At 51.8% G+C, this 57,671-nt stretch carries 56 protein-coding genes (2 of these 56 cut by a window edge); 37 read left to right on the top strand and 19 right to left on the bottom strand.

Annotated elements, in window-relative coordinates; genetic code table 11:
* From IPM50_00535 to IPM50_00485, 11 genes are all read left to right on the top strand, one after another.
* Positions 1-540 carry the 3' portion of a polysaccharide biosynthesis protein gene (locus IPM50_00535; protein QQS34429.1) on the top strand. 504 nt of this gene lie to the left of the window's left edge, so the window shows 540 of its 1,044 coding nt (coding positions 505-1,044); the start codon falls outside the window, past its left edge; its stop codon occupies positions 538-540.
* A 24-nt stretch (positions 541-564) separates the two neighbouring features.
* Entirely contained in the window at positions 565-1,662 is a 1,098-nt protein-coding gene (wecB, locus tag IPM50_00530) for a UDP-N-acetylglucosamine 2-epimerase (non-hydrolyzing) (GenBank protein ID QQS33104.1), read from the top strand.
* An 8-nt stretch (positions 1,663-1,670) separates the two neighbouring features.
* Positions 1,671-2,924: a glycosyltransferase family 4 protein gene (locus IPM50_00525; protein ID QQS33103.1), complete on the top strand. Its 1,254-nt coding sequence runs from the start codon at positions 1,671-1,673 to the stop codon at positions 2,922-2,924.
* Between the two features lie 146 nt (positions 2,925-3,070).
* Positions 3,071-4,114, top strand: coding sequence for a glycosyltransferase family 4 protein (locus tag IPM50_00520; protein ID QQS33102.1), 1,044 nt, complete (start codon positions 3,071-3,073; stop codon positions 4,112-4,114).
* Positions 4,115-4,221: 107 nt separating this feature from the next.
* Positions 4,222-4,962 (top strand): hypothetical protein, encoded by a 741-nt coding sequence (locus IPM50_00515; GenBank protein QQS33101.1) that lies wholly within the window; start codon positions 4,222-4,224, stop codon positions 4,960-4,962.
* 99 nt (positions 4,963-5,061) lie between these two features.
* A complete protein-coding gene (locus tag IPM50_00510; protein QQS33100.1) occupies positions 5,062-5,544 on the top strand; it encodes a PqqD family protein in 483 nt (160 codons plus the stop codon).
* 255 nt (positions 5,545-5,799) lie between these two features.
* Positions 5,800-6,300, top strand: coding sequence for a PqqD family protein (locus IPM50_00505; protein QQS33099.1), 501 nt, complete (start codon positions 5,800-5,802; stop codon positions 6,298-6,300).
* Between the two features lie 56 nt (positions 6,301-6,356).
* Entirely contained in the window at positions 6,357-7,238 is an 882-nt protein-coding gene (locus IPM50_00500) for a nucleotidyltransferase family protein (protein QQS33098.1), read from the top strand.
* Complete coding sequence (gene tsaB / locus IPM50_00495; GenBank protein ID QQS33097.1) at positions 7,235-7,882, top strand: tRNA (adenosine(37)-N6)-threonylcarbamoyltransferase complex dimerization subunit type 1 TsaB; 648 nt, start codon at positions 7,235-7,237, stop codon at positions 7,880-7,882. The genes IPM50_00500 and tsaB overlap by 4 nt, the downstream gene beginning before the upstream one ends.
* Positions 7,882-8,370 carry a ribosomal protein S18-alanine N-acetyltransferase gene (rimI, locus tag IPM50_00490; GenBank protein ID QQS33096.1) on the top strand — a complete coding sequence of 163 codons (489 nt, stop codon included), beginning with the start codon at positions 7,882-7,884 and terminating at the stop codon, positions 8,368-8,370. The genes tsaB and rimI overlap by 1 nt, the downstream gene beginning before the upstream one ends.
* A gap of 94 nt (positions 8,371-8,464) precedes the next feature.
* A complete protein-coding gene (locus IPM50_00485) occupies positions 8,465-8,695 on the top strand; it encodes a YdcH family protein (protein QQS33095.1) in 231 nt (76 codons plus the stop codon).
* A 60-nt stretch (positions 8,696-8,755) separates the two neighbouring features.
* Here the strand turns inward: IPM50_00485 and IPM50_00480 are convergent, their stop codons facing one another.
* A complete protein-coding gene (locus IPM50_00480) occupies positions 8,756-9,754 on the bottom strand; it encodes a PQQ-binding-like beta-propeller repeat protein (GenBank protein QQS33094.1) in 999 nt (332 codons plus the stop codon).
* 198 nt (positions 9,755-9,952) lie between these two features.
* Here IPM50_00480 and IPM50_00475 point away from each other — a divergent pair, with 198 nt between their 5' ends.
* Complete coding sequence (locus IPM50_00475) at positions 9,953-10,423, top strand: single-stranded DNA-binding protein (GenBank protein QQS33093.1); 471 nt, start codon at positions 9,953-9,955, stop codon at positions 10,421-10,423.
* Positions 10,424-10,493: 70 nt separating this feature from the next.
* Here IPM50_00475 and IPM50_00470 read toward each other — a convergent pair whose 3' ends face one another.
* On the bottom strand, positions 10,494-11,324 hold the full coding sequence (locus IPM50_00470) for an acetyl-CoA carboxylase carboxyltransferase subunit alpha (protein QQS33092.1): 831 nt from the start codon (positions 11,322-11,324) through the stop codon (positions 10,494-10,496).
* A 71-nt stretch (positions 11,325-11,395) separates the two neighbouring features.
* Positions 11,396-14,932, bottom strand: coding sequence for a DNA polymerase III subunit alpha (gene dnaE, locus IPM50_00465; GenBank protein ID QQS33091.1), 3,537 nt, complete (start codon positions 14,930-14,932; stop codon positions 11,396-11,398).
* Here dnaE and miaB point away from each other — a divergent pair, their 5' ends adjacent.
* From miaB to IPM50_00445, 4 genes are all read left to right on the top strand, one after another.
* On the top strand, positions 14,933-16,258 hold the full coding sequence (gene miaB, locus IPM50_00460) for a tRNA (N6-isopentenyl adenosine(37)-C2)-methylthiotransferase MiaB (GenBank protein QQS33090.1): 1,326 nt from the start codon (positions 14,933-14,935) through the stop codon (positions 16,256-16,258). It begins immediately after the preceding gene.
* Positions 16,258-16,740 carry a bifunctional nuclease family protein gene (locus IPM50_00455; GenBank protein ID QQS33089.1) on the top strand — a complete coding sequence of 161 codons (483 nt, stop codon included), beginning with the start codon at positions 16,258-16,260 and terminating at the stop codon, positions 16,738-16,740. The genes miaB and IPM50_00455 overlap by 1 nt, the downstream gene beginning before the upstream one ends.
* A 174-nt stretch (positions 16,741-16,914) precedes the next feature.
* Positions 16,915-18,084, top strand: coding sequence for a methionine adenosyltransferase (locus tag IPM50_00450; protein ID QQS33088.1), 1,170 nt, complete (start codon positions 16,915-16,917; stop codon positions 18,082-18,084).
* A complete protein-coding gene (locus IPM50_00445; protein ID QQS33087.1) occupies positions 18,077-19,354 on the top strand; it encodes an adenosylhomocysteinase in 1,278 nt (425 codons plus the stop codon). The genes IPM50_00450 and IPM50_00445 overlap by 8 nt, the downstream gene beginning before the upstream one ends.
* 46 nt (positions 19,355-19,400) lie before the next feature.
* Here the strand turns inward: IPM50_00445 and IPM50_00440 are convergent, their stop codons facing one another.
* From IPM50_00440 to IPM50_00420, 5 genes are read right to left on the bottom strand one after another with little or no spacing between them, the layout of a single operon-like run.
* A complete protein-coding gene (locus tag IPM50_00440) occupies positions 19,401-21,629 on the bottom strand; it encodes an LptF/LptG family permease (GenBank protein QQS33086.1) in 2,229 nt (742 codons plus the stop codon).
* A 53-nt stretch (positions 21,630-21,682) separates the two neighbouring features.
* Positions 21,683-22,447 carry a DNA repair protein RecO gene (recO, locus tag IPM50_00435; protein QQS33085.1) on the bottom strand — a complete coding sequence of 255 codons (765 nt, stop codon included), beginning with the start codon at positions 22,445-22,447 and terminating at the stop codon, positions 21,683-21,685.
* A 6-nt stretch (positions 22,448-22,453) separates the two neighbouring features.
* A complete protein-coding gene (locus tag IPM50_00430; protein ID QQS33084.1) occupies positions 22,454-22,624 on the bottom strand; it encodes a hypothetical protein in 171 nt (56 codons plus the stop codon).
* Positions 22,621-23,001, bottom strand: coding sequence for a hypothetical protein (locus tag IPM50_00425; GenBank protein QQS33083.1), 381 nt, complete (start codon positions 22,999-23,001; stop codon positions 22,621-22,623). Before IPM50_00425 ends, IPM50_00430 begins: the two co-directional genes overlap by 4 nt.
* A 53-nt stretch (positions 23,002-23,054) precedes the next feature.
* Positions 23,055-23,792 (bottom strand): gamma-glutamyl-gamma-aminobutyrate hydrolase family protein, encoded by a 738-nt coding sequence (locus IPM50_00420; GenBank protein ID QQS33082.1) that lies wholly within the window; start codon positions 23,790-23,792, stop codon positions 23,055-23,057.
* A gap of 78 nt (positions 23,793-23,870) precedes the next feature.
* Between IPM50_00420 and hslV the strand changes: the two genes are divergently transcribed.
* The 5 genes from hslV (at position 23,871) to fsa (ending at position 28,263) form a co-directional block, all read left to right on the top strand.
* Positions 23,871-24,422, top strand: coding sequence for an ATP-dependent protease subunit HslV (hslV, locus tag IPM50_00415; GenBank protein QQS33081.1), 552 nt, complete (start codon positions 23,871-23,873; stop codon positions 24,420-24,422).
* Positions 24,423-24,486: 64 nt separating this feature from the next.
* Positions 24,487-25,836, top strand: coding sequence for an ATP-dependent protease ATPase subunit HslU (hslU, locus tag IPM50_00410; protein QQS34428.1), 1,350 nt, complete (start codon positions 24,487-24,489; stop codon positions 25,834-25,836).
* Between the two features lie 2 nt (positions 25,837-25,838).
* Complete coding sequence (locus IPM50_00405; protein ID QQS33080.1) at positions 25,839-26,954, top strand: hypothetical protein; 1,116 nt, start codon at positions 25,839-25,841, stop codon at positions 26,952-26,954.
* Positions 26,955-26,958: 4 nt separating this feature from the next.
* Positions 26,959-27,603, top strand: a complete 645-nt coding sequence (locus IPM50_00400) for a fumarylacetoacetate hydrolase family protein (protein ID QQS33079.1) — start codon at positions 26,959-26,961, stop codon at positions 27,601-27,603.
* Between the two features lie 9 nt (positions 27,604-27,612).
* Positions 27,613-28,263, top strand: coding sequence for a fructose-6-phosphate aldolase (gene fsa, locus IPM50_00395; protein ID QQS33078.1), 651 nt, complete (start codon positions 27,613-27,615; stop codon positions 28,261-28,263).
* A gap of 11 nt (positions 28,264-28,274) precedes the next feature.
* On the opposite strand, the gene IPM50_00390 is transcribed toward fsa, so the two are convergent.
* Positions 28,275-28,652 (bottom strand): hypothetical protein, encoded by a 378-nt coding sequence (locus tag IPM50_00390; protein ID QQS33077.1) that lies wholly within the window; start codon positions 28,650-28,652, stop codon positions 28,275-28,277.
* Positions 28,653-28,805: 153 nt separating this feature from the next.
* Between IPM50_00390 and IPM50_00385 the strand changes: the two genes are divergently transcribed.
* From IPM50_00385 to IPM50_00375, 3 genes are read left to right on the top strand one after another with little or no spacing between them, the layout of a single operon-like run.
* A complete protein-coding gene (locus IPM50_00385) occupies positions 28,806-29,261 on the top strand; it encodes a MarR family transcriptional regulator (GenBank protein QQS33076.1) in 456 nt (151 codons plus the stop codon).
* 10 nt (positions 29,262-29,271) lie between these two features.
* The gene (locus IPM50_00380; protein ID QQS33075.1) at positions 29,272-29,730 is read left to right on the top strand and encodes a universal stress protein; all 459 of its coding nucleotides are present in this window, start codon (positions 29,272-29,274) and stop codon (positions 29,728-29,730) included.
* Between the two features lie 4 nt (positions 29,731-29,734).
* Positions 29,735-30,226: a DUF402 domain-containing protein gene (locus IPM50_00375; protein ID QQS33074.1), complete on the top strand. Its 492-nt coding sequence runs from the start codon at positions 29,735-29,737 to the stop codon at positions 30,224-30,226.
* Between the two features lie 14 nt (positions 30,227-30,240).
* Here IPM50_00375 and IPM50_00370 read toward each other — a convergent pair whose 3' ends face one another.
* From IPM50_00370 to IPM50_00345, 6 genes are all read right to left on the bottom strand, one after another.
* Positions 30,241-31,164 (bottom strand): hypothetical protein, encoded by a 924-nt coding sequence (locus tag IPM50_00370; GenBank protein QQS33073.1) that lies wholly within the window; start codon positions 31,162-31,164, stop codon positions 30,241-30,243.
* A 23-nt stretch (positions 31,165-31,187) separates the two neighbouring features.
* Entirely contained in the window at positions 31,188-32,633 is a 1,446-nt protein-coding gene (locus tag IPM50_00365; GenBank protein ID QQS33072.1) for a protein kinase, read from the bottom strand.
* Between the two features lie 132 nt (positions 32,634-32,765).
* Entirely contained in the window at positions 32,766-35,792 is a 3,027-nt protein-coding gene (locus IPM50_00360) for a hypothetical protein (protein QQS33071.1), read from the bottom strand.
* A 40-nt stretch (positions 35,793-35,832) separates the two neighbouring features.
* Positions 35,833-36,912 (bottom strand): prepilin-type N-terminal cleavage/methylation domain-containing protein, encoded by a 1,080-nt coding sequence (locus tag IPM50_00355; protein ID QQS33070.1) that lies wholly within the window; start codon positions 36,910-36,912, stop codon positions 35,833-35,835.
* 4 nt (positions 36,913-36,916) lie between these two features.
* Complete coding sequence (locus IPM50_00350) at positions 36,917-37,465, bottom strand: hypothetical protein (GenBank protein QQS33069.1); 549 nt, start codon at positions 37,463-37,465, stop codon at positions 36,917-36,919.
* A gap of 16 nt (positions 37,466-37,481) precedes the next feature.
* Positions 37,482-38,084 carry a type II secretion system protein gene (locus IPM50_00345; protein QQS33068.1) on the bottom strand — a complete coding sequence of 201 codons (603 nt, stop codon included), beginning with the start codon at positions 38,082-38,084 and terminating at the stop codon, positions 37,482-37,484.
* A 210-nt stretch (positions 38,085-38,294) separates the two neighbouring features.
* Between IPM50_00345 and IPM50_00340 the strand changes: the two genes are divergently transcribed.
* The 4 genes from IPM50_00340 to IPM50_00325 all read left to right on the top strand — a co-directional run bounded on the left by IPM50_00340 (position 38,295) and on the right by IPM50_00325 (position 44,292).
* Complete coding sequence (locus IPM50_00340; GenBank protein QQS33067.1) at positions 38,295-39,224, top strand: FHA domain-containing protein; 930 nt, start codon at positions 38,295-38,297, stop codon at positions 39,222-39,224.
* Positions 39,225-39,228: 4 nt separating this feature from the next.
* On the top strand, positions 39,229-41,154 hold the full coding sequence (locus tag IPM50_00335; protein ID QQS33066.1) for a hypothetical protein: 1,926 nt from the start codon (positions 39,229-39,231) through the stop codon (positions 41,152-41,154).
* Positions 41,154-42,827 carry an FtsW/RodA/SpoVE family cell cycle protein gene (locus tag IPM50_00330; GenBank protein ID QQS33065.1) on the top strand — a complete coding sequence of 558 codons (1,674 nt, stop codon included), beginning with the start codon at positions 41,154-41,156 and terminating at the stop codon, positions 42,825-42,827. Before IPM50_00335 ends, IPM50_00330 begins: the two co-directional genes overlap by 1 nt.
* Positions 42,828-42,894: 67 nt before the next feature.
* A complete protein-coding gene (locus tag IPM50_00325) occupies positions 42,895-44,292 on the top strand; it encodes a serine/threonine-protein phosphatase (GenBank protein QQS33064.1) in 1,398 nt (465 codons plus the stop codon).
* Here the strand turns inward: IPM50_00325 and IPM50_00320 are convergent.
* Both IPM50_00320 and IPM50_00315 read right to left on the bottom strand, forming a co-directional pair.
* The gene (locus IPM50_00320; GenBank protein QQS33063.1) at positions 44,282-45,094 is read right to left on the bottom strand and encodes an RNA methyltransferase; all 813 of its coding nucleotides are present in this window, start codon (positions 45,092-45,094) and stop codon (positions 44,282-44,284) included. The two genes, IPM50_00325 and IPM50_00320, sit on opposite strands and share 11 nt — an antisense overlap.
* 6 nt (positions 45,095-45,100) lie before the next feature.
* Positions 45,101-46,831, bottom strand: a complete 1,731-nt coding sequence (locus tag IPM50_00315; protein ID QQS33062.1) for an electron transfer flavoprotein-ubiquinone oxidoreductase — start codon at positions 46,829-46,831, stop codon at positions 45,101-45,103.
* 186 nt (positions 46,832-47,017) lie between these two features.
* On the opposite strand from IPM50_00315, the gene IPM50_00310 reads away from it, so the two are divergent.
* On the top strand, positions 47,018-47,782 hold the full coding sequence (locus IPM50_00310) for a DUF3142 domain-containing protein (GenBank protein ID QQS33061.1): 765 nt from the start codon (positions 47,018-47,020) through the stop codon (positions 47,780-47,782).
* Here the strand turns inward: IPM50_00310 and mtnA are convergent, their stop codons facing one another.
* Positions 47,783-48,838 (bottom strand): S-methyl-5-thioribose-1-phosphate isomerase, encoded by a 1,056-nt coding sequence (mtnA, locus tag IPM50_00305; protein QQS33060.1) that lies wholly within the window; start codon positions 48,836-48,838, stop codon positions 47,783-47,785. It lies immediately after the preceding gene.
* A gap of 84 nt (positions 48,839-48,922) precedes the next feature.
* Here mtnA and glgP point away from each other — a divergent pair, with 84 nt between their 5' ends.
* From glgP to IPM50_00285, 4 genes are read left to right on the top strand one after another with little or no spacing between them, the layout of a single operon-like run.
* Complete coding sequence (glgP, locus tag IPM50_00300) at positions 48,923-51,019, top strand: alpha-glucan family phosphorylase (GenBank protein QQS33059.1); 2,097 nt, start codon at positions 48,923-48,925, stop codon at positions 51,017-51,019.
* On the top strand, positions 51,016-51,732 hold the full coding sequence (locus IPM50_00295) for a hypothetical protein (GenBank protein ID QQS33058.1): 717 nt from the start codon (positions 51,016-51,018) through the stop codon (positions 51,730-51,732). The genes glgP and IPM50_00295 overlap by 4 nt, the downstream gene beginning before the upstream one ends.
* On the top strand, positions 51,729-52,016 hold the full coding sequence (locus tag IPM50_00290) for a DUF971 domain-containing protein (GenBank protein ID QQS33057.1): 288 nt from the start codon (positions 51,729-51,731) through the stop codon (positions 52,014-52,016). Before IPM50_00295 ends, IPM50_00290 begins: the two co-directional genes overlap by 4 nt.
* 2 nt (positions 52,017-52,018) lie before the next feature.
* Positions 52,019-52,291, top strand: coding sequence for a hypothetical protein (locus tag IPM50_00285; protein QQS34427.1), 273 nt, complete (start codon positions 52,019-52,021; stop codon positions 52,289-52,291).
* A 51-nt stretch (positions 52,292-52,342) separates the two neighbouring features.
* Here IPM50_00285 and IPM50_00280 read toward each other — a convergent pair whose 3' ends face one another.
* Entirely contained in the window at positions 52,343-53,764 is a 1,422-nt protein-coding gene (locus IPM50_00280; protein ID QQS33056.1) for a TonB family protein, read from the bottom strand.
* A 271-nt stretch (positions 53,765-54,035) separates the two neighbouring features.
* Here IPM50_00280 and IPM50_00275 point away from each other — a divergent pair, with 271 nt between their 5' ends.
* The 4 genes in view from IPM50_00275 to IPM50_00260 are tightly spaced (at most 47 nt apart) and all read left to right on the top strand, a layout consistent with a single transcriptional unit that may run on beyond the window.
* On the top strand, positions 54,036-55,325 hold the full coding sequence (locus IPM50_00275; GenBank protein QQS33055.1) for an insulinase family protein: 1,290 nt from the start codon (positions 54,036-54,038) through the stop codon (positions 55,323-55,325).
* Positions 55,326-56,054 carry a bifunctional demethylmenaquinone methyltransferase/2-methoxy-6-polyprenyl-1,4-benzoquinol methylase UbiE gene (gene ubiE, locus IPM50_00270; protein ID QQS33054.1) on the top strand — a complete coding sequence of 243 codons (729 nt, stop codon included), beginning with the start codon at positions 55,326-55,328 and terminating at the stop codon, positions 56,052-56,054.
* A 47-nt stretch (positions 56,055-56,101) separates the two neighbouring features.
* The gene (locus IPM50_00265) at positions 56,102-57,082 is read left to right on the top strand and encodes an ABC transporter permease (GenBank protein ID QQS33053.1); all 981 of its coding nucleotides are present in this window, start codon (positions 56,102-56,104) and stop codon (positions 57,080-57,082) included.
* Positions 57,083-57,671, top strand: the 5' portion of a protein-coding gene (locus tag IPM50_00260) for an ABC transporter permease (protein QQS33052.1). It continues 221 nt past the right edge of the window; 589 of the gene's 810 nt are visible here — the first part of the coding sequence; the start codon lies at positions 57,083-57,085; its stop codon lies beyond the right edge, outside the window.

Here is a 57,671-nt window from a genome sequence, read left to right as displayed (position 1 = left end):
CGAGATATTGAAGATATCGACTTAAATTGCGTCCGATACGGAAACGTCATCGCGTCGCGCGGTTCCATCATTCCGCTTTTTCTTGAACAGATAGAAAAGGGCGTTCCTGTCACGGTTACCATGCCCGAGATGACCAGGTTCCTTTTGAGCCTCGAAAGGGCGGTCGATACGGTTTTTGAAGCTGTGAAGAGCCCCGGCAGAGGCGAGACATTCGTTCCAAAGGTAGCGTCCGCAAAGATCACCGATGTCGCCGAAGTGCTTTTGAATGGCAAAGACCTGCCGATTCACTTTACGGGTATCCGCCCGGGCGAAAAGGTGCATGAGATCATGGTTTCCGAAGAGGAGTGTTTCCGCACCGTTAGTCAGGGCGACTACTATGTCATTCAGCCTGTTCTGCCGGAACTCAGAAGGATAGCCGATGCTGAGCAGGCGCTTGAGGTCGAGTATTCATCCCGGGACAACAATTTGGACCACGATGCACTTCGCGAACTGCTTTCCGCATCAACCGAGGAGATCCGCCAGTTTTTGAAACGGGCTTAAGCCGCTCCTTTTTCGGTATCGCCTATGAAGATAATGACCATTTTCGGGACCAGGCCCGAGATAATACGGCTCTCGCTCATAATGCGTGTTCTCGATCAGCATTGTGATCATATTACCGTTCACACAGGTCAAAATTTTGATCACAATCTGAGCGCTGTTTTCTTCGATGAACTTGAGATCCGACGTCCTGACATTAGTCTCGCAATTCGCTCTAACAGGTTCGCCGAACAGGCTGCCGCCATATTGGAGCGCGTTGATACGGTGCTTGATGATGAACGTCCTGACAGGGTTCTGATCCTTGGTGATACGAATAGCGCCCTCTCTGCGATAGCGGCGGCAAGGCGCGGAATACCCGTATTTCACATGGAAGCGGGGAATAGGTGCTATGACGACCGCGTTCCCGAAGAGGTCAATCGGCGGATAATCGACCACTCTTCGACCATACTCCTGCCTTATACCGAACGGAGCAAAGAGAACCTTGTGCGTGAGGGAATACCGCGCGATCGGATATTCATCACGGGCAACCCCATTTTCGAAGTTCTCGAAGGTTACAAAGACAAGATCGAAGCGAACGAGGTGCTTAATGAACTCGGCGTACGCCCGTATGAGTATTTTTTAGCTACGATTCACCGTTCCGAAAATGTCGATGACGGGCAGCGGCTTGCAAATATTTTCAGAGGCTTGCACGACGTGACACAAGAGCTTGGAAAGCCGGTCCTCGTTTCTGTGCACCCCAGAACCGCTGAAAAACTGAACAGTTTCAATATTGACATCGACCCCGATCAAGTGCGTTTGCTGGAGGCAATGGGGTTCATTGATTTCGTTTGGCTTGAACGAAACTCGCTCGCGGTGCTTACGGACAGCGGCACAGTACAGGAAGAGTGTGCGATCTTCGGCATTCCGAACGTCACGGTTCGCGATGTCACAGAAAGACCCGAAACTGTTGAATGCGGGAGCAACATTCTTTCCGGGGCAGAACCGTCAGCGATCCTTGCTGCAGTCAAACTTGCTGTTGCTCAACCGGCCCTTTGGTCGCCGCCAAGTGAATACAAGACCCAAACGGTCTCAAGTACGGTTTGTAAGATATTGCTCGGACGCCTGAGTCTTCGGGAGCATCATTAGGATTTCAGATGTCCGCAAGCAACGATCCGGCAGTATCTTCTCCGTCACCGAGAATGTGGCTCGTTTCTGAGGTTTACTATCCGGAAGAGATCTCCACGGGATACTATCTGACTGCTATCGCAGAGGGTATTGCCGCTGATCATCCGGTTTCGGTTCTGACCGGTCAACCGAAACATATGGCCCGAGGGGTCAAGGCCCCAAAAAGGGAGACTAGAAATAAAGTTGAAATTCATCGTGTCTGGTGTACGACATTCGATAAGAATTTCCTAATTCTCCGCCTGATCAACATGGTCACGGTCGGTGTGTCGATGTTCGTTCGATCATTATTCCTTTTCCGGAAGGGCGATCGTATTTTAGTATGTACCGCCCCGCCGAGCCTGCCTTTTACTACTACCGCCGCAGCGTTGCTGAAGGGAAGTGCGGTCACTGTGCTTGTCCAGGACAGCTATCCTGAGATACTTGAGGCCGTAGGGACTATCAAAAGGGGGTCACTGATCTCGCGATCCATCGATATGGTCAATCGATGGGTGTTCAAATACGCGGCCGGTATTGTCGTGATGGGACGTGATATGAAGAGGTCTTTCGAAAACAAAGCGAGAGGACTGGATCCGCGGATCTTTTATATCCCAAATTGGGCGGACCTGGATGAGATTGAACCGCGTCCGCGTGTCGAAAATGAACTATTGGCAGAATTGGGGCTAGAGAATAAGTTCGTTTTTTTGTATGCCGGGAACATTGGACATCCTACTGATGTTGAAACGATCATCGGTGCCGCGTCCAAATTGCTAAAGCTGCGTCCGGAAATACACTTCCTTTTTATCGGAGCCGGAGCTAAGGCCGACTGGCTGAAGAGGTCCGTCGAAAAGGACGGCTTGTCTAATGTGACCATTCTTGACTACAAGCCGCGGTCGGAACAGATCATTTTTCTTAATGCGTCCGACATCGGATTGGTGGCCCTCATCAGAGGTATGGTGGGAACAGCTATGCCCAGCAGAACCTATAATTTGATGGCGGCAGGCAAACCTATCCTGGCTCTGACCGAAGCCGGGTCGGAATTATCCATGGTGATCGACGAAGACAAAATTGGTTGGCATACTGAGCCCGGCGATGCGGACACTCTTACCAAACTCATCCTAAGAACAGTTGAAGATCCAAAACTGCTTGACGAAATGGGATCGAATGCTCGAAAGGCCGCGGTGGAAAAATATTCGAAGGATTCGGCCGTTCTCGCATACAGGGAAGCTGTTTTCGGCGGCGACTAGATAATTGATTTACTGATGCTAACGCGATATTTCTCACTTTGCTGTTTTGTTTGACTCTCGGTCGGCCTGCTGTTTCAATGTTACTTTGCTCACGACGCGAGTGTTCTCTCCTGCGATAACACAAGTGATGCTCGTTGCGGTGTCTGATGCTTTTATCAAATGAAATTTTAGCTATCGGCGCTTTGATCTTTTTTCTGATCATCGTACTCGCATATTACGGCGTTGCTGTTTATCGCATACTGAGTTTGAAAAATGAGCTTCTCGACATTCCCAATGAGAGAAGTTCACATTCCGAACCAATTCCTCACGGAGCGGGACTGGTCATAGTCCTAATTTGTTTAACTTCGTATGTACCTATCTCCGTTCTATTTTTAGGATCCTTCTCATGGGGTTATCTGCTTGGGGCCTCATTGATCGCCCTTATAAGTTTTCTTGATGACATCTTTTCGATCCCTATATACGTTCGTCTCTTCATTCATGCCCTCGCCGCTGCCTGCTTGATCGCCGATGTCGACACTTGGCACGGCATTTCGATGCTGGGCGGTATAAGCCTTGGGAACTGGGGTTATCTGATCACGTTCCTCTGGATTGTTTGGATGGTTAACTCGTACAACTTCATGGACGGCATTGACGGGCTTGCTGGCCTTCAAGCTGTCATCGCGGGCCTCGGATGGATGTTTTTATGCGGTATTCTCGGCATACCATCGCTGTTCCTGTTCAGCGGTGTCATAGCTGCGGCGAGTCTCGGCTTTCTGTTTCATAATTGGCGTCCCGCAAACATCTTCATGGGCGATGTGGGAAGCGCTTTTTTGGGCTTCACATTTGCCGCGCTGCCATTGCTTGCGAGAGTGACAAATCAATCAAAATCTTGGGATCTGCTGCCGATAGCTGCCGTGCTTTTCGTATGGTTCTTTTTGTTCGACTCGGTCATCACGCTTTTGCGCAGAGCAGTTCGAGGAGAAAGGATTTGGATCGCTCATCGGGAACATTTGTTCCAACGGTTAGTGCTGTCGGGGTATACACACCGGCGGGTAACTTTGATATATGGCGTCCTTGCGTCGTTGCTCAGTTTATCGGTCTTGCTTTCAGTTGAGTATCGAGAGGATATCGGACTCGCCATGTTTCCGGTCGTGATGATCCTGACCGCAATATTATTATTTGCCGTTTATCGCCGTAAGGTCCTCAGTTGATGCCTAAAAAAAAGCAGACCGAAATTCAAAGATCGCCCGAAAAGTTTTCCATTTGCTTTCGGACATTCGACGTGGATGTCGAGCTGATCTCAAATGAAAAGCGATTATTGGACGAGGCGTTCGCTGTTGCTGAGAGGTCATTACTGGGCAACATAGTGTTAGCGGATAAGCCGGTTATGGGTCAATATCAACGATTTGAACTGCTTCGGACAGGGAATCGTTATTATCGTGTCCTTCTGAACGGCCAACAAATATCGTCGGGCCCGGCACGCTGGAAGTTTTTGAAATTCTTTGACGGATTGCTCCGAGTCACCGTTGGCGAACATTCACCAAATTTGGTTTTCTTACATTCCGGCGTTGTTGCCTGGAAAGGGAAGGCGATACTGCTTCCGGCAAATAGCTTTGATGGAAAGTCAACGTTGGTAACCGAATTGGTGAAACTCGGGGCCGTTTATTATTCCGATGAGTTTGCGCTTGTCGATAAGGAGGGCAATGTTCATCCATTTGCCCGACCGATCAACAGACGCACCGATGACGGCCGTTTCGTTCCTTATGAGATCTCGCTGACTGACCTTGGGGCGAGTATCGGAGCTGTTCCCGTTAAATGCGGGGTTCTCTTTTTCACGAAATTTTTAGAGGGAAGCCGCTGGCAGCCTCGTATGATCAGCAAAGGGGAAGCATTGCTTGAATTGATCGCTTTTACCTTACCGATAAGGGCGAACCCTGAATTTGCACTTTCGGTCTTGAATAAATTGGTCGATGATGCGATATTACTCTCGGGTCGTCGTTCTGAAGCCAAACTATCTGCAATTAGACTTTTGGATTTGATTGACAAATCCAATAAGTAGAATAGACGGAAGTTATTTTTGAATAACTTTGTCACGCAGAAGAACAAAAATACGCATATACAGAATAGATATATTATTGTAGATATACATGGAGGAAGAATGCGAATGATTAGCAATCCGGTTGCGCGAAGATCCGGTCTTGTTGTGCAGGAAATGGAAAACGAGGTGCTCGTCTATGACGTCACTCGGAACAAGGCTCATTGCCTAAATGGGACCGCAGCCAGCGTCTGGCGCGAATGTAACGGTGAACGTACTCCGGAACAGATCGCCGAGGGCCTGGCAATTCAGATGGGCGTGACTGTACCTGTTGAGCTTGTTTGGTTGGCGATCGAGCAGTTCGCCGATTCTGAACTCTTGGAAAACAGGGAAATTCGTCGCAGCACGCAGAGATCGCGTCGAGAAGCCATTAAGACTATCGGGTTGGCAACGATGATCTCGTTGCCGGTGGTGGCATCGTTGGTTGCTCCGCCTAACGCTCTGTCGTCGTCGTCCTGCGTTTGCACGAGCCCGGCGGCATGCGCAACGCAGACGTCATGCCCATCGACAACGAATTGCAACGGTTTGGGAGTTTGCACGCCGTAGGCTGCAGAGTGAATTGATCTTTGTCACCTGACCGAAACGGATCGGGGGTAACATTGTTTGAATATTTTCGATGGTTGGTGCTCGTAAGACTTGATTTATCAAAAGTTACGTGCAATAATCCTTTCGAGTTTGAATCTTTTACAACTTTACCTTTGGCAGACACAATTTCGGAATGCGACGTAATGTCGAGAGGAGTTGGACATTAGTTTCGCCTTAGGCTAGATTTACTAGTAGAACATTTGCGTGGAGGAGAACATGAATAATCCAAACAACCCAATTGCCCGTCAGAACGGTATAGTCGTGCAGGAGATGCCCGACGAGGTTCTGGTATACGATATGGAGAGCAACAAGGCCCACTGCCTCAACCAGTCTGCGGCGTTGGTGTGGAAGTCCTGCGACGGCTCGCACTCAGTGGCCGACATCGTGAAAGAATTTGACAAAGCCGGAAGCGGTCAAGTGTCAGAAGACTTTGTATGGCTCGCCATCGATCAGCTCCGTGAGAACGGTCTGATGGCTGACGAACTTTTACCAAAATTTTCGGGCCAGTCCCGCAGGCAAGTGTTGAAGACGATCGGGCTCGGAGCAATGGTCGCTCTCCCGGTCGTTGCATCTCTCGTTGCACCGAAAAATGCACTTGGCTCCGTTTCATGTGCTTGCCAAGTCCCGGCGAACTGTTTGACGCTGGTGTGTCCGTCGACTGCCAACTGTAACCAGAACGGAATTTGTGCTCCGGACGTCCCGCAGCCCCGATCTTAGGTTTAACTCCACGGTTTTGGGTAGCAGAGAACACTTTCCTCTGCTACCCTTTTTCTGTGTCTTCTCAAGGACGATCGAGATATTCTACGAAAGATGAGCTGCGCTGGGCGGTCCTTCAGTCATCATTACAAGAGCAAATGGCGGGTCGGGCCTTTTCGCTATTTCGTGAAGCCGGTATTGAGCCAATCTTGATAAAAGGCCCCGCCGCAGGTATCTACTATCCAAAGGATGATCCCAGGAATTCCATCGATCTCGATCTAGCTGTTTCCAAGACTGATTTCGATCGAGCCTTGACCCTTTCCCGAAGCTCTGCCGCGGCGGGACTTGCCATCGACGTCCACAAAGGATTAAGGCATCTGGACACGAGGCCTTGGGACGATGTCTTTGGAGACTCGCAGATGGTACGAATGGGCGGTGTTGACGTAAGAATCCCGAAACCTGAAGATCATCTCAGGATACTCGCCGTTCACTGGCTTAATGACGGAGCGAGCGATAGAGACAGGCTGTGGGATATGTTTTACATCGCCCACAATAGATTTGCACCTCTTGATTGGGACGCTGTTTTCGCTCCCGTAAACCCAAAGCGGCAACGATGGATCGCATGCACCATCGGCCTCGCCCATCGTTATCTTCAACTTGATATTTCTTTGATACCGTCTAAATATCGAGTTACCGATCTTCCCGATTGGCTGACGAAGTTTATTGAAAAGGAGTGGGAAAGAAAGGTTGTCACTCGGCCTCTCCACACCAACCTTACGGATCCAGCCGAGTTTCTTGGGCAGTTGAAAGCACGTTTAAGGATGAATCCGGTTTGGGCAACAGTTCATATGGAAGGAAGCTTGGACGCCCCGATCAGGGCACATTATCGTATTGGCAGTGCAGTTTCACGGATCCCTGCGTCAGCTCTGCGGATATTCGCAGGACTTTTCAAAAAATGACGAACTTTGCCGCTACGCGATCATTGACTCTTTCCATCGAGGCTGCGATCGCAGGCGGAAGTATCGTGCTGACGGAGAACGGGACATATCTGGGGGAATGGATAGGTAAAAGCGATCGCCCACGTTCGGAAGAAATACTCGAAAGAGTATCAGACCTTCTGCGGGCTTCGGGCAGACGCGTCGGTGATATCGGCATATTTGCTGTTTCGGCCGGACCCGGAAGCTTCACGGGTATTCGCATCGGTATGTCGACCGCCATGGGGCTCGCCAGCGGATCCGGAAAGCAGTTGGCCGCCGTCAATCTTTTTGAAGCTATTTCATTCTCATCGGGCGTAGATCATCCTCATTTGATCTATTTGCCAATGGGCCGCAGCAAGGCCGTGGCCTATCTTTTCGAAGGATCTAATAGATTCCATGAAAACGGATGGCCAGTCGTTGTCGAGCGTGAGGATCTTAAAGGGCTTTCATCATCGAAAGATCCCCAAACCACTCATTTATTTCATTCGTCACTGGCAGAACATTTTCAGGGCTGCATCCGGGCCCATGATATCGGGCACAATATGGCCCATGCAATATCAAAGTACGTCTATACGCTGGGCTTTCTTACGACGGGTCCCCTATTTGTCGGCGGCACTATCAGCTGATGAGCATCGAAGACCTACATAATAAAGACGTTTATCAGGTTAAGGCAGCCGACCCATCGCATATCAGCGAATTGATAAAGATCGGAGACGAAACAGGCCTCAGCCCTTGGTCAGCGCAGAATTATCTTGACGAAATGAAACGTGATGACTCTGTGATCCTCAAGATCTCAGACGATCACAACCAGATCTCCGGTTTTATTTGTGGAAGAATACCTATTTCGGAGCTAGGGGAAGCGGAGATTTTCAACATTGCGGTGAGGCCGGCTTTTCGCGGCAAAGGACAGATATTGCTGGACGAGTTCCTGGAGATGTGTCGCCAACGCGGGACCCGAAAAGTTTGGCTTGAGGTTAGAGCCTCGAACGAGAAAGCTCACAATTTCTATGCGAGGAACGGATTCGTCCGCAGCGGAATTCGCAGAAACTTCTATTCTTATCCTGTTGAGGACGCAGTTTTGATGTGTCTCACTGTGGAAAATGAATCGGCTTGATAATTTATTCAGTTGGGTCTAATATGAAACTTACCCTAGCAACCTTTTTAACAGTGCCGGGGCACAAAAAATTGACAAGTGAGGAATACGCGATATGGACATGTCAACGACTGATGCGGTAAGGGATGAACTAATGAAGAGCAACCCTGCATTCAGAGAATTGATTCATCAGCATCAGGATTTTGAACGACGTTTGGACGAACTCGCACATCTATCCTACCCGAGTGAAGACGAGCAGCTTGAGGAGACCACGCTAAAGAAAAAGAAACTACAGGTCAAAGACGAGATCTATGCCATGATGCAGGAATTCACCGTATCACACTAGGTCGAAATCTGATATTTTCATTCAGCGGCGTTCCCGGAAATAGGGTACGCCGCTTTCTTATTACGGACACTTTGAAAGTGAATAGCGGACGATACCTTGACCAATACTGATCACGAAGCCTTCTTCAAGACGCACCAAAGAAGGCGTTGATTTATCAGACTGTTCGATCATTACTCGCCCGGCCACTCGACCGGTTTTTACTTCGATCAATTCCCAAAAGGCCGCATCCAGGACCTTAGCAGCAGCATATTCTGAGTTCACGATCGTGAGATCGGTTATGCGCCCGCCTAATCGACGCTTCCACCTCAGCGAGCCATTTCTATGGTCAAATGAATAGACGAAATTATCGTCGGACGCGGCGATCACGTTCACTCGGTCATTCAACAGGTTAGAAATGCGGCCTCCCGCCCGAAATTTCCAATTCAGCGTTCCAGCTCCGTTGCGGAAGGACCGAAGATCACCGTTCGCAGCCCCAACCAACAGCGATGTACCAAAGTGCATGGCTGTTACCGGTGCCCGTAATGTTCCGAATCGCTGTAGCTCACCGCCATCAACTGAAGACAAAGATACTGCCGTTCCGTCTTTTTTCAAGATCCAAATGTCGTCCTCACCGCCTTGGACCAGAGCTGCGATCTCACCGTTGAAGGGTCTATTCCACGACTCCTCACGGCTTTCAATATCGATAGCAAGGACCGTGGCCGCGTTGAAAAGGTATAACAGAGGGCCGGCTCCGCGGATAAGCCTCCATCCGCTGCCGCCCGCCAGCTCTCGACTGAATAACGGCAATCCCGTCTGAAGGCTTACCTCGCGAAACCAAGCTTTGTTATCGCTCGTTGAACGCGCAACAAAAAAGATGCCCGAGTCACTAACGACCAAATTCGAATCAAGTTGGCCAACCTGCTCGCTCTGCCACAGCTTCTCCCCATCGCTAGAAATGCGTATGATCGAGGCTGACCGATCTGCGATCGCGACACCGCCCTTTAATCCAACAGCGTCATATACTTCAAATTCGTCCTGCTCGAAGGACCAACATCTTGAGGCGTTTATCTGGTCACCCACATTTTGTCCGAGAAGCGGCTGGAAAGCCGCTATAGATATGCAAATAAAGAATACGGACAAGCGAAGCATAAGTGTGGAAAGGCAGCAGAGGGATCGCTATCAAAACGTCAGATTTTAGCATAGCCTATCAACGTGTTATATTGATGCAATTCCGTTACGGAAGGTTTTTCGCAAATAATTCACAGAAGAGGAAATCCAATGTCATTCAACAAAATAATCATCGTCGGAAATCTTGGCCGGGATCCCGAATTGAGGTATACGCCACAGGGTGTCGCCGTTTGCAGTTTTACGATGGCCACCAATGAAAAGCGGCGGGACAAGTCCGGCGACCTCCAGGACCTCACTACTTGGTTCAAGGTGACACTTTGGCGTCAACAAGCTGAAAATGCGGCAAAGTATCTCTCCAAGGGAAGTCCGGTTTATATTGAGGGCCGGCTTAGAATAGAAGAGTGGACCGATCGCGATAATAACAACAGATACACGCTTGATGTACAGGCGACCGACATGCAGTTCATAGGGTCACGATCTGACGCGGCGTCAGACTATTCCGGGGCGTCGCACGACAACGAGCCTTCATTTAGCGGACCGCCGCAGGAAAGGGAAGGGAGCACGAATGAGGGACGATCACCGGCGACGGGCGGCGTCGACGATGACGACATTCCCTTTTAGGCTAGCATCGACAATTTTCTAATAGTTCCGTCAGGCCCTCGTCCACTCCAAGCTACGAGGGCCTCTTTCATCATTCCGAAACCCATTGCCCCATTTTCCTGAATTTCGCATATCGCTCCGCCAACAATTTGTCTGGCGGCAACGAAGAAAGGGCATCGATCTCATCAGACAATGCTTTCCTCAAGGTGGACGCGATCGAATCAAAGGCTTCTTTTGAGCTGTCGTCATCGCCTGCAGGCATGGTCCAAGGCTCCGGTTCCGCGATGATCTTGTCAATAATATCGAACTTTTTCAGTTCTGCTGCGGTAAGTCTGAGTCCCGCGGCGGCGTCAGGCGCCATCGCGGCGTCCTTCCACAAAATAGCCGCGCAACCTTCAGGTGAGATCACGGAATATACAGCATTTTCCATCATCAGCACCCTGTCACCTATCCCGATAGCCAAAGCACCGCCGGAACCGCCTTCGCCGAGGACCACAACAACGATCGGCACTTTGATCCGGGCCATTTCTCGGAGATTAAAGGCTATCGCCTCTGCCTGACCGCGCTCCTCAGCATCGATTCCCGGATAAGCACCCGGAGTATCGATAATGGTGACGATCGGACGCCCAAATTTTTCAGCGAGCCGCATCACCCGCAGGGCCTTGCGATAGCCCTCCGGTTTCGGCATTGCGAAATTACGAAATCGTCTTTCGTTGAGGTCGCGGCCCTTCTGCTGTCCAACCACACAGACCTCTGTGTCACCAAGTCTCGCAAAACCCGACAACATCGCGGGATCGTCGGCGAATCGGCGGTCTCCGTGAACTTCAACAAAATCCTCAAATACAGTGGACAGCAGGTCCAAAGCATAAGGTCTTTCGGGATGTCTGGCGGTCTGAACTCTTTCGAATGCGGTCGCTTTCATATTTGAATTCTATGCTTTGTTTACGATCTCGGCAATCATCGATCTAGCCCGCATCAAAACTGTCAAGATGGCTACGTTAGGATGTCCAATGCAAAACCCATTCCCTCGACGTCGCGTTTCATTTGAATGCTGGGCGAGATACGCAATGAGCGTGAATCAAGCGTCACCGTCACGCCCTCATTGTTCATAACAAGCTCAACGCTGCAGCGGCCCCGCTGTCGCTCTAGAGCTGAAAACAGTCTTTCTACAGAAGCTTCATCCAGTTGATCCGGTTCGATCGTTATCACCACCTTTTTTGCCATCGAAAGAAGCATTTCTTCGATGGCCCGCAAGTCCGTCACTTTGAACGACGGATCTTGCCCTTCGTTGGTCTCAATACGCCCCTCGACCGCGAACATACCCGAGTTCGGGAGTTTTGCCGCCAACTTCTCAAAATTTGCACCAAGCACAGCGCATTTGATGGTGCCGGAACGGTCCTCCAAGCGAAAATTAGCGAAACGCCGTCCCTGTTTGCTGGTTCGGATCTGGAGGCCGCTGATGTTTCCGGCGATCGTCACGGGATTACTCGACGCCCTGTCTATCCCTTCTCGTATTAGGATGACGCCCGCCGAAGCGAGTACATCTTTGAAAGAATCGAGTGGATGTGCGGAGAGGTAGAAGCCCAATGCGCTCTTTTCCCGCTCAGCCATTTCGGCTATGCTCCACGGTTCGGCGTTCGAAACAGCGAACGGCACGTCCGCCACTGATCCGGCTGCTGCGAACAAGCCGCCTTGTCCTCTAACACGGTCTTCGTATGCGCGGCTTCCGGCCTGCAAAGCCGCGTCGATCGATGAGAACATCATTGCCCGCCAGGCGGCCACCGACTGCCCGGAAGAATTCAGTGAATCGAATGCCCCTGCCGACACCAAGCTTTCCAACGCACGTCTGTTCAGGTTGCCCGCCTGAAGTCGCGTACAAAGATCGATCAAAGACTTGAACTTGCCGGTGGAACGGGCCTCGATTATTGGACGGATACTCGAAGTACCCAAACCTTTGATCGCTGTTAGCCCATAGCGTACAGTATCGCCAACGGGCGTGAACATCTCATCGCTTTCGTTAATGTCGGGAGGCAGAAGCTCGAGCCCCATGGTCCGCAGCTCTGCGCTGTATTTGTAGACCTTTTCGCTGTCCTGAGCCTCATGCGTCAGGACCGAAGAATAAAAGTAAGCAGGGAAATGTGCCTTCAAATAAGCGGTTCTGAACGCCAATATGGCATACGCCATCGAATGGCTGCGGTTAAATCCGTAATCTGCAAATTTCGCCATCAGGTCGAAGATCTCCGCCGCGATCTTCTTATCGAATCCATTCGACGTTGCCCCCTTGATGAACCTGTCGCGATGGGCGTTCATTTCGGCAACTTTTTTCTTTCCCATTGCCCGACGCATCAGGTCGGCTTCGCCCAGCGAGTAGCCTGCAAGTTTCTGCGCAAGCTGCATGATCTGTTCCTGATACACGAGTACACCAAAAGTGTTTCCTAGGATATCTTCCATTTCAGGAAGAACGTATTCGACCGGCTTTAAGCCCTTAAAGCGGGAGATAAAATCCTCAACCATGCCGCCGTCCAGCGGGCCGGGACGATACAGAGCATTTAAAGCTGATAGATCCTCGAGTTCTTTGGGGCCCATCTTTCTGCAGATCTCCTGCATGCCCTGCGATTCAAATTGAAAGATCGCTTCCGTCCGGCCGTCCGCGAACAGCCGCAACGTTTTCTCATCGTTCGTCGGTATCTTGCTCCAGTCTATCTCTACGCCAAGCTTGTCTTTGATGAGCGTGAGGCAGTCATTTATCACCGTCAGCGTTGTCAGCCCGAGGAAATCCATTTTGAGCATGCCGACCTTTTCCAGGTCGCCCATCGGATATTGGCTGGTCAGTTCATCCTTATCAGAAACCGCAACAGGAACGAGTTCATGCAGGGGCTTAGGGCTGATGACAACGCCCGCCGCGTGTACGGATGTGTGCCGTGATCCGTTCTCAAGTTTCAGCGAAAGCTCTATCACCTCTTTCGCACGCATATCGGAAGTCATCAATTTCCCCAGTTCGGGCACTTCTGATATTGCTTCTGAGATACTGACATTTCTGCCGCGGCGAGGCGGCGGTATTAGCTTTGCAATATTGTCCGCTTCCTGAGGCGTCAATCCCAGAACCCTGCCGACATCCTTAATGACAGCCTTGGAGGCAAGCGTTGCAAACGTGATGATCTGACAAACCGACTCTCGCCCATATAGTTCAACGACATGATCGATCACTTCGCTGCGGCCGCGGATGCAGAAATCAATGTCGATGTCCGGCATCGATATCCTCTCAGGGTTTAGAAATCGTTCGAAAAGAAGATCATATTGAAGCGGGTCCACGTCCGTAATTCGCATGCAAAAGGCGGTCAATGATCCCGCAGCGGATCCGCGGCCCGGTCCGACCGGGATATTCCGCTCGCGTGCGAACTTGATAAAATCCCACACGATCAGGAAATAGCCTGGAAACCCCATCCTTTCGATTATCTCGATCTCTTCGCGAAGTCGATCCTCATATTCGGACAGTTCGTGTCTGAGGGTTCCGAGTTCCTTCATCGGCTCCCAATCCGTCTTCTTTCGCTCCTCAAAACACTCCCAAAGGACCTTCTCGAAATATCCATTCGTATCGAGTGCTCCGAGTTCAAGGGGAATAGGGAATTCAGGCAGCTGCCGGACATCATCGCCCTGCGGGATATCAACATTGCAGCGGTCGGCGATCTTAACAGTATTCTCGAGAGCTATTGGAAATTGAGATCCAAGCTCCGCCCACATTTCGTCAGTGGTCTTTAAGTAATTCGAAGTTTTTATCAATGTTCGCCAATCGCCGTAAAGTGTGCGGCCCTCGCGAATGCATTTTGCGACCTCATAGGCCGCGGCGTCTTCCGACCGCAAATAATGAACGTTATTTGAGGCTACGAGTTGAAGTCCGTTCGAACCGGCAAATTCCGCGATCTTTGTAACAAGAGCCGACTCTCTGGCATCGTCCGGAGGACAAATCTCCAGAAACAGGTCGTCTGTCCCGAAAATGTCGCTTAACGATGCCGCGAGACCCGTGGCTCCTTCCATTTCATCCTGAGCCAAGAAATAGCCTATCGGGCCGTCAGAAAAGCAGGAAATGCAGATAAGCCCGCCGGAGTTGGCAGCCAATAGATCCAGGTCCACACGAGGACGATGAAAAAGCCCTTCCGTATAGGCTTTTGACGAGATCCGAATTAAATTGTCCAGTCCGTCCGCATCCTTTGCCAGCAGAACAAGATTATAAAAGGGCCTTTCATTGCCCACCTGCATTGATGTGCGGTCAAAGCGGCTGCCGGTGGTCAGGAATGCCTCGTAACCGATTATCGGTTTGAGCCCTGCATATCGCATCTCGTTGAAAAACGATACGGCGCCGAACATATTTCCGTAATCTGTTATGGCGCATGCGGTCTGCCCGGTCTCCTTAAGCCGTTCCGTCAAAGGTTTAAGTTGGATTGCGCTATTCAAAAGGCTATAATCGGTGTGCAAATGGAGATGAACAAAGTCTTTATTTAGGTCTTTTTTGGGGCGTGTATCGTCTGACATATGAAGAGAGTTTATATCGAAACATTCGGGTGTCAAATGAACGTTTCCGATTCGGAAAGGATAGCGACAAGTTTGTCGAATAATGGCTATCAAATGACCTCGGATGAGGCCGACGCCGACGTAGTTATCCTAAATACTTGTTCGGTGCGTGAGCGTGCCGAGCATAAGCTCTACACACGTGTCGGAGAAATACGGCATTCGGGCCGCAAGAAACCGGTGGTTGGAATTACGGGATGCGTTGCACAACTCGATGGAGAAACGCTCTTTGATAAGATAGAAGGAGTCGATTTTATCATGGGCACGCGAGCAACGGGCCGCGTGGTAAACATAGTAGATTCAGCATTTACGCAGCGTAGGCGATTAGTTGACCTTAACGAAAGGGAAGACGAATATGACTGGACCGTCGCCGATACGCACCGTCACTCGCCCTACGTAGCTTTCGTTCCCATCATCGAGGGCTGCAACAAATTCTGCACGTATTGTATAGTTCCTTTCTCCCGCGGACGCGAAAAGAGCCTTCCGGCAAATGAGATCGTAGCTCAGGTAGAGAAATTAAAGGATTCGGGTGTAAAAGAGATCCATCTCATTGGACAAAATGTGAACAGCTATCGGCCCGTCACAAATGAAGGCCTAGACGGATTTGAAGGGAAGTCAGCATTTACAAGGCTTTTAAGGGCCGTTGCCGCCACCGGTATGGAACGTATCAAGTTTACGACCTCGTTCCCGAGAGATTTTCGGGACGAGATCGTGGATGCGATCGAAGAAAATAAAAATCTTTGCAATTGGGTGCACCTGCCGGTTCAATCAGGCAGTGATCGCATTTTGGAGAGAATGAAACGCGGACATACGATCGCCAAGTATAAGGAAAAGATCGATCGCATAAAGAGATCCCACCGAAATATCGCTCTTACGACCGACATTATTATTGGATTTCCGGGCGAGACGGAAGAGGATTTCGAAGATACCGTGAAGCTGTTCGAATATTGTGAGTATGACAGCGCATATATTTTCAAATATTCGCCTCGGCCCGGGACACCGGCTTTCGAAATGGAAGACGATGTCACGCCTGCTGACAAGACATTGCGATTTCTCAAACTTCAGGAGACGCAAAAGAAGATCGAGCAACGTATACATCAAAGATATCTTAAGCAGGTGCTTAAGGTACTCGTCGAAGGCCGCTCCGTTCGCACAGAAAACGGTTATGTGGGCCACTCTACGTGCCATAAAGTAGTCAATTTTGTTTCGAAGGACGAGCCCCTTGGCGAGGTCGTGAATGTCCGCATCACCGAAGTTAAGTCAAATTCGCTCTATGGAGAGGTGGCCTGATGCCTGAAGATCGTAATCTGATCGAAGTAAAGATCGGAGCTTTGATAATGGATCCGAACACCAATTCTCCGATCGTAGTGCTGAAAGGCGTCGAGTCGGAAGCTGTCCTTCCGATATGGGTTGGGGCATTTGAAGCCAACGCCATCGCTCTTGAGATCGAAAAGGTCCTTCCTCAGCGGCCGATGACTCACGATCTGCTGCGAAACCTGATCATTCAATGCGGCCTTGAAGCTCAGAGGGTCATCGTAACGGACCTTGCCGAGAATACCTTCTACGCACGCGTTGAACTGATAGATGTGCATAGCAACGAGGTCTCACTCGACGCACGTCCGTCAGATGCGATCGCTCTTGCCCTGAGGCTTGATTGCCCAATATTTGTAGACCAGGACGTTCTGGACAAGTCGGCAGCCGAAAACCAGCCGGGGCCCACTCCGACGGACGACGAGCCGCCGGTGGAAGAATGGCCCGAGCTGATCGGCTGAAAGTACATAATCTCGATTATCAGACGCAGAATGTTTGATGAGATCACACCCTTGCAGCCCGCGGTGTCCGGCCTTTTGTGTTTTTGACACATATTCCCTTATTAGCTACAATTGGAGTTTTGCTATATTTCGCAATCAGCAAACTTTTAAAATCTAGGCAGGAGTAATATAACTTTGAGCAACGGTAATTTTCTATTCACTTCCGAATCGGTAACGGAAGGCCACCCCGACAAGATCGCTGACAACGTATCTGACGCAATTCTCGATGCGATCCTCGAACAAGACCCTATGGCTCGTGTCGCGTGCGAGACCATGGTGACCACCGGACTTGCGGTAATTGCCGGTGAGATCACGACCACCGCGAACGTCAATTACAAACAGATCATTCGAGACACTATCCATGAGATCGGCTATAACGACGCTGAGTTTGGATATGATTCGAACACCTGCAGCGTCATTGACGCAATCGGCACCCAATCACCTGACATTGCGCAGGGCGTTGACACCGGAGGAGCGGGCGACCAGGGGCTGATGTTCGGTTTTGCCTGTAATGAAACGCCTGAGCTCATGCCTATGCCTATACAGATGGCTCACAACCTGACCCGCAGGCTTTCGCAGGTGCGTCGCGACGGTACAATTCCCTACTTGCGGCCCGACGGCAAATCTCAGGTCTCTATCGAATACCGTGACGGCAAACCGTTCCGGGTAGAGGCCGTTGTGATCTCGACGCAGACCGCAGATCTCGACATTGAAGATATCCGAGCCGATGTAATGGAACATGTGATCAAGCCCGTCATTCCAGGTGAGCTTTTGGACGACAATACGAAGTACCACATTAATCCGACAGGAAAATTCGTTATCGGCGGCCCCATGGGCGATGCCGGATTGACAGGGCGAAAGATCATTGTCGACACCTATGGCGGCTATGCTCCGCACGGCGGCGGCGCTTTTTCCGGCAAGGATGCGACGAAGGTAGACAGATCTGCGGCCTACATGGCTCGCTACATCGCCAAGAATGTTGTCGCTGCAGGACTTGCAGACAAGTGCACATTGCAGCTCGCCTATGCGATCGGCGTTGCCGAACCTGTCTCGGTTCTTATTGATACGCACGGCTCCGGCGTGATCGACGATGAGAGGATCGCGGATATTGTCAGAGAAAATTTTACGCTTACACCCAAGGCGATCATTGAAACACTCGATCTTCGCCGTCCGATCTTTAAGCAGACCGCTCGTTTCGGTCACTTTGGGCGTGCTAACGACGAGTTTTCATGGGAAAGGACCGACAAAGCTGAGGCTCTGAGGTCGGCAGCAATGGAACATAAGGGAGTTGGAACCAATGGCTAATCCGGTAACATCAATGGAATACGATATCAAAGACATCAACCTCGCTCCGCAAGGTAAACAACGCATCGAATGGGCTGACCGCGAAATGCCGGTTCTCCGCCTTATTCGGGAGCGGTTCGAGGCTGAAAAGCCGTTGACCGGCGTCAAACTCGTCGCGTGTGCTCACATTACTACTGAAACGGCAAACTTGGCCCGGACTCTGCAGGCCGGCGGTGCCGAGGCGACATTGATCGCGTCAAACCCGCTTTCCACTCAAGACGACGTCGCGGCTTCACTTGTTGCCGACTGGGGCATCCCGGTGATGGCGATCAAAGGCGAATCTACTGAAACATATGTTCGTCACGTCAGGGCGGCTCTCGACACAAATCCCAATATGATCATCGACGACGGTTCTGATGTCGTCGCTACGATGATCAAGGAAAAGCCGGAGCTGACGAACGGCCTGATCGGCACGACCGAAGAGACCACGACCGGCATTGTCCGCCTTAAGGCGATGGTGAAAGCCGGCGTGTTGAACTTCCCTTCAATCGCTGTAAACGACGCCCAAACAAAGCACTTTTTCGACAATCGCTATGGGACCGGCCAGTCAACGCTCGACGGCATTATCCGAGCAACGAATATTCTTTTGGCAGGCAAAACGCTCGTTGTTGTCGGTTACGGCTGGTGCGGCAAAGGCTGCGCGATGCGTGCCCGTGGATTGGGAGCTAACGTGGTCGTAACGGAGATCGATCCGATCAAGGCGATCGAGGCCGTGATGGACGGATTTCGTGTAATGCCAATGAAAGAAGCTGCCAAAGTCGGCGACTTTTTCGTAACCGTAACCGGAAACCGCCATGTCATTGATAGAGAACACTTCGAAGCGATGAAGGACGGTGCGATCGTTTGCAATAGCGGCCATTTTGATCTTGAACTCAACCTCGACGCCCTAAAGGAAATGTCGCAGCCTGCTGTTATGCGTCGGCCCTTTGTTGAGGAATATGTGACCAATGCGGGCAAGAGCGTTATCGTGTTGGGCGAAGGCCGCCTGATCAACCTTGCAGCTGCTGAGGGCCACCCGGCGAGCGTAATGGATATGTCATTCGCAAACCAGGCGCTTTCTGCTGAGTATCTCGTGAAAAACCGCGGCACTTTGCCGGCAGGCGTCCATGTACTTCCTGAAGAAGTGGATCAAGAGATCGCATCGCTCAAGCTTAGGGCAATGGGCGTTTCCATTGATTCTCTCACTCCGGAAATGGTCGAATATATGTCGAGCTGGGAAACCGGAACGTAAATCAAGCACAAAACTAACAAAAGGCCGGCGTTCATCGCCGGCCTTTTTATGTTCGAATTCGAGAGATCAGAAGAACTGAAAGCATAAGGAACACACCGATCGGGCCCCAAACCGCAACTAACGGAGGCAAACTGCCTGCTCGACCCAGTTGCTCAGCACCACCTGAGACCAGTACAAAGATCAGTGAAAGCCCGACAGCCTTCGCGACCGCATAAGCCCTTCCCTTACTGCTTAGGCTGAGGCCGAATGAGATAGCCATCAACCCGAACAAAAGCGGAAGGATCACAACAGACAAGCGTTTCTCAATTGCTATCTGCAAATTCCGAGACCCGCTGTCCGCCGAACCTTCCTCCAAAACGGAACGCAAATCGCTTAGGGATCGATGATTGGGATTGCCCAGTTCCCCCACACTGGGATCACGCATCTCCTCGAGCCACGCTTCGTTGGGTTCCCGTTCAGTGACAGCCCCCGGGATGATCTTAAGCTCTTTCACTTTGCCGGATAACATGTATCTCCCCGAAGACCACGAAGCACCATCGCTCTGGTACAGATGTTGCCGGTCGCTTCCAAATGCATTCTTAACTATCGTCAATTGCCTCGTAGTATTTGTCCCCAATGCTACATGGTTATCAGATGCAAATATTGCGGAGGACTGCATGTAAATAGCCGAAGTTCCGACATGCCACTGCCCATCTTTTGGCGTGCTTTGGCTGCCCCTTGACCTCAGCGCGCTGCGCAATTCGTCTTGCTGCTTGTTCATTTCGGGCGAGATCACGTCAGCGATAGCAAAATTTAGCAGCCCAATACCCAGCATTACTAATACGCCGGGCACTATTAGGCGGTATCCGCTGACACCGCTGCTTGCCCAGGCTACCACCTCGTTTTGACCTGACTTTATTGCATAAGTGGTCAATGCGGCCAGCATTGCAGAGATCGGTGCGATCTGAAGATAGACGTATGGGATCATGAAAAGAAGATATTTCAACAGCAGAACTATCCCTCCTTCCATTGCTCCCGCGAACTTCCAAAGCTCAAAGGCGGTGAACACCAAAAATATGACGGTCAAAAAGATCACCGACGTCACATAGTGTTTTACAAGTGCGACTGAAAATTCGAAGTCTCTGATGCCGGAAGAGACGTCGAGTATCCGGTCGAATAATGACGGCGTGTCACTTTTCCTTCTCCCTCGAAATCGTGATGAGACCGCGTCAGCCACATCGCCGGCGATCGTAGATCTTGGCATTGAACGGAGCAGGAAAATTGCAGCAATTGAACCCGCAATTGGGAGCAGGATCGACGAATATATAGGAACCGTTCCGGTTCTTGCTAGCTGTTCGCCGAAAAATGTAAGCAGATAAAACCCGACCAATATTCCGAGCGAGACCAGGACACCTACACCTCGTCCGCGACGCCTTACCCTTAAGGCGACAAAAGTACCCAATATCGAAAACAACACCGGCGCCGCCGAAAGCAATATTCTCCTTTGCTGAATGAGCCTTGCTTCGATCTTTTCCGAACCGCCTTTTTCAGCTGCATATTCTGAAAGTTCGAATATTCCAAGCTCCTCGGGCGTTAGGTTTACTTCACTGAGACGCTTCAAAAGTGCCTCCCTTCCCGTCTGGACCCCAAATCTGACCTCGCCCGCTGTTTCAACGGCAAATTTGCTGTCCGCTGCTGCCGGAAAGGTAGTGACCAAGGCCCGCTCAAGAACAAGTTCTGATCGGTCGCCGGAAACATCGAGCCGCCCGGAGTTTGCCGTTATCAGACGCACTCTTTTATCCGGGTTGGAATCGCTAAAGATCATGATGCGTTTCCAGATCCCGTTCTCAATATCACCTTCATCGACGTAAACCGTTAGTCCAGCCATTTCGGTCACAACACCGGGCTCGATCGGATCCTCAAGCTTTCTGATGGCCGATTGGGTGGCGACCGATCGAACCATCGCGGCGGCGGCCGGCAGTCCGATCGAGTTGACCATAAATGCAAAAGCGGAAACTACCAACCCGAAAAGAGCTATAGGAAGTACGATCTGCAATGGCCCGTTTCCGGCAGCCATAGCAGCCGTTATCTCGTGGGCCTCCTCCAGCCTTGCCAATCCAATGATCGTGCCGACCAGAAGAGCCATCGGTGCTGTGAACGAAATAACGTTAGGGATCAACGCGATCGAAAGCTGGAACGCTAGAGCGAGCGGTATATCAATATCGAAGAGTATCTCAGAAAATCGGCTCGCCTGTTGTACGAACAGAACAACGCTGAGTAGAACCCATGCAGACAAAAAGTAGGGTACGATTCCACGAATAAAATATCGGAATAGGATCGGCCCCATCTTTAATTCAATTCCTTTGCAGATAACGACCTAATTCCGCGAATTGTTCCGAAAGGTTTGCCCAATGCCCCTTCCAAGAGCCTGTCGGCGATACCCTCAAGACTACTCAATTCGGCGGGCACGGCTCCCGAGATCTGTCGGCAAAAAACACCTGGATGTTGTTTCAGTAAATACCGCGCGATCTTAAGAGCTCCCGAGCGCAATTTGTCCTTAGATCTGATGCATTGTCCGCAGATAATTTGCGAGGCAGCAGTGATATCGGATTCGGCGTCATCCGCGATTCGCGTGCCGCATACGTCACACCTGTTCAGGTCCGGCAAATACCCTGCAAGCCGCAGGAGCCACACCTTAAAATACGGCCGGAGAGCAAAAACCTTTCCCGTGTCCTCTGCCAAAACTACAACGACGGCCTTGACAAGGCGAAAGAGTTTTTCATTAGGCTCTTGAGCGGGCGTCATAGACAACAGCAATTCGGTCAAATGTGACATATCCTGCAACACCGCAGGATCACTCGCAAGGCTGAATGATGACCACTGAAGTTCGACCGACCGCAGGCCGGCAAGTTCTTGAGATTCTTTCTGAGCGTAAGCGACCGAAGTGATCGAGAGGAATTCGAGTGAGCTTCCGAACTTGCTCTTTGAACGTTTCGACCCTTTCGCAACCGCCCGGATCAATCCATGATCGGCCGTCAGCATTACGACTATCCGATCAGCGTCAGACAGATCATATGAACGAAGTATTATTGCGTCTGACTCAAACAGCGCCACTGTGGTTTACCAAGGAATAAAATAAAAGACCCATGCCAATAGCAGGCTGATGCCAAGGAACTGTCCAAAAACTTTCAGTCCGTGGAGGATACGGCCTTTCAGGTCACCACTAAAAAAAACAGCGAAAGCGATCGAGACGAACAAAGCAAAACCGACGAGATAAAGAAAGTGGATCATTTTTTCCTCCCGGCGGCAATATCAGCTACATCAATAGCGGCAAGGTAGTTTAGCAGTCCCGCGACCTCCAGGAAGCGGCCGCCATACTCGAAGGTAGCCAACGCGGCAACCTGAGGGGACGGTGTCGACGACATCAGAAAACTCACGATCCCGCCTAAGCCATTTCCAATGCGGGCAAATACATTCAATAGGTACAACAGCTGCCCGTCCTGAAACGAAAATCCAGGGTAATGGGATCCACCGCTGATCAATGCGATCACGAACATGAGCCAAACTGTACCGGCAATAATCGCACCGCGAACAAACCTTCCCTGCACGATGTAGCCGCTTCCCGGTAAGAGCCAAGTCATTATCCCGAGTAAATAGGGGTTTCCCATATATTTAATCCTTCACCTCACATATCATACGCAACCTATTCAATCTGTGACACTTATGCTGTTCTATTTCGCGATATCTCAACAAACACTTTAAATATTTCCTTTGAGACCGGGTCATGGTCAAACGTCATTTCCGGATGCCATTGCACGCCCAAAGCCCATCTGCCGTTGCGTGTGTCTTCGATGGCCTCTATCACCCCATCGGATGCCCAAGCAACTGCCGCAAGATCGCGTCCAACGCTCTTTATCGCCTGGTGATGCGAAGAGTTCACCCTAATTTCCCCGTCAGCAGAGCGCACGGGATCTAATCTTGAAAGCATGGAGTCCGCCTCGATCGAAACTGAGTGTGAATTCCGCTCATATGGCATACCTTGATCGTGCTTTAGCGTGGTTAATCCGCCGGACGCCATGTCCTGAATTAGCGATCCACCGCGGAAAACATTTAGCACCTGCATTCCAAAGCAAATAGCGAGGATCGGAAGGGCATTCTCTTCCGCAAACCGCAAAGCTAGAAGGTCAGTTTCGTCCTTCTCGGGAATCACCGTTCCTAATAGAGGCTCAGGTTCCTCACCGTAATACGACGGATCAACATCCGTGTTGCTGCCGGGCAGCAAAAGCCCGTCAACGCAATCAATCATCTGCCGAACAAACTCGGTTGTCGGTATCAGCGGGATCAAGATCGGAATACCGCCAGATGCCTCAACCGCTGTGCAATAACGCCTGTCGAGGTAGTACCTTCCGGTACTAAGTTCAAGGCGAGTTGTTATTCCGATCCTAGGGCGGCGCACCATTGACCATTCAATGTTCGGACAAATGCCCGAGCGATGTCAATTTGAGCATTTGTTTCCAAAGACTTATCATACTTTTTTATGTCTGCTAATGTCATCGACGGCAAGTTCCGCTCGACAACCGTTATACTGGTAAAACGGGGAAACAGTACCGCAATTGCGGCTGACGGCCAGGTCACGCTCGGCGACACAGTTATAAAAGCCACTGCAAGAAAGATCAGAAAGTTGGCCGGGGGCAGCATTGTGGCGGGATTTGCGGGCTCGACGGCCGATGCGTTTGCCCTTCTGACGAGGTTCGAGTCGAAACTTGAACAATTCCAGCGCCAATTGGAGCGGGCGGCGATCGAACTGAGTAAGGATTGGCGCACTGACAAATACCTTCGGAATCTAGAGGCCCTCTTGATCGTGGCCGACAAAGACGATGCTTTTTTGGTATCGGGCAAAGGTGACGTGATCGCCGCGGATGACGGGATCCTCGCTATCGGGTCGGGCAGCATGTATGCGCTTTCGGCCGCTCGAGCGTTGGCCAAGCACACACAACTTTCGGCTCGCGAGATCGCTGAGGAGTCGCTCAGGATCGCGTCAGACGTCTGCATTTACACCAATTCGGAACTCACGGTAGAGGAAATTTAGAACTATTCACATGGCGATCTATTTAGGCGGGCAAACAGCGGCGGCAAAAGCAAAACTTGACGAGATGACCCCGCGTCAGATCGTTGAAGAACTGGATCGATATGTTGTCGGACAGAATGCCGCCAAAAAGGCGGTCGCCGTTGCTCTGCGAAACCGTATTCGCCGCCAGAAATTACCGTCGGAGATCGCAGAGGACGTTCTTCCTAAGAATATCTTAATGATCGGATCTACCGGCGTTGGTAAGACCGAGATCGCACGCAGACTGGCAAAACTCGCGGACTCACCGTTCGTAAAGGTCGAAGCTTCAAAGTTTACCGAAGTAGGATATGTCGGCCGGGACGTTGAGAGCATGATCCGTGAATTAGCCGACGTCGCTGTCGACATGGAGCGGCAGTCAGCCTTTGAAGATGTCAGGCTGCGCGCCGAGCAGAATGCCGAAGACCGGATACTGGATATTTTGCTTCCACGTAATGACTACGGCTATTCCATGCCGGACAGCATGGAATCAGAAGCGGACCGCAGGTCAAACGAACGGACCCGGGAAAAGCTCCGTGAACAGCTAAAGGCCGGCCAGTTGGAGGAACGCCTGATCGAGATAAATGTCCAAGAAAGGCCAAATGCATCTATCGACTTTGTCGGTGGTCAGGGCATGGAGGAAATGGGCGTTAACCTCCGTGACATGCTCGGCAACATGTTCCCTTCCAAAACCGTTCACAAGAAAGTCTCGGTAGGCGAAGCAAGGCAATATTTTATCCGTGAGGAGCAAGAGAATTTGGTCGATTCTGAATCGATCACTCAAAAGGCACTGCAAAAGGCCCAAGCTAGCGGGATAGTCTTTCTGGACGAAATAGACAAGGTTGCGGGCCGCCAGAGCGGATCAAGCTCCGGGCCCGATGTTTCACGCGAAGGCGTACAGCGCGACTTGCTGCCGATCGTTGAAGGGACGAATGTCAATACGAAATACGGCATGTTGAGTACTGACCACATCCTTTTCATCGCCGCCGGAGCCTTTCACGTCTCAAAGCCGGCAGATCTGATCCCGGAACTGCAGGGACGATTTCCGATCCGTGTCGAGCTTGAGTCGCTTACGATCTACGACCTTAAGCGGATATTGACGCAGCCGAAAAATTCCCTGATCAAACAGTATCAGGCACTATTGAGAACCGAGGAGGTGGAGCTCGAGTTCACGGACGATGCGATCGACCGCATTGCGGAATTCACGGAGGAGATCAATAAATCGACCGAAAATATAGGTGCTCGAAGGCTGCATACGCTTGTTGAAAAGATCCTGGAAGATATAAGTTTCGCCGGTTCCGAACTTTCCGGCTCACGGCAAATAATTGATGCCGCCTACGTCAATGAAAAGGTCTCCGTATTGGTCGAAGACCGCGATCTCAGGCAGTACATTCTCTGAGCATGCCCCAGTATTACAGCTCCACATTTCGCAATGTAGCTCGTCTGTCCGGCGGAAACGCCGGGATCACAATGCTTTTAGCTGCTTTGGTGCTGGCCGCTGCGTGCGGCAAACGCGGGGCACCGATACCGCCGCGGGAACGGGTTCAGCAGAGAGTAGAACTGAGCGGCTTCCAACGAGGCGACCAAATAGTCTTGTCATGGAAAATGCCGGCACGAAATGCCCCAAAGGGCAGCGTGCTCCATATTCAGCGTGCTGACATCTATCGCCTGGCCGAACCCGTTTCGGCGAAACTAGAACTGTCTGAACAGGATTTCGCCGATAGAGCAACGCTGATCGCCGCGCTCAGGATCGATGACAGTGATTTCGGGCTCAAGGAAATAATCCATCGCGACAACATTCAGTTCACAGGGCAATCGGTCCGTCTTCGTTACGCGGTAAGACTGGCAAACGCCGCGGGGCAAAAAGCCGCATTCTCTAACGCTCTCGTAATAGAGCCGGCTGCAAAGGTCGCGGGACATCCCCTAGAACTGACCGCAGAAGCGAGCCAGGAGGCTGTCCGTTTGCGATGGCAAGCACCCGTCACTAATATCGACGGCAGCCCCGTCAGTATTCTCGGGTACAACGTCTATCGATCTGCATCGATGCAGGAGTCCGCTCGCCTACTGAATTCTACGCCGATTCCGGCGACGAATTACGATGACGAGCTGTTTGAATTTGAAAAGGACTATTTCTACTTTGTTCGTGCGGTTTCGGTCGGTCTTCAGGCAGAACCGGTCGAGAGCCGCGAATCTGCGATCGTTAGGTTCAGAGCTGTCGATACTTTTCCTCCCTCACAGCCTACGGCAATAACGATCGCGGCCGCCCCGGGAACAATGTCGATCTTTTTTGCCGCAAACCCCGAATTGGACGTCATCGGGTACCATATTTACAGATCAACTGATCCACAATTGCCTAAACCCGAATGGCTGCGTCTAACCGACAAGCCTCTGACCGAAAACCTATACCGCGACGAGAAGGTGGAACCGGGAAAGACCTATTTCTACTACATCACCGCCATCGACAAGTTTGGAAATGTCAGCATTCCGTCCGACATCGTCTCGGATGTTGCCCCTTGAGCCAATGAAAATATCCATAGACGCAGATTTTAGGCCTTCAAAGATCGTTTGTGTTGGCAGAAACTACGCCGACCATGCGGCTGAATTGGGAAATGCAGTGCCTTCGGAGCCGCTTCTCTTTTTGAAAGCACCATCTTCGCTTATCTTCGATGGCGAAAGCATCGTGATTCCCGATCAAAGTGCTCAAGTAGAACATGAAGGAGAACTCGCGGTCATTATATCCAGTATTTGCAGAATGTTACAGCCATCAGCTGATGTAACACCTTATATTCGTGGATACACTTGTCTCAATGATGTCACGGCAAGAGACCTGCAGAAAAAGGACGTTCAATTCGCCAGAGCAAAGTCTTTTGATACTTTTTGCCCGATAGGCCCGCACATCGCGGCCGAAATCGACGTCAGCGACCTTAACGTAACAGTTAGGGTGAACGGTGAATTGAAGCAAAGCGGAAGAACTTCGCAAATGGTATTTCCGGTTGACGAGCTAATACGATATATTTCAAATCAAATGACCCTCTACCCGGGCGACATTATTGCAACAGGTACTCCCGCCGGCGTCTCAACCTTATCGCAGGGCGACGTGTGTACCGTTGAGATCGAAGGGATCGGGATACTCAGTAATCCTGTTGTACAAAGAACCACGTCTTAACCTGGAACTATGAAATTCTTTATTGATACCGCGAACCTTAATGAGATCAAAGAAGCGAGCGAACTCGGCCTTATCGACGGCGTAACCACGAATCCGTCTCTGGTCGCCAAAGAAGGTGATGTAGATTTCGCAGAACATATCCGTAAGATATGTGAGCTCGTGGATGGCGACGTTTCAGCCGAGGTTACCGCTCTGGATGCAGATGGGATGTTGGCAGAAGGGCGTGAGTTGGCAAAGATCGCTCATAACGTGGTCATTAAGTGCCCGCTGACGCTCGAAGGCCTCAAAGCAACCCGGATCTTCAGGGCCGAAGGTACAAAAGTAAACGTCACACTTTGTTTTTCGGCTGCTCAAGCCCTTCTTGCGGCCAAAGCGGGTGCTACCTACATCTCACCTTTCATCGGAAGACTCGACGACATCTCGCAAGATGGTATGCAGCTCATCCGCGACATTGTTCAGATCTATGACAATTACGGCTTCGCAACAGAGGTTTTGGCGGCGTCAATACGGCATCCGATGCACATTGTGGACTGTGCCTTGGCCGGAGCTGACGTTGCAACAATTCCCTTCAAGGTGATCAAACAGCTTGTATCGCACCCGCTTACGGACAAAGGACTTGAGGCATTTCTTGCAGACTGGCATAAAAGCGGAAGATCGTAGGCCTTCCGCTTCTACTTGAACAACATTCTAAGCTGGCCGTGCAAAATGGCGGAATTGGGATCCCTTTGAAGCGCGTACTGGTATTTTGCCAAAAAATACTCGTCCGTCTCGGCCATTTCGGCTATTCCCCTAACCCGACCCAGAATAATCTCGGCCGTTTCTTCAGAGTATCCCTCTTTCCCAAGCAGCAACTCATCTATCTCGGCAACCAGCCCCGAAAACCTTCGCAGCCAGGCGAGATCTTCATCCTGGAGCAGTAATGACAAGAACTGCGATGGGTTGACCGGACCGTGAATTCCTTCGTGCAGTTCACGTTCCATGTCCATCAGTATCTTGTGTGTTTGCAGCAGTATATCCCGTGCGGTCTTAAGCGTTTTGGCGTTGTCCATATAAGAATATTAGCCCACTTCCTATTTTTGCACTATCATGCTAACTTTATTTCGTTAGCCTGCTAATAAATAATACATAGCACCCTAACGATATTTTCCAAGCGTGCTAACATATGTTCATTAGCATCCTTATTCCCTTTGGATCGAACATTTATGGAGCCGACAATAGTCTTTGAAGAAACGGTAAGTTACCGGCTGTCGCGTGTTTCCACATACTTCCGCAACGCATTAGAGCGGCAGATCGCCGGCATCGGGCTCCATGCGGGACAGGTGTTCATTCTCTTCGAGCTTTGGCGCGAGGATGGCCTTCGCCAGATCGATCTCGCAAATCGGCTTGGCCTTGCTGCTCCCACTGTAAGCAAAATGTTAAAAGGCTTGGAAGAGATAAACCTCATCACTCGTTCCCGCTTTGGCGACGATGCCAGATCGGTTGGTGTTTTTTTGACCGATCAAGGTATGAGGATCCGGCCCGCGGTTGAGGAACAGTGGCAGGAAGTTGAATCCGCCTGCTTAGCCAGCTTGAAAGAGTCGGAACGCCTCGTGCTTACTGACATTCTCGGTCAATTGCACAGGTCATATTCCGGCCGGAACCTGGACGAAGATATTTAGGAGTGGCAGTATGAGGATCATTATAGCGATCGATGGAACAGATTACGGCAAAGCAGCCCTTGAGAGGTTGTGCCAGCTTGGCCTTGGGAATACAGATGAGATACGCGTCGTCAGCGTTATTGACATGGCGATGCCTATGGCCATAGATATCTATGGAGGGTACCTGCCCGACACTTCTGACCTTGAGAAAACGGCGAAGGACAATGCCGATAAGTATGTAAATGAAGCGGTCGCAAAACTCGGATCCGTATTTTCGGGTGATGGCGTGAGAGTTTCCAGCGACGTGCTTTTTGGGACCCCCGAAAGCAGGATCGTGGAATTGGCAGAAGAATGGAAAGCGGATCTCATTGTAGTTGGCTCACATGGTTACAGGCGGTGGGAGCGCATTCTTTTGGGATCCGTTTCTAATTCTATAGTCCACCACGCTCCATGCTCTGTGATGGTCGTCCGGCGCTCAGATTCTGATTAGGCATTTGTCTCGAAAGTTCACAGTCGAGTCGGTCCGTTTTAACGGAGAAAAGAAACGCTCTTGGTCGTGCGGACTTTTGCACGAGGATCACGATTCATTGATCCTTGAAGGCACTTTCGCATCCGACGTCGAACATCGCGATCTTGGCACTATATTAAAGGGAACGCGTTCGGTCGAGTATTTCCCTGCCGGCAAGTGGTACAGCGTTTTTGTTTTCTATCTTCCTGATGGGCAGCTGCGAAATTTCTACTGCAATATCAGCTTACCAATTAAGATACTTGGAAACCGGATCGAGATGGTCGATCTGGACATAGACATCGCCGTTTGGCCTGACGGCCGTGTCCAAATGCTGGACGAGGATGAGTACGCAGAAAATATTGAAAGGCTTTTGTATCCGGAGTACGTGATACTGGGCGTTGATAGCGCGGTCCGCGAACTACTCGAACTGATCTCTGCTCGAGCTTGGATATTTTCTGTCCTGCCTGCTGAGGATTGACCCCTTTTGCCGCATCAAACCACGACCCGCAATGAATAGCTGCAAACCTGGATCGGGATGCCCGGCTTGACGGCGGTCCTCAGACCATTCGGAACTTCACGGCCGCCCAACACCACAGGATTTTTTCCTTCTGATATCATCCAAAAGCTGCCGTTTCCATCCGCTGACACGGTTAAATGCCGCCGGCTTACCTCCACATCGCCTGCTAAAGGAATGTCGACCGGCTTTGACCTCGACCCTCGTCCGATGACGATCTCATTCTTATAAACAGGGATCGAACTTTGCTTTGCATTTCCGCGCCACACCTCTAAAACAAAAAGAGGGGCCTGACGCGGACGCACCCTCGTGAATTCGTCGTCCTCTTCGCTGACGAGTGCGGAAGAAATTCCCGAGGACGCAGTCGAATCAGTTGGAGATGTCATCTTCAATGGAATATTTGGTGACGTCGCTGCCGCCGGAGGGACCGCAGATCGAGCAGGCATCGGCACACTTGCCCGCGGAAGAACTCCGGTCTTGCTGCCGTCCGTATCTTCCCAAGTGTGTTCGACCCTGACCTCACCTTTACCCAATGTCGCATCAATGCGAAGTTCAATGATGAACGTCCTTGTTTCCAGTTTTCGCTTCCCCGCTATCTCGCGGGCACGTTCGGCCAAGATATGATAGAGGCCCTGTTCCAGCCCCTTACGCTTTACACCTTTCCATTCACTGTCATCATCAGTGCTTAGGAATACGATATATTCGCTCGGTATAATGACAGTCCCTTGAGGCAGAGGAAGGAGTTCGGCCTGCATCACAGATTCGACCGCTCGGGCGATCTTGACTATGAACTCTTCTGCCTGGCTTCGCGGTTTCACCTGAGCGTCCCGTGCCGCCTTCTCTAAAACGAGTTCCGACGATTCACCGTCTATCCATTGTCTGACCTTATCTAATATTGCCAAAACGGATCTCCCTTCCTGCGTTTCTATAGTTCTAAATACTTGCCGTTGACCCAGCCTCTGCCCTGATCAGGGGCTCCTGTACTCTTCCGCCCTTGTTCCAGTATATCGACGTGATACCAATTGTCCTGAACCTTGATGACTCGAAGTTTCGATTTCTTTGTCACGATCCCTAACGGCTGATTGTCGGTACCGGGCGTGCTTCGCAAATAAACGTCAGACGATGCTACGGCCGTGCTCGATATATACGGTCTGACAACATCGGGGATAAAATTCAGGCTACCGAGCCAACTTGCAGTGCCATAAATGCCGCCTGCTATCGTAGCCAATATGATGGTTGCCGCGAGAAAACGAACAGCAGATACGAAGCCGCGTTTTCTTTTCCGAACGGGGTCGTTTGCAATTACTTGGCCCGCCGGTTGTCCGGCATTACGGAGCAGGTCGTTAATTTGCTCTTTCTTAGAAGGCACCCCGCCATGTTTGAATGTCAGATCGTCAGTAAACGTCGGCACGTGCGGCGGAATTGGGCTGTATCCCCTTGCTACATGGGGCTGGGGAGCGGCATACCTACGGGAAACGACCGTCTCCGTCTCGTCGTCTTCGATGTTTCTCACGACCGAGGAAAAATTGGTCCAAAATTCGGCGACTGACGAATATCTGCTCCGGGGGTCGTCCTGGGTTGCCTTTTCGATCACCGCCAGTAATCCCGGCGAGATACTTTGAACACCCGTTTCCTGCATCGCCACAATGGGACTGCCGGTAAATCTTCGAGGTATCTCGCCCGTCAGCATTGCATAGGCGGTCTTTGCCAGCGAGTAAATATCCGACGACGGGCCGATCTTAACCTCCTTTCCGACGGAGGCGGAGACGAACGGGCTATGCTCGGGCGGGGCATACACATTCGAACCGACGCGGGTTATTGGGCCATCCGAGAGAATTCCGCGAGCAACGCCAAAGTCAGTGATCTTTACGGTATGTCTATCACCCGAGAGAAGCAGATTGTGAGGCTTAATGTCACGATGGATCACTCCTCGGTCATGGGCGTGTCCGAGCCCGGAGCAGATCTGTTCGATATAAGAGACGGCTTTTTGAAAATCGATGGGACCATTGCGCAAGACCGACTGCAGATCGCCGCCCGGCATATATTCGAGAATGATATAGTGAAAAACCCGGCCGCTCAGATCACGCGCTGTGCCGTGGCCAAGTCGGTTTACAATATTTGGATGTCGGACCTTGTCAAGTGAAAGGGCCTCGTATTGAAAGTTTTCGACCAAAGTTCGTTCGAGGTCGGCGTCCGCATCATCACGGAGCGCAGTATTCAGTGCTTTTATCACTACATTTCGCCGCGGCGAGCCCTCCGCAGCAAAATTATCCGTCGCCAGAAACACCTCCGAATAGCTGCCCGTACCCAAACGGCGCACGATGTCATACCGCTTGTCTATTCTGCAATTGTCCAACGAAAGCTCACGCATATCCTCAGGGCGAACCAAATTGTCCCCGAACACTCATACGATAGCACACCTCAGAGGTTCATCGAATGACAAAAATGTGGCCCCCGAAAATGCTTCGAGGGCCACATATTCTAATGGTCGAAACCTTTCCGATCAGCTATTCGTCCGCTGAAAACCGGTCGTTTGCACATACTGGAAGAACGGGGTTCCCGGCGGCAATCTGGCAGGATCTAGAAACGTGCTGTCAAACACCCAGTTTCGTATCGGAGGATTGTAGACGGTATTGCAGCACTTAAAGGCGCCGTTGTTATTGCGAGAATTGTACAGGTTGATCAATGAGCCTGCATAATCCAGCCTTTGTCCGTTCCATCGCTCCAAGAACCGTTTGAAGTTGTGAACGCCGCCATTAAGGTTAGGCGAGATGCCTCCCTGATTAGGTGATGTTTCCCGGTTTGTTAGGGTGTCGCCCGAGATCAAAGCAAATCGCATCTGCGTCGTGGTTGCCAGCCGGTTCGCCCGGTCATATGGCGAGGAGAAACTCGCACCGTCAACCCAGGCATTGGAGAGTATAGTGACCGCGTCTGCAACCACTGATGCTGGGATATGCGTCGCTGTGTTGAATGGCAGATACTGATCGAATGACGTGTTGCCGGTCGAAGGTACTGAGGAAACTCCCGTAGCGTTGAAGTTTCCCTTAATGTAGAGGCCATTTTCACTCGCGAAAGATACTCCGCGTGTGTTCGAAGGTGTCGCCGAATCGTAGAGCCCCGGCAGCACCGTTGCATTGATGAGCCTGACACCGCGCCGATAATATCGATGATCAACAACCGCGGCAAGATCGGGCGAGATCGCATTTGTGTTGTAGCGTTCAGTTTCAGCAAGCAAATTGGTTGCCGAGGTCACCGGCGAAACGAAATATCTTGCTTGGAGGTTGCCATCGTTATTGATGTCCTCACCCAGCTGCAGAGTTCCGCCGTTTCCGGGAGCCACGCTGTAAATGTCTTCCATATCCAGCTCACCGTCAAAGTCGGCATCGCCGCGGCGGTCAGAAACATAGAAAACCCAGCCCTCGCGTTGAGGAACGTCAACATTCCGCAAGCCCACGCCGCTGTTTGAAACGGCGAAAGGCGTTGTGGTCGGAAACAGGCCATTGAAGTCGCCGCGAAGAAAGCGTCTCAAGTTTGCTACGTCGATCTCGATCAGGCTCATTACGCCATTCCGTGTGACGTTACTAAGATTCGAGTAATATGTCGTACTTCTCTCATCAAAGTAGGTACCCTCGCGGGTATCAAACATCTTGATCGGAAAAGGCACAATAGCGACATTCGCCGTGCCGTTCACAGTTGCCCGCTTCAGATGGGCGAACCTCTCCATATCCGCCGGCGGACTTGGGCTGGGCGAAACAACCGAGTCACCGACCATTGCCCTGTTTGCTGCGGTACAACCTGTGGTGCAGCCGTTGTTCACATTGGCGTCCGTCGTACCTACGGCAGTATATCTACGCACGACCGTTTCCGCAGAACTGCCGGAACCATAAGAGAAGAGGACGTTGCTGGAACCGGGAACGGCAGGTCCCGGTATAGCGAATCGCTGTATTTTGATTATGGATCTGCTATCCGGATATGTGGACGGCGTCTGTGCCGTTGTTGCCGTCAGATTTGAGCTCGGAGACGTCGCAGTCCCATTTGCGGCCCTCGTTCCGGAATAGGCGTTAAGGGTAATCGAGGCCGGAGCCTCCTCGGTCAGGCCAAGACTGAGAAAATCCTGAGTGATCTCCCGTGTGATGACCTCCTGTGTGGCGTCATTTATCGAAACAAGTTCTATTTTGATCCAAACTTCTTGGGTCCGTGTGCTTGGCACCATACCCTGCATATATAGACGCTCTCCGTTGACCCGGGTAGGAACATAACCCCACCCTGTATCCGTCGTCGACGCCTTCATGGGCAGCGGCTGATATCCCCGCACTCTCTGAGGTGTTGGAAGAGCAGTCGGCACCGGATCGGCCCCCTGACCTACAGAATCACCGTCCAATCGAACTCCGCAAGGACCCGAGACAGCACTAACACCTATGCCTGAAGCACAACCCGGAAGTTTGGCCTTGCTGTCTGCCAGCGTGATCCTTATCCCGTGCTTGTTCGTGTATCGTTCAGACCTGAGAATATCGTCGTCCTGATTTCCGTTGGTAACGGGACCGACAACACCCGTACTGGTTTGATAGAGGTCACCACCCGATGAACTGGCGATGTTTTTCCCTCTTTTGACGATCTCGACCAGATCGGTCGGATAACCGACTTTCAGCGGCAAACGCAGGACCTTTGTCTGATTCTCAAGGTTACCGTCGAAGATCGCCGCTTGGGTAGCAAATGTCGTGTTTATGCGGCTGGGAGGCAGATCGGGATTCGAAGCAAAAATATTGTTGGCTGCTCCGACCGTTGTGTTCAGAACGCTGCCCATCGTCGGGAGCAGCTGCCTAAATGTTCCGGACGCATTTCGAATGAACGTCTGGTTATTTGCTGAGTCACCGGTAAACCAGTTTCGCCAACTCTGCGTAATGACATGGCCGGAAACGGTGACCTTCGAGTCAAAATAGACACCTTCGGCTCCCGGAGAAATATAGAAATTCTGGTTCGTATGGACGCGGCCGCCGAAGCTGAATCGCGGCGGACGATAAAGCTCCAGGTCGTCGTCATTAAAAATGCCGAACTGGAAGATCGGGATGCGGCTGTTTAGCAGATTGCGCGTGAGTTGGACCTGAACGCCGTTACTGTCAGTCGCGGTCGTCCTGAGACGCCAATTGTCTCGAATTGCGTGCAGTCCGCTGTACGGCCCGCCCGTCAGAACGACATTCTGCCTGGTCGAGGTCTGATCCAGTTCCTGGACAAATGTATAACCGGTAAGTCCCGGCACTACACCGGTACGAATATTGTTCAGGTCGGTTGTATTCGGGTTCAGCTTTGTCTCAAAGACCTTATTGAAGTTACGCGTCATCATTTCAAGGCTGCCCTGAGCTGCATAAAAAGTGCGTCCCTCCGCGGTCTCGTTGCCGACCCCGGACGCCTCTGCTGCCGAACGAGACATCGCCAATGCGACAAATACTGATATCAGCGCAAGAACAAACAGGGCAAGCACGATCGCCGACCCTTTCTCGTTACTATCTACCGAAGAACCTTTCAGATTCATAGCCAAACTCCCTTAACCATTTACTACTTCTGTCCGAATTTCAATTTGCGTCATACCCGAGATTTCGGGTGCTGAATGTCGACGTCATCGACAGCTTGAACGGCTCGCCGGCGGCATTCCTTTCAATCGATCGCACCGAAATCGTTACCCGGATCTGTCTGACCGCAGCAAGATTTGTCGGCGTATCGTCTTCGTCACCCGGAATTCCGTTCGGGCCGGCACTCGGATTATCCGTCAGGCTGCCGTCGTCGAGAATATATTGCACTTGAAAATTTTCTACGCCATAGACCAAAGGTTGGTCAACGAAAGCTACGGCGGGCACTACCGGCGGCCGGTTCGCGTATTCCCGGCGTGTCAAGGTTCCGTCAGCAGTGACGAAATAGCTGATCAAAATAACCCGCTGGATTGATGCGGGAACGGTTATTTGACGCAGTGGGCCCGACGTTCCCGTTTGGTTGAATCCTAATACGTCACCATTTGCGAACTGTACTCTATTCGTGCCGGCAAGTGCCGTCGCCACGCCAAGCGTCGAGCCAGTATTTCCGGTGATAAGGTAAATATCGTTGATACGGCATGCGGCATTACTACCGGATATTGGAACGATCTCATCAATACCGGTCGAAGTGGTTGTCGCCGCGTTGATATTCAGAGGCTGCGAAACTGCCGCATCGCCGGTGCCCACCAAATTGAACGTCGTATCTTTGAACAGAAAGGTGATCTGATCTGTACGAGTATTTGCGACGGTGGAATGAGTATTAGCGTGGATCTCATTTCCTGCAACGATCGGTGCTACCGTGTCCCGTGTCGTATCAAAATCGTTCGGTATGCCCAACAAGGTTGAGATCCGGTTGTCCGGCAGCACAACCGTGTTCCTCAGCGGATAACCATAACCGGCGTTATACGTATCGCGTCCGATCAAGTTCAGCGCAACGCGCACATTTCGATTCAATCCGGAGTTTTCGCTTATAACGGAACGGCTTTGCCTCGCTACCTGCAAAAGACCGAAAACAGTCCCAGAGACGACCGCGAAAAGAACGAGCGAGATCATCAACTCCAGTAAGGAGAAACCGGCATCCTTTCGAATACGACTCGCTTTGAAATTTACAGTGGCGTTAGTCAATGTCTTACTCCTCCACAACTGCATAGTCGGTCATTACGGTACGAACCGTTTCCTGGCGTTCGAGGCTTCCTACAAAATACGAAACCGTTACCAGAACGGACCTGATACGAACTTTTGATAATCCCGGCGTTGGGCAATTGTATGAGGGCCGTTCCGGATCACATTCGTCGATGATCGTTATTCTGCGTGTCATCGATTGCATTGGGGTCCCTGTGTCATCAGCAGTCCCGATGATCAGATCAGGTCCGGGATTAGAAAAAACAGGCTGAAAACCGACAACGAAAATTCCCCTCGGCACGCCGTTGACCACATTAGAACCAACGTTTCCGACCGCATCCCAACCGAGACGGGCGGGGTCGGTCTCTTTGACGGACATTATCGATTCGACCGTCGACGTAGCGACCTGCCTCGCGATCATTTGCTGCTCCTGTCCCTTGGATTGGATCACTGCCGCCGACACGCCTGCCATCAACGCAAGTATCCCGACCATAAGGATGACGATCGCGATCATAACGTCGATATATGAAAACCCTTTCTGTTCGCTAAGTGCCATCTCGAGATCTCCGATACTAACCACCGACAAAAGTTGTGCCGTTAAATTTCCAATATTTGATCGCTCCGCTGCCGCCAAAGACCGTGATCGCTCTAACTTCCCCACGGTTTCTTGCGGTCGAACTGCCCGGAGCTGCCGGCGGCCAAATGAAAATGGTCGCGCTCAGAGGATTGTTGGCTGCGTTGACGACGGAGCCATCGCTTCTGAATCTCGCCGCCCAAACCGTGTGCCCGACCACGGTAGTAGTTCCGCGCAAATGTCCTGTACTGTCGGTCGTGAAGACCGCATTAGCGTAATTCGGAGGATTCGGCCTCGAAATGCCTGAAGGATTCGTATCAGTACGGACCTCAGAAACCTGGTCAAGCGGTACCCACTTCAGCAGAACGTCAGGGGCGGTGCCGTTCTCATCAATGATCAAGGCCGCGTTGTCCGTTTGGCTGATCTCGAAACGAAACGTGCGGCGGCGGGTCATTGCCAGCTGTGAGGTCTCCTGCATCAGGTCGATGATCTTTAAAGCTTGATCTTCTGACCTGTATAGCTTTCGATAATTGACGATGTAAGGGAGTGAAATGACCGCCATAAGGGCCATAATGCCCATCACCACCAGCAGTTCCGTCATGGAGAACCCGTCGCTACGGTAAAATCGATGGAGTTGTTTCTTTAACATTGGACGATCTGAACCAGATGGGAAATTGCGACACTACGTCCGCACAAAGAAGAAAGTAGTAATGTACAACTACTTTCCACATAATTTTACATAGTTAAACACACAATTGCAATAGAAATTTACGCTTCAGATTTCAGAATCCCTTCGGCTAAGATAAGAACCGTGTCGGAAACTCTCGAAAACCGTGACGGCAAGGCTGATCTCCCAAAAAAAGCGAAGCCTGAGCCGATCAAATGGGATCGGCTATTTCGGGGCGTGCTTACACGGTTGGGCGACACGCTCGACCGCATCACCGGCCGAAATCGGGATGCAAGCAGTATTGCGACGAGCCAGCTTATTAAACGTCTTCTTGCTGTGATCGAGAGCGAAAAACGAACCGTTGAGGGCAAATGTGTGTTTGTTCCTCATAACATCCGCCTGAAACTCCAATGGGATAAGTTCTCGGACGAGGACGAAGAGAGTATTAACAAATTGCGTGACGAACTCTCTATCGCGGCGATGGACCACATCAATGACCACCAATATTTCACCGAGGCCCCGCTAAACCTTGAGGTAAAGAAGGACTACTTTGTAGATGGGGTCAAGATATTGGTCAGTTTCGAAGATCTGTCGGCCGTCGACCTTTCTGCCGCGGAAGCAAATGTGACCATGGCCGGAAGCATACCCTCCGATCTGTCGGAGCCGGGAATGGTAGAGGACGAAAAACCGCTTAAAATGACATTTCACTTCAAAACCGGGAAAGGCGACGTAACAGAAACCGTCGCCGTCGCAACAGGCGACCGGATCAAGATCGGCCGCCATATTTCAAATGATATCGTCATCGACGACCCGAGTGTGTCTAAATTTCACTGCTCGCTTGTCATGGGTACTGACGGTTCAGCGATGATCGCCGACACAGGTTCGACCAACGGAACAACCATTAACGGCGAGCGTATTGATTACGGGAAGACGGTTTCAATGGAGCGGGGCGGAATAGTATGTGTGGGCGATATTACCGTTGAGGTCACCTTCGAGGCAGTTACTGCTCCTGATGTTGAGATCGATGCATCGGAAACTCCCGACGAAGTTGGTATGAGAGAAACCGGCGCTTGACTACGTGAACTTACTCATATTCACAATATTTCATGTCCTCGGCGCCGGAATATTCGGGTGGACGCTCGAGGACATTTTCGGAAAGCAGGTCCTGGAACGCACGCCGGCGGGACTGTCGATCTTTTATTTGGTCGCGATGGGTGTCCTTGTAATTACGCTCTCGCTCACCCTTTTAGAATCCCGCTCTACGGCAAATGCCAAACCTGAGGCCAACCTTTTGCCATCGGTCGTTCGCGGCCTATCTCGCTCCATAGCGAACCGCAGCCTTTGGTCCTGGGCAGCGGTATTTGTTTTGCTTTCTTTATCAGTTTTCCTTTCACAACTTTATTGGGTCTATTTCGCCGAGTCCTATAATGAAAGGTTTCAATCACTTTCTTATAAGGATCTGAGAAACCGCAGAACTTCCGCTGCAACGTTGCGAGGTTGGACGTTGGATAGATCCGGCAAGCTTGATAATGCGCTTGCGTATTTCAAGCTGGACAGGGACGGAAATATAGTAAGGACATTTTCCCTCGATCAAGAACTGTCGCATCTCTTCGGGACAGAGCGCGGTACTCCGGGGCTTGAACGTGCCCTTTATTCAGGGAGAACAGAGAAGTTTCCCGAGTCACTGGACGTCCTGACAATGATCAAACGCACGGCCGATGAGGAACGTGATGTGCGGACCACCATTGATAAGAACCTCCAAGCATACATTGCGTCACAGCTTGAGGGCAGGAAAGGTTCTATAGTCGTCTTAGACCCTCAGAATGGCGACCTGATAGCAATGTACTCGAGCCCGTCATACAAACTCTCTGAGGCTCAGTCATTGGACGATTTTCTGCGCCTTGAGGCAGACAAACGGGACAAACCGCTTCTCGACCGTTCGACAAGAGAGTTCTATGTTCCGGGCTCTACCTTCAAGGCCTTTACGATGATCTCGGCATTTCGGGCCGGACGTGAAAACGCGGTCTTTTCGAGCTTTGCTGATGGGTTTCGACCCTCTCGAGGCTCTCGCCCGATCGTTGATGCCTCACAAAAATTGGCCGCGGATGGCTCTGTTGGAGGAGCCTGTGCCGGCGGCTGTGCTGAAAAGGACATCACGCTGGCCTTCAAGGTCTCAAGCAACCAGTATTTTGCGCAGCTCGCCATCTCTCTCGGACGCGAAAGGCTAAGAGAGACCGCTGAGGTTTTAGGTATGAACCCCGTGGATCAACCTGAGCAGGCGCTGATCCCAAGCTTTTTTCCGGAGATCTGGAACGTCAGCAAGCCGGCGATCGCCAACTCCATATCACCGCGAAGATCAACGATCGTCGTGGGAAAGGACCTTAGCCTTTACGACATTGGGCTCGAAGGGATCGGACAAGGTTATGCAGGGCAGATGACACCGTTCCAGATGGCGATGATAGCGGCAGTTACCGGCAACGTCGAAGGTAAACTGATGAAGACCAGGATAGAAGCCGACCGTCCGCCAGAAATGTTCAGTCAGCCGCTTAATCCGCAGCAGGCAGCCAGAGTGCGGGCAATAATGTCCACCGTTACAGAAGAGCCCGGCGGAACCGGCGCCGTGATCGCCGCAAAGCTGGCCGGAACAGGTATAAGGACGGGCGGCAAGACCGGAACCGCTGAGAAGCTCGCTCCGCAATACGATCAAAAGGGCCAGCCCGTCATTGAAACGAGGCGCCGTCGCAGTGGATCGGGCGAATGGGAAGAGTATAAAGTTCAGGCGACATATGAAAGAAAGGACAGTTGGTTCATTTCAATTGCCCCTATCGAGCGGCCGCGTTTGGCTATCGCCGTAGTTGTGGAAGATGGCGGCTACGGTTCTCGCACCGCAGCACCGATAGCTGCGAACATAATTCTAAAAGCCCGGGAATTGGGACTATTGGGCGAAAATTATATGCCACGCAGGCCGTCACCGGCTCAGCCGCCAAATAGACGCAGAAGTTGATGAAAGACCGTTATTTTCCACATTTTCTGATCATCATATTGGCGGCCGCCGTTGCGGGGCTTGCTCACTACTCCATTTTCTACGGAGCACTTTTGCGCGGCTATGAAACATCACGATCAGCGGCCGTTAGAAACGTATTACTTATCCTATTTCTTGCATTCTTGCCGATACTCCTGAAACGGTTGTTCAAATTGAAGTGTTCGTGGACCGCTTATACCGCGGTCGCCCTTCTCTTTTCTGTTGGGCTCACGATTCAATATCGGCTGTTCAGCGATCCTGAATATACATCGCGCCGTGACAAGGCTGAAGCCAGGCAGATGAAGCTTAAGGCTCTGCAGCTTCGATATATAAAAGAAAACTATTCGGCGGAAAAAAAGCTGTTCATCGGCCTGCCGCCGACGCCTCCTGAACCCGCGGATCTGTCCGAAGAAACTCCGAAACCGACAAACGAGACCTTCACTGAAACTCTTGTATCCGGACGCACCATAAATCCGCTGCTCGCGATATTGGCTCTTATTGCCGCACTTTTGCTGTTGATGCGGGACAATGTGGTTGAACGGCTTAAACAGAATGGCTTCCTGATCGTTTTGATCACGCTTTTGCCTCTCTTCGGAGCGGCTCTGTATTCGAGTGCCGGCAAGTTTGCGGGCAATTTGACGCCTTGGGAATTGGCCAAAGTACCGTTTTTGTTGGGATTCGCAGCGATACTGGCGGTGCTGTACAAGGACCTGTCCCGCACTTATTGGGGTTTGCCCCGGGCACGCGATGCAATGCCTTTGATATTCATGGGGATGCTTCCGTTTTTCCCGTTCTTCATTCTGAAGGACTTCGGGCAAATGATGGTGTTCTCGTCGGTTTACGTGACGCTGTATATGATCTCTGTTCGCGGGCTGCCCCAGCGAACGGTGTTGGTCGGCACCCTTTTGCTCGTCATTTCGATTTTGGTCGTTGGGGCACTGCCCAAAAACACTCAGGCAAATATTCCCCTTCTTCCAACTTTGGCGTCCCCTATCAAGACCATTTTGCCCGACCGTATACAGCAGAGATTCCATCTTTGGCTTGATGGATTCAATCCTCCGGATCCGGAAACCGCTTGGTGGAAGGCGGATCATGACAGTTATGTCAAACGGTTGGTCGAAAAGGACGCGAACATCGCAGCATTGCTCGAATCCGATCCGTCTTTGCGGGAAAGCATAAATGTAGATGCATGGTTTGATATGCTTGCTTTTCAGCCCGCTCAAGCGACATTCGGGATATCGTCCGGAGGAATGACGGGACGCGGATTAGGATTAGGCTATCCGGAATTGATACCTGTTGCAGACTCTGATTATATTTTTGCTGCAGTCGCCGAGGAGCTTGGAATTTTTGGCGGAGCGATCGTGATACTAATACTGGTCGTTTTTGTTATTTCGGGTCTCAGGATCGCATTGGCCTCCAGAGATATGTTCAGCAAGCTCTGCACTATCGGGCTAACTGCCTTTATTGGGTTCCAGGCATTGGTGAACGTCGGCGGCATCACACGAGCGTTGCCGATGACCGGCATTACGCTGCCGTTCGTCAGCCATGGCGGCTTTTCATTGATCACGAGTTTTGCCATGCTGGGCATGTTGCTCGCGTTCTCGCATCGAAATGCAATCGACCAGGAAAGAAACGCACTTGAGGTATTCTCTTAGGTTATAGCTCGTAAAAGGCTGCGTCTATTACTTTTACTGCGATTCACATTCTACGCATTCTAACTGTATGCATCATTTTATTTCAGCATCCGTTTCCGACCGAGGACTAAATGAGGCCCGTCCTATAAACGAGGATTCACTGCTTGAGATCCAAGAGCTTGGCATTTTTGCAGTTGCCGACGGGGTCGGCGGAGCCGAAGCGGGCGAGGTCGCGTCACAGATGGCTGTCGAGATACTTGCGGAGGCATTCTCGAACGCCAAGACAGATGTCGATCCGCTTTCCACAATGTCGGCGGCGATAGAGCGGGCGAATTCGGCGATATATCAGCTATCGTCGGATATTCCTCAACTCGAGCGAATGGCAACCACGATCGCTGTCGCTTACATCGGCCAAGATGAGATCACGATAGCCCACGTTGGCGACTCCCGCGTTTACAGAATAGATCACGACAATGTCCTCCACCGGGAAACCGAAGACCATTCTTTTGTCAACGATGAGGTTCGAGCGGGCAGGATGACCACTTTCGAAGCGGGATCGCACCCCGGCAAGAATATTATCAACCGCGCCCTTGGAGCCGACGGCGAAGTAGAAATTGAACTGAAGAATATCCCTGTATCGCACTGCAGGGCTCTGCTGCTTTGCACCGATGGAATTACCGCTCATGTTGACGAAGCTGAGATACGAGAAGCCCTGACATTTAACTCATCGCCTGATGACATTTGCAGCTATCTGAGATCGTTATGTTATGAGCGCGGAGCACGAGACAATCTGACGGCTGTAGTTGTGACGTTAGCTGCTGTAAATGACACTTCGGCCGCTGATACTGGGAATGCAAGGGCTTTAGATGATGACCTTCTGGAGATTCACGCCCTTGAAAACTCGGTGAACTCTTCTATCGAGATAAGCTTTGAGGACGGTGTCGAAAAACAGCCTATCGCCGATGCCGCGGCAACAAACGGGGCAACAAACGGCGAGAGCATTTTCAGTTCATTCGAACAGCCAAGTGAGGTGGGCGGCTCGTCAATATTTCTACCGCTTATAAAGACCATCGGATTATTGGTTTTGGGGGCTGCTGTCGGAGTTGGGGCGTTTGTGCTGGGGACACGCGAAGAACACCAAACTCCACCGGTCTTGGATCTTCCGCAGATGACGAGCGACAACATCCCTCTCACGTCCTTCGAAAAGAATCGCCGCAACGTCGATGCTGATCCAGCCGCTTTTTTGCGCGAACTGCCGCCGCCGGGTGATGCTGAGGATCATTATCTTATCGGCCGTGCCCGTTTGCTTACGGGCGATTTCCTCGGAGCACGTTCCGCGTTTCAAGAGGCAAAGAAAGCCGTCTCGGAGGTCGGCCCCGCAAATCGGACAACTCTGGAAAAAGAGATATCGCTTGGCATCGCAATAACTGATTCCCCCAGCGCTAATGAAATACTCCGGCGTGAATTGTCTCTGCCTAAGCCTTAGCAGCGTGTTTTTGTCGAAAGGCCTCAAACACTATCACGCCGCACGATACTGCGAGATTCAGGCTTTCGACATCGTTTTGCATCGGTATTGTGACAGTAATGTCAGCATCGTCGAGTGCCGCCCTGGAAAGGCCGTCACCTTCCGACCCCAACATCAAGAGTGTCGGGACAGACCAATCAACATCCCAGTGGTAGGTGTTTCCTTTGCCGGCGGCAGCAGCAGCCCTGTAGCCTTTTACTTTGGCGGCCTTCATCACATCGCCGATCGCAAGGTTTGGGTAGATCGGTATTCCAAAAGCCGCCCCCATTGACGCTCGCAAAGCCTTCGGCGAAAAGGGATCGGCTGAGGTCTCGGTCAGCAGAACCGCCGAGACCCCTGCGGCCTTGGCAGCACGCAAAACTGATCCCACATTTGCGGGGTCTCTGACGTTCTCCAACATCAAAACAAGCTCAGTGCCGCCGATCGAGTCAAATAGATGCTCCAGCCTGACCATCGACGCCGGCCGTTTTGAGATCGCAATGATGCCCTGGGGCTTCTTAGTATCAGAAATGGACGCAAAAAGCTTTTCAGACAACAGATAAGCGGGCGAATCTATAGTATCCAAGATCTCGGGCCTGCCCGCCGCGAATGCATCAGAAACATAGACCTCTTCAATTTCTAATCGATTCTTTATCGCCTCCTCGACCAAGCGCCTGCCCTCAATGAGGATCGAGTCGGGCAGTTTCGCCGCTAGGATCTTCCTGATCCTGACGAGCCTTTGATTGTCGCGGCTGGCTATTCTGATCGGTTCCCTTATGCCCATGCCGAACTACATTCCCTTGTAATTCGGCCCGCCGCCGCCTTCCGGCGTCACCCAATTGATTATCTGATATGGGTCGGCGATGTCGCATGTTTTGCAATGAACGCAGTTTGAAAAGTTGATCTTCAGTTCCTTGCGGCCGGTCGCTGCGTTGTCTTCCATCTCATAAACGGCGGCAGGGCAGAAACGTTGACAAGGATTACCAAATTCTTCTGCACACTTTGTTGCACAAATTTCAGGATCCAATACGTGGAGGTGAGCGGGTTGGTCCTCGTCATGGGCAACCGCTCCGTAAAAGACATTGGTCACCTTGTCAAAGGTCAATTCCTTGTCAAAGGGTATGTTTGAGTACCTTTCGTCAGTATGGTGATCGTTGGGACCGTAGCCCGCCGGACGTGCATTCCCATTTAGCTTTTCCATTCGTTCGTGACCGGCAACGTGGTGTTCGTGAGGCATAAAGCCCCATGCCAATCCTCTCGTGGCATATTGAAGGCCGGTGTTTATCAGAGCCGACCAACGCCCCTTTTGGAATGCTCCATGGAAATTGCGAACCGGATGAAGCTCATCGTAGATCCACGAAAGGTTCACTTTTTCGTCGTAATGCTTAAGCGTTTTCTCGCTAAAATCCTCATGCTCGAAAGCACCGACAATTGTCTCAGCAGCCAGCATGCCGGACTTCATTGCGGTATGGATGCCCTTGATGCGTTGACCGTTGAGCATCGATGCGGAATCACCCACGATCAAAACACCGTCTGCGTAGAGTTTCGGCATCGTCCAATAGCCGCCGGCGTTTATGGTTTTGGCCCCGTATTTGATCATCTTGCCGCCTTTGAGCACCTCGACGACCTTCGGATTGGTCTTGAATTTTTGGAACTCGGCGTGCGGATCGATCATCGGGTCCTCGTAATCAAGGCCGGTCACGTAGCCGATCGACACAACGTTATTCTTCATGCCGTAGATCCAACCGCCGCCGTATGTCCTCGTATCAGAGGGAAATCCGAGCGTATGCACGACCTTGCCTTCGGGAAAATTGCCCTCCGGCACTTCCCAAAGCTCTTTCACGCCGAGCGAAAAGACCTGTGGCTCTTTGCCTTCCATCAGACCGAGCCGTGCCATCAATTGCTTCGCCAGGCTTCCGCGTGAGCCTTCGCCGAGAACGGTGACTTTTGCCAGCAGATCGACGCCGGGCTCGTAATTCGGCTTCTTGTGGCCTTCTTTGTCGATACCCTTATCTCCCGTGCGAACGCCGATGACCGCGTCATTCTCGGCATAAAGAAGTTCGGCCGCGGGAAATTCGGGAAAGATGTTAATTCCCTGCTCTTCGCATTTTTCGCCGAGCCACTCGCATATCTTTGAAAGCGAAACAATGTATTTTCCTTTGTTCTTGAGCGGCGGCGGGATTATCGGGGCGTTTATACCGCCTTTTTCGGTCAGATACCAAAATGCATCTTCGGTGACGACGCTGTCCACAGGACAGCCTTCGTTTATGAAATCCGGCATCAGTTCACGGATCGCCTTTGGATCCATAACTGCCCCCGACAAAATGTGTGCTCCGACGAACGAGCCTTTTTCGACGATCGCGATCTCGAGGTCGCCGATCTTGCGGCCGTGCTTGAAGCCGCTCTCGACCATCTTGTCGTGGCGTTTGATCTCGGCCTTCAGATGCAAAGCCGCCGCCAGATTTGCCGGCCCGGCGCCGACAAACACAACATCCATTGGTACTTGTTCGCGTTCGCTCATAACTTTTCTTTCAGAACCGCCTGCGTGAGCTGGCGGGATTGTCTTGTCTAAACCGCCTGCATCGGCGGGCGGCCAGGAAGGTCAAAATGAATGACCATTCATTTTATTCGAAGTATATCAGACATATGTAGGAAAGACGACCTAGCGACCTTCCGCAAGGACTCCTTTGCTATACTCTCAATGAAAATGAGGCAAAGTTCGGGCATCGCTGTCATAGGCATTCTTGTTGCGTTCATTTTGGCCAACTGCAGCCGGCCGGCCAACGTGGTAAACCCCGCGCTCGATGCGGAGATGCCGCGAAAGATATTGTGGGCGTGGGAACGAGCCGAAGATCTGAACTTTATCGATCCCAAGGAATTCGGCGTCGCCTTCCTCGCTCAGACAATATTCCTCGAGAACGACCGCGTCATTCAAAAGCCTCGCCGACAGCCGTTTTCGGTGCCCGACGGCACATACCTGATCGCTGTTACCCGCGTCGAAACTAACAAGGAGCAGCCAAAACGCCCGACATTCGATGACGAGATGCTCAGCCGCTTCACGGGACTGATCGCAAAGACCGCCGAAATGCCGAACATCCGCGGCGTTCAGATCGATTTCGACGCGGCGGTGAGCGAGCGTGAGTTCTATCGGAAGCTGATAAATGCTGTAAGAGATCGAACCCCTAAAGGCGTCACTCTGAGCATTACGGCACTGGCGTCGTGGTGTGCGGGCGATACGTGGTTCAACGACTTCCCCATCGACGAGGCCGTGCCGATGGTTTTCGTAATGGGCCGCGATCAGGAAAGCATATTGTCATTCCTACGCCGCGGCCGCGACTGGCGCGAACCCCTCTGCCGCGGCAGCTACGGAATCTCCATCGACGAACCCGCCGTCGAAGGCCTCCAACCCGACCGGCGCGTTTACTATTTCAAGAACTCGGCGTGGAAAATCGAAGACCTGTCAGGCCGCTGATCAACTCTCAAATTGCTTCTTCAAACTCTCCGTATAAGGAGCTCGGGCGACGCCTTTTTCGGTGATGATGGCGGTGACGAGGTCGTTTGGGGTGACGTCGAATGCGTAGTTCGTGATGCCGACGCCTTCGGGGGCGAGTTGGATGTCTTTGACGTGTGTGACCTCGGTGCGGTCGCGTTCTTCGATAGGGATGTCGTCGCCGGTCGGGCAGTTCATATCGACGGTCGAGAGCGGCGCCGCGACGTAAAACGGAATACCGTGGCGTTTTGCGAGCACCGCGACCATATACGTACCGATCTTGTTAGCGACATCTCCATTCGCCGCGATGCGATCGGAGCCGACCACGACGGCGTGAATGTCGCCGCGTTTCATCACATGGCCCGACATGTTGTCGGTGATGAGCGTAACGGGAATGTCGTCCTGCATAAGTTCCCACGCGGTCAGGCGTGCCCCCTGCAGATAAGGCCGCGTCTCGTCGGCATAGACCGACACATTTTTCCCCTGATCGACAGCTCCGCGGATCACTCCCAAAGCCGTACCCCAAACGCCGCCTGTCGCCAGTGCTCCCGCATTGCAATGCGTGAGGATCGTGTCGTTATCATTCAGCAGCTCGCCGCCGAATTGCGCGATAAGGCGTTGGGCCTCGATGTCTTCATCGTGGATGGCCTTTGATTCGTTGATGAGGATCTGCTTGATCTCGATGACCGACTTCCCTGCGTCCTTCGCAGCGAGGAACATGCGTTTCATCCGGTCGATCGCCCAGAATAAATTCACTGCGGTCGGCCGCGTTTTGCCTATAACGTCACTTGCGAATTCGATCTCGTCTTCAAGGTCGGCAATGTCAGTACCGACGAATGTCTTTGCCGCAAGTGCCACGCCATACGCCGCGGAAACGCCGATAGCGGGCGCACCGCGGACGACCATGTCTTTGATGCCTGCCGCAACTTCGTTATAAGTGCGCAAGGTGAGCCAAACCTCTTCTGTTGGCAGCAGCCGCTGATCAAGCATCAAAACGCCTTCGTCGGACCATTTAACTGGGATGATATCGAGTTTCATAAAAGTCCAAATTATAGCGGACACGAAACCTATTTGCGACTCGTCGCCCGTTCGTTTATATTCGCTTAGTAACCACTCGAAATAATGACGGAGGCCTCGACAGACATCTCAACACAAGCCCAACCCTCGCCGGTATTTAGAAAGGATTTTGAATTGAACCGAACTTTGCCGCCGGAGCTCGCCGATCTCGAAGCTCTATCGCGGAATTTTTGGTGGTCTTGGCAACCCGACGCGACGTCGCTTTTTCGTGATCTCGACACGGTTATGTGGGACGAATGCGAACAGAATCCGCGTGCTCTGCTGCGGCGGATCGGTGAATTTGAACTACAGCGGCGTGCCGCAGATCCCGTTTATTTGCTACGTCTCTCGGACGCAAGCCGTACATTCAACGAATACCTGACCTGCGCGCATGATCACCGAATTGCATATTTTTGTGCGGAATACGGCGTGCATCATTCGCTGCCGAATTATTCAGGCGGGCTCGGCATTTTGGCCGGCGATCATTTAAAGTCTGCGAGTGACCTGAAGACGCCGCTGGTAGCTATCGGTTTGTTCTATCGTTACGGCTATTTTCGGCAACGCATCGGCCACGACGGCTGGCAGAACGAAACTTACAACGATCTTTTTGAAAGCGATCTTGCCTTAACGCCGGTCGTTGACGGCGAAGGCTCGCCGATAACTGTTTGTGTGCATATTCGCGGACGCGAAGTCACAGCGAGAGCGTGGCTAGCAAATGTCGGACGTATACAGCTTTATCTGCTGGATTCGAATATGCCGCAGAACAGCGAAGATGATCGCCTGATCACCGGACACCTTTATGGCGGCGATACCGAGACGCGTATCGTTCAGGAAAAGCTGCTCGGTATCGGCGGCGTAAGGCTGCTGAGAAAACTCGGGATCTCGCCGGAGGTTTATCATCTCAACGAAGGCCACGCAGCCTTCTCGACGCTCGAATTGGCACGCGAATACCTTGAAAGGAAGCCCGACGCAGGCTTTGCCGACGCGGTGGAAAACGTACGCGAAATGTGCGTATTTACCACACACACGCCGGTCGCCGCGGGCAACGATATGTTCGATCCCAAGCTGCTTCGAGAGTGTTTCAGCGATGAGTTCATAGCGGCACTGAAGCTAAGCGACAGCGAGTTTCTTGCTCTCGGACGCTCGGACCTGACCGACGACACGGAGTTTTTTGGCATGACGCCGCTTGCGATCCGTATGTGCCGGTCGTCGAACGGTGTAAGCGAAAAACACGGCGAGGTCTCACGCGGGCTATGGAAGAGGATGTTCCCGAATCTCGACTCTGAGAACGACGTCCCGATCACTCATGTTACGAACGGCGTTCATCCGCCGACGTGGATCGCACCGCTAATACAGGACGTATTGCGAGTTTGCGGTAATGATGCCGCACTATGGGACGCTCATTGCCGTCTAAAGCATCTGTTAGTGACATTTCTGCGCGAGCGGACACGTTCGTCGGCGACCGGCTCGACCCACACCATCAACGAACATCGCGATACATCGAGCTTGCTTGATCCCAACGCATTGACCATCGGTTTTGCACGCCGCGTTGCCGCGTACAAACGATGGAGCCTGATATTCTCGGATATCGACCGCCTGCTGCGGCTTGTTGATAATGAGCAGCGTCCGGTGCAATTCGTTTTTGCCGGCAAGGCTCATCCGCAGGACAACACAGCGAAGACGATCCTGCAGGAGCTGATGAGCATAAATCATGATTCCGGCTGGCAGCGGCGAGCGGTGTTTGTCGAGGATTACGATCAGGAAGTAGCACGGTATTTGGTTCATGGTGTCGATGTATGGCTCAATCTTCCGCGTCGTCCTATGGAGGCCAGCGGCACCAGCGGAATGAAGGCTGCGATGAACGGCGTGCTGAATATGTCGATACTCGACGGCTGGTGGGTCGAAGGCTACAACGGCCAGAACGGCTTTGCGGTCGGCGATCTGGAAAAAGACCTCACAGATGATGAGATGGACCGTCTCGATGCCGAATCGTTCTATAATGTGCTCGAAAACAAGGTGATCCCGGCGTTTTATGATAGAAACGAACAGGGTCTGCCCACCGAATGGATCCAAATGATGCGTAATTCCATCGACACGCTGACGCCGCAGTTCTCAAGCGACAGAATGGTTTTCGACTATCTGCGCAATATCTACAAGATATGAATTTCGAACAGGAGCAATTTCGGGTAGGGGTCATTCGGCCGATCGAGCTGTTCAAGGAAACCTGGCAGTTGATCAAAGATGAATACTGGCTGATCTTCGCGATAACGCTGCTGGGCATGGTCGTAGCTAGCCTTATTCCCATAGTACTTATCGGGCCGATGATGTGCGGCATTTATATGGCTCTGCTTGCTAAGATCGACGGCGGCAAAGCCGACCTGCAACTGCTCTTTAGGGGCTTTGACCGGTTTCTGCCGAGCCTATTACTGACGATAATTATTGTTGGCCCCTTTTTCGTGATGCTGTTGGGGATCTACATTCCAATGGTAGTAATGGCACTTGCCGGCGAGCGAATGAGCCAGGAAGAACTTTTGGTTTTCCTTGGTATCTTGATCGCGGTGGAACTCGTGCTTGGCATCATCATGGTCGGACTTCACTCGCTGCTGATCTTTGCGTATCCGCTGATCGCAGAACGCAAAATGTCTGCAATGCAGGCTATGCGGCTTAGCTCGCGTGCTAGCTGGCAAAATTTAGGCGGCATCACGGGATTGATAGCGGTGGCATTCGGCTTATCGATACTCGGCTATTTGATGCTGTGTGTCGGCATTTATCTCGTTTTGCCGCTGATAATGGCAGCGACGGCCGTCGCTTACAGAAAAGTATTTCCGCTTGAAACTCAGCAACTCGCCGAAAGCGCCGCGTCATTTGGAAGATGATCGAACCCGTTAAAATAATCGAAGAAAACGAATCCGAGATATCGATTGAATGGTCGGACGGGCGTGAGACGCGTTATGCGGCGCCGCGGCTTCGGCGGTCTTGCCCGTGCGCGGGATGTGTCAATGAATGGACGGGCGAGAAGATGCTTGACGAAAGTTCGATACCGGACGATATCAATTTCAACTCGATCTCTATGGTCGGCCGATACGCACTGAATTTTCATTTTTCCGACGGCCACGATACAGGCATCTTTTCATTCAACTACCTTTGGGAGCTAATATAATGCTGCAAGAACGCGACATATTCGACGAGAAACAGGAGAACAAGCGAGCGGCATTCTCTTGTCCGCATTGCCGCGAGTCGAATGAATACGACGTCAGATGGCTGCGGCGAACAAAAAAGAGAAACCTGCCCAGGAATATGAACCGCGAGGACCGCAGCCGCATTGAAAAATCGCGTGATTACATGGTTAGGATCGACGATGTATTAGCCTGTAAGAATATGCGTTGCAGAAAGCGATTTGACATACCCTCGTCACAAACCGTAGTTTTCATATGAAAAAAGGCTACCTTATCGGGCAGCCTTTTCAAATTTCGAAATTTCAGGAGATCAATAGATCGAGAAAGTGTACTCGACCTGTCGAGTTACGGATTGGCCAATGCCATCCCGTTTTGCCGGTTCAAAGGTCATACGTCTTGCGGCGGCGATAGCTTGTTCGGTAAGGCCATACGGCAAACCTTTGACCGCGCTGATACTGCCTACCTGTCCCGACCCCAAGAACGTAACACGAAGGATCACGGTGCCCTGAACGTTGTTCTGGCGAGCAGCGTCAGTGTATCCGGGACGCGGCTTCGACAATATCTTCAATGGCTGAGTAACGCCTACGGGACGCGGCGGTGGACCATCGTCATCGCCTTGGTTACCTCGGCCGGTTCCGCTGCCGTTTCCTGAACCGAGCCCGCTGCCGCTGCCGGAACCGTCCCCCGAACCCGTTCCAGTTCCGCGGCCGCTTCCCTGTCCTGTTCCGGTGCCCGAGCCTTGTCCGCCGCCTGTGCCTGTTCCGTTGGAGAAACTCTCAAACCGGCCGTTCGGGTCACCCCAGCGGTCATATTTCTTTTCGAATGTTCTGTTGCCTTCCGTCTGCGGAGGAGGCATTTTGAGCTCAAAGTTATCACTGCGGAAAACCTTTGCGTCCGGAGGCCTTGTCGGATTGGGCGACTGGTCAGCGAGGTCACCTCGGGTCGTTTCTTCCTTTTCGTCGCGTCCGCCGCCGCCGCCGCCGCCGGCATCCTTCTTATCTCTAAGCTTCTGCTGCTCTTCCTCAACGGTCATGGGCACATCTTCTACCAAAACCGCGTTAAAGATATCGTCATTGATCGAGCCAACCTCGAGATCCTTGCTAAAAATGTTATAGACGAGGCCGGAGATCACGGTGAACGTAACCAGCATGAACGCACCCATCATCAGCGAGTTGCGTTGGCCTGTGTTCTTGTCCTCGATCACCGTTACATGAAAAACGTCATTTGAGGCAAGTACCGTACTATTGTCTGAATGCCTTTCATCCTCGAATGTCGGATAGTCGATCGGACTGTCAACAAATTCGGGGATCGGTGATTCTGCAACGTTTTCGACGTCGGATGGCCCTTCAACTTCTATCTCTTGAATTTCGTCATTGGCCGCAAAGACGTCCTCGGAGTCGAAAGTTACCGGGGATTCATGAACATTATCAAGATCTTCGAGAACCGCTTCATCTTCTTCCGAAGCGAATGCGGCCGCCATCAATTCTTCTTCTTTTGCTGCCGATTCATCATCAAAGGTCTCGGCGGCAACAGAGATCTCCTCGGCTGCCGAGCCTGCCGGGACCGTTTCCGGAACCTCCGGCGTGGCGGGTGGGGCAGGCGTTTCCGCCTCTTGTGCGGCCACCGGGTTCATCTCAAAGGCCTGCAAACCTGCACCGCAGTTCGGACAAAACGCGAACTTTTCGGCGAAACTTTCCTCACAGGGGTTACAAAACTTTACAATCTTTCCCATTTTCAGCCACTCCACAGACGCAAGAGTTACCTTTGCGACCATTGATTAAACAATTATACCGCTTTTGCTTCAGAAGTTTAAGCGTTTTTCAATTTCCCAACAGCCCGACCGCAGTACTCTTGCCTGCACTAACCTCTCAGATGCGGGTATAGTTTGACGCGATGCCCACATCGATCTAATATTTTTGTTTGGCTCTGCGCCCGCACGGCAACGACATTTGGCCCTGAGGCAACTAATTGAACGATACGTATTTACGGAGTAAATCCAACGAATGAAAAAAAAGGACCTCATGGTAAAAGTCGTGCTGATCGCTATCGTTCTGCTGCTGCTCATCTCACTGGCCGCACCCGCGATATTCTCTCAGCCGGCTATGTTGACACCGCGGCGGGAAACCCTGCTTAACGGAACCAGGCTCATAACGCACCCTGACGCTAAAGCCGACAAAGTATGGGTACGCATACGCGTCCATTCCGGTTCCGCTTTCGATCCACAGGGGAAAGAAGGTGTAATGAGGCTGCTTTCTCAGAATCTTTTCCCCAATCCTGCTGCTGGCGAGTTCTTTGAGGAGGATCTGGAAGGAAGCCTCAATGTCCTATGCGGCTACGATTTCATTCAGATAACCGCTTCCTCAAAGCCTGAAGAGTTCTTGACGATGCTTGAAACGCTTGCCACCGCAGTTTCGTCGCCGACCATCGACAAAGAAACGACAGACCGTTTAAAGGCAGACCTCAACCTCTTCCACGAACGGAACAAACTTGATAACGCATCGATGGCGGATGAGGCAGCAAAGGAAAGGCTTTTTGGAACTTTTCCCTATGGCCGGCCGACGGCAGGCACAAAGGAGTCGCTAAGCAGGATCACTTTTGCGGATATCATCGAAGCCCGAAAGAGGTTTTTGACCGCGGACAATACGTCCGTCGTTATTTCCGGCAGATTTGACCGGGCACTTGCGACGCGTGCTGCTAAGCGTTATTTCGGCGGCTGGCTGAAATCGGACAGAAAGGTTCCCTCAACATTTAAGAGGCCCGAAGATCCTCCGGCGGAAATGGCCGCTTTGTCCTCTCCTGCGGTCGGCGAACCGGAAGTTCGTTTCGCCATGCGCGGTGTAGCTCGATCGGACAAAGAATTTCCCTCCGCAGAGGTATTCGCTCAGATCATGCAGGAACGCCTAGTTCGAAAGGCCGCGTCAAATAGTGCCGACGTTAGGGTATCGAACGTTTCGCTTACGCTTCCCGGATATTTAATGATCCGCTTTTCGGCCGCCGCGTTCGGTGGGCCCGAAAACACGTCAATGTTCAAGGAGGCAGTAAATTCCGCGATCTCTGAACCTATCGATGCCGCAGAATTCACAGCCGCACGACGAAAGGCCGCGGACGTATGGAGAGTCCGTCCTTCTGAAGAGTTTTGGCTCGATGCAGACACCTACAAACTGACCTCAGCTGAAAACGATGCACGATCTTTCGATTCGATAAACCTGGCCGACGTTAAGGCGTTTGCGGAAAAGATCAGCAGATCGCCCATGGTCTCGCTCGTAATGCTGCCCGCCGAGACGCCAAAATAAATGGCTAAAACCACCGACGATCCCCGCGAGCAGGAATTTGCATCCGCTGTCCGGAATATGTTTTCGGGCATCGCAGACAGATATGATCTTCTTAATCATGTCTTGTCTCTCAATATCGATAAGCGTTGGCGACGCAAGCTGAAAAAGCGGATCGAAGGAATTTTGGCTTTACCCGAAGCAAGAGTGCTGGATGTCGCCTGCGGGACGGGTGACGTCGCAATAGAACTCGACCGCGGATCGCAAGCAACAATAATCGGCACGGATTTTTGCCGCCCTATGCTTGAGATCGCCAAAAGGAAAAGCGGCGACGATATAGATTATATTGAAGCCGATGCAATGGCGTTGGGCTTCGCTGACGCACATTTTGACGGGGTCACCATTGCATTCGGGCTTCGAAATGTCGCAAACAAGACTACGGCACTGCAAGAATTTTTCCGTATTCTGCGGCCCGGCGGTACGCTTGCAATTCTGGAGTTTTCCAAGCCGCGGGTGCCCGGGCTTGCGGCACTATTTGACCTGTATTTCACGAAAGTTCTGCCTCGGATCGGCGGTACGGTCAGCGGCTCACGCTCAGCCTACGAGTATTTGCCTGATTCGGTCGGTAAATTCCCGGATCAGGCGGGGCTGGCCGAAATGATCCGCAGCGTTGGATTTGAGCAAGTTTCCTACACCGATCTGTCGGGCGGCATCGCCGCTATCCACATCGGCATCAAGCCGTCAGCTTTGTGATCACGCATCGTAGGCTATAATAGCGTTTTGCCGATCTTCTGCCCTTGATGAGACACCGCATCCTGAATATTGTCGGCCGATTGGGCCTGATGCTTCTGGTCATATGGACCGTGGTGTCGCTGGTTACCCTGCTCATCGAGTTCGTTCCCGGCGATCCCGCGAACGTAATTCTCGGCGAGACCGCAACTGTCGAACAATTGAACAACTTCCGGCAGAAGCACGGGCTCGACAAGCCGGCGTTCTTTTTCAGTTTTGACGGCGAAACCGGCTTCGAATGGCACGGCACGGAGAACCGTTATTACGACTATTTTTCAGGCTTGCTTCGCGGTGACCTTGGGCGGTCATTCAGAACGGATCGGCCCGTTCTGGACATGATACTTGAAAGATATCCGGCGACCATAAAGCTGGCTGTCGCGGCGCTTCTTGTCGCCATCGGGATCGCTTTGCCGCTGGGGGTGCTCGCCGGTGCGAATAAGAATTCCCTGATCGACAACGCCGCCTCCGTAATTGCTCTGTTAGGCATATCCGTTCCCACCTTTGTTGTCGGGCCGTTTCTGGTCTACATCTTTGCGGTTAAACTTGGCTGGTTTTCGCCGACCGGCAGCCTTTATCCGGAGGACATAATACTGCCCGCGGTAACACTCGGCGCTGCTTTGTCCGCCATATTGACGCGAATGATCCGCTCAAGCGTGATCGAAGAACTTGGCGAGGATTATGTCAGGACCGCTCGTGCTAAAGGCGTCAGCGAAAGGGTCGTCCTGTTAAAACACGTGCTGAAGAACGGATTGATACCGGTTGTCACTATTCTCGGCCTGCAGCTTGGCGTATTGCTTGCGGGAGCTATCGTTACGGAAAAGATATTCAGCTGGCAGGGCCTCGGGTTATTGCTCTTGGATGAGGGCATCAGCAAGCGAGACTACCGCCTTGTGCAGGGATGCGTTCTGGTCATAAGCGTTACTTACATTTTTGCCAACACGCTGACCGATCTCGTTTATCGAAAACTCGATCCTCGAATTCGTCTATCGTAAATGACAAGACTTGGGTACATAGGCTTTGCCATCGCCGCGCTGTTCATCTTGGCGGCGATTTTCGCCCCGTATATAGCGACGCATGACCCTCTCGTTCAGAATTTGGATCTTCGCCTGCTTTCTCCTTCTGCCGAGAACTGGTTCGGGACGGACGCACTCGGCCGTGATATTTTCTCGCGTGTTATCTACGGTGCACGCATTTCGCTTGAGGTCGGCATCTCGGTTGTGGTCGTCTCGGCGATCGTCGGAATTCTGATCGGATCGATCGCAGGCTTCTTCGGCGGGTGGGTGGATAAATTCCTTTCAGGATATCTTTTCAATGTTTTCCTCGCATTTCCCGGTCTGCTTCTCGCGATCGCGATCGTAGCTTTCCTCGGTCCCGGACAGGGAAAACTGATCGCCGCACTTTGCATCATCGGCTGGGTCGGCTATGCCCGCGTAATGAGAGGACAGGTGCTAAAGGTACGCGAATACGATTATGTTACAGCCGCCCGAGCGCTCGGTGCCGGAAATCTTCGTATACTTTTTTTCCATATTTTACCGAACGCCATCCAGCCGCTGATAGTTCAGTCGTCTCTCGGCCTGGCGG

The sequence above is a fragment of the Acidobacteriota bacterium genome, assembly GCA_016700075.1.
Classification (GTDB): Bacteria; Acidobacteriota; Blastocatellia; order Pyrinomonadales; family Pyrinomonadaceae; genus OLB17.
The sequence above is the reverse complement of the archived record's forward strand: the minus strand, read 5'-3'. Positions and strand labels throughout refer to the sequence as shown.

What these genes read in the sequence shown, in the direction of transcription:
- wecB (QQS33104.1), top strand. Translation starts at nt 565, where the DNA reads ATGAAGATAATGACCATTTTCGGGACCAGGCCCGAGATAATACGGCTC.
- IPM50_00525 (QQS33103.1), top strand. Translation starts at nt 1,671, where the DNA reads ATGTCCGCAAGCAACGATCCGGCAGTATCTTCTCCGTCACCGAGAATG.
- IPM50_00520 (QQS33102.1), top strand. Translation starts at nt 3,071, where the DNA reads ATGCTTTTATCAAATGAAATTTTAGCTATCGGCGCTTTGATCTTTTTT.
- IPM50_00510 (QQS33100.1), top strand. Translation starts at nt 5,062, where the DNA reads ATGCGAATGATTAGCAATCCGGTTGCGCGAAGATCCGGTCTTGTTGTG.
- IPM50_00505 (QQS33099.1), top strand. Translation starts at nt 5,800, where the DNA reads ATGAATAATCCAAACAACCCAATTGCCCGTCAGAACGGTATAGTCGTG.
- tsaB (QQS33097.1), top strand. Translation starts at nt 7,235, where the DNA reads ATGACGAACTTTGCCGCTACGCGATCATTGACTCTTTCCATCGAGGCT.
- rimI (QQS33096.1), top strand. Translation starts at nt 7,882, where the DNA reads ATGAGCATCGAAGACCTACATAATAAAGACGTTTATCAGGTTAAGGCA.
- IPM50_00485 (QQS33095.1), top strand. Translation starts at nt 8,465, where the DNA reads ATGGACATGTCAACGACTGATGCGGTAAGGGATGAACTAATGAAGAGC.
- IPM50_00475 (QQS33093.1), top strand. Translation starts at nt 9,953, where the DNA reads ATGTCATTCAACAAAATAATCATCGTCGGAAATCTTGGCCGGGATCCC.
- IPM50_00470 (QQS33092.1), bottom strand. Translation starts at nt 11,324, where the DNA reads ATGAAAGCGACCGCATTCGAAAGAGTTCAGACCGCCAGACATCCCGAA.
- dnaE (QQS33091.1), bottom strand. Translation starts at nt 14,932, where the DNA reads ATGTCAGACGATACACGCCCCAAAAAAGACCTAAATAAAGACTTTGTT.
- miaB (QQS33090.1), top strand. Translation starts at nt 14,933, where the DNA reads ATGAAGAGAGTTTATATCGAAACATTCGGGTGTCAAATGAACGTTTCC.
- IPM50_00455 (QQS33089.1), top strand. Translation starts at nt 16,258, where the DNA reads ATGCCTGAAGATCGTAATCTGATCGAAGTAAAGATCGGAGCTTTGATA.
- IPM50_00445 (QQS33087.1), top strand. Translation starts at nt 18,077, where the DNA reads ATGGCTAATCCGGTAACATCAATGGAATACGATATCAAAGACATCAAC.
- IPM50_00430 (QQS33084.1), bottom strand. Translation starts at nt 22,624, where the DNA reads ATGATCCACTTTCTTTATCTCGTCGGTTTTGCTTTGTTCGTCTCGATC.
- IPM50_00425 (QQS33083.1), bottom strand. Translation starts at nt 23,001, where the DNA reads ATGGGAAACCCCTATTTACTCGGGATAATGACTTGGCTCTTACCGGGA.
- IPM50_00420 (QQS33082.1), bottom strand. Translation starts at nt 23,792, where the DNA reads ATGGTGCGCCGCCCTAGGATCGGAATAACAACTCGCCTTGAACTTAGT.
- hslV (QQS33081.1), top strand. Translation starts at nt 23,871, where the DNA reads ATGTCTGCTAATGTCATCGACGGCAAGTTCCGCTCGACAACCGTTATA.
- hslU (QQS34428.1), top strand. Translation starts at nt 24,487, where the DNA reads ATGACCCCGCGTCAGATCGTTGAAGAACTGGATCGATATGTTGTCGGA.
- IPM50_00405 (QQS33080.1), top strand. Translation starts at nt 25,839, where the DNA reads ATGCCCCAGTATTACAGCTCCACATTTCGCAATGTAGCTCGTCTGTCC.
- IPM50_00400 (QQS33079.1), top strand. Translation starts at nt 26,959, where the DNA reads ATGAAAATATCCATAGACGCAGATTTTAGGCCTTCAAAGATCGTTTGT.
- fsa (QQS33078.1), top strand. Translation starts at nt 27,613, where the DNA reads ATGAAATTCTTTATTGATACCGCGAACCTTAATGAGATCAAAGAAGCG.
- IPM50_00390 (QQS33077.1), bottom strand. Translation starts at nt 28,652, where the DNA reads ATGGACAACGCCAAAACGCTTAAGACCGCACGGGATATACTGCTGCAA.
- IPM50_00385 (QQS33076.1), top strand. Translation starts at nt 28,806, where the DNA reads ATGGAGCCGACAATAGTCTTTGAAGAAACGGTAAGTTACCGGCTGTCG.
- IPM50_00380 (QQS33075.1), top strand. Translation starts at nt 29,272, where the DNA reads ATGAGGATCATTATAGCGATCGATGGAACAGATTACGGCAAAGCAGCC.
- IPM50_00365 (QQS33072.1), bottom strand. Translation starts at nt 32,633, where the DNA reads ATGCGTGAGCTTTCGTTGGACAATTGCAGAATAGACAAGCGGTATGAC.
- IPM50_00360 (QQS33071.1), bottom strand. Translation starts at nt 35,792, where the DNA reads ATGAATCTGAAAGGTTCTTCGGTAGATAGTAACGAGAAAGGGTCGGCG.
- IPM50_00350 (QQS33069.1), bottom strand. Translation starts at nt 37,465, where the DNA reads ATGGCACTTAGCGAACAGAAAGGGTTTTCATATATCGACGTTATGATC.
- IPM50_00345 (QQS33068.1), bottom strand. Translation starts at nt 38,084, where the DNA reads ATGACGGAACTGCTGGTGGTGATGGGCATTATGGCCCTTATGGCGGTC.
- IPM50_00330 (QQS33065.1), top strand. Translation starts at nt 41,154, where the DNA reads ATGAAAGACCGTTATTTTCCACATTTTCTGATCATCATATTGGCGGCC.
- IPM50_00325 (QQS33064.1), top strand. Translation starts at nt 42,895, where the DNA reads ATGCATCATTTTATTTCAGCATCCGTTTCCGACCGAGGACTAAATGAG.
- IPM50_00320 (QQS33063.1), bottom strand. Translation starts at nt 45,094, where the DNA reads ATGGGCATAAGGGAACCGATCAGAATAGCCAGCCGCGACAATCAAAGG.
- IPM50_00315 (QQS33062.1), bottom strand. Translation starts at nt 46,831, where the DNA reads ATGAGCGAACGCGAACAAGTACCAATGGATGTTGTGTTTGTCGGCGCC.
- IPM50_00310 (QQS33061.1), top strand. Translation starts at nt 47,018, where the DNA reads ATGAGGCAAAGTTCGGGCATCGCTGTCATAGGCATTCTTGTTGCGTTC.
- mtnA (QQS33060.1), bottom strand. Translation starts at nt 48,838, where the DNA reads ATGAAACTCGATATCATCCCAGTTAAATGGTCCGACGAAGGCGTTTTG.
- glgP (QQS33059.1), top strand. Translation starts at nt 48,923, where the DNA reads ATGACGGAGGCCTCGACAGACATCTCAACACAAGCCCAACCCTCGCCG.
- IPM50_00295 (QQS33058.1), top strand. Translation starts at nt 51,016, where the DNA reads ATGAATTTCGAACAGGAGCAATTTCGGGTAGGGGTCATTCGGCCGATC.
- IPM50_00290 (QQS33057.1), top strand. Translation starts at nt 51,729, where the DNA reads ATGATCGAACCCGTTAAAATAATCGAAGAAAACGAATCCGAGATATCG.
- IPM50_00280 (QQS33056.1), bottom strand. Translation starts at nt 53,764, where the DNA reads ATGGGAAAGATTGTAAAGTTTTGTAACCCCTGTGAGGAAAGTTTCGCC.
- IPM50_00275 (QQS33055.1), top strand. Translation starts at nt 54,036, where the DNA reads ATGAAAAAAAAGGACCTCATGGTAAAAGTCGTGCTGATCGCTATCGTT.
- ubiE (QQS33054.1), top strand. Translation starts at nt 55,326, where the DNA reads ATGGCTAAAACCACCGACGATCCCCGCGAGCAGGAATTTGCATCCGCT.
- IPM50_00265 (QQS33053.1), top strand. Translation starts at nt 56,102, where the DNA reads ATGAGACACCGCATCCTGAATATTGTCGGCCGATTGGGCCTGATGCTT.